The following is a 54,151-nucleotide window of genomic DNA, read 5'->3' on the forward strand; positions in this document are numbered from 1 at the left end:
TCTTGCTGCAGGGCGTAGACGCGGCCGTTCCAGAACTGGCCCAGCGCAGCTTCACCAGAGGCCAGCAATTGCTGCGACTGAGCGCCACCGCCCCACCAGACGATGTCTTTCTTGATGGTGTCGAGCTTCTTGAAGGCGCGGTCCAGGTCCAGCGGGTAGAGCTTGTCGGGGGCTACACCGTCGGCCAGCAGGGCCAGTTCCAGCACGCCTGGGCTGGGCCATTTGTACAAGGCGCGTTTGCCAGGGTAGGTCTTGGTGTCGAACAGCGCGGCCCAGTCGACTGGCTTGTTGGCACCGAGCTTGCCTTCGTTGTAACCGAGCACGAAGGAGAAGAAGAACGAGCCGACACCGTGGTCGGACACAAAGCGTGGGTCGATCTTGTCGCGCTTGATCTGGGTGAAATCGAGGGGTTCGAGCAAGCCTTCGCTGGCGGCGCGCAGGGCAAAGTCGGCTTCCACGTCGACCACGTCCCATTGCACGTTACCGCTCTCGACCATGGCCTTGAGCTTGCCATAGTCGGTCGGGCCGTCCTGGACTACCTTGATGTCGGTCGCTTTGGTGAAGGGAACGGCCCACGCTTCTTTCTGGGCGTCCTGGGTGGTCCCGCCCCAGCTGACGAAGTTGAGGCTGTCGGCGGCTTGGGCGGCCTGACATGCCAGGGTCAGCAGGCTGGCAGACAGCACTGCGGTTACACGTTTGCTCAACAGCATGGTTACGCCCTCGTTGCTTTTGTTATTCGAGGCTGGGCTTGTGGTGCGCCCGCCAATAGTGTTCGGGGAGCAGCTAAAACAAAGTGTCGATGGCCATCTGGCGTTGTGGATGCCGGCCAGCAGATTTAAGGTCTACGGGATATCATATTATGGTATTCCAAACTTTTGGCAAGAGGTATGAGGCGACCGGCCATCACTCTGTCCTCTGCATGCTTGCGCGAACCCCTGTAGGAGCGGCCTCGTGTCGCGAAAGGGCCGCAAAGCGGCCCCAACAATTCATGTGTCGCCGCTGAAAACCCGGGGCCGCTATGCGGCCCTTTCGCGACGCAAGGCCGCGCCTACAAGGCACTGCGTCAGCCCACCAGGCCTGGCTCAAAGGGAATGCTCTGCACCACCTCCAGCTCATAACCCGCCAGCCCCGCATATTTCAGCGGCGGCCCCAGGTGGCGCAGCTTGCCCACCCCCAGGTCCTGCAGAATCTGTGCTCCGGTGCCCACTTCCGAGTACACCTTGGACTGCCCGCGCTGGTAAGGCCGCACCGGTTGGGTCAGCTGTGGTACCCGCTCCAGCAATGCCTGCGAGGATTCATGGTTGGCCAGGACCACCACCACGCCGCTGCCTTCCTCGGCCACCTTCTGCAGTGCCGCCCACAGGGTCCAGTTGGCGGGGCCGGCGTACTCGGCACCAACCAGGTCGCGCAGGGGGTCGATCACATGCACCCTGACCAGGGTTGGCTGCTCGCGGCGGATGTCGCCCATTACCATGGCCATGTGCACGCCACCTTCGATGCGGTCTTCATAGGTAACCAGGCGGAAGGTGCCATGCACGGTCGGCAGTTCACGTTCGCCGATGCGCTTGATGGTCTGCTCGGTGCTCAGGCGGTAGTGGATCAGGTCGGCGATGGTGCCGATCTTGATGCCATGCCGTGCAGCGAACACCTCAAGGTCCGGGCGACGCGCCATGGTGCCGTCGTCGTTGAGCACTTCGACGATCACCGAGGCCGGGCTGAAGCCGGCCAGGCGCGCAAGGTCGCAACCCGCTTCGGTATGGCCGGCGCGGGTCAGTACGCCGCCTTCGCGGGCACGCAGGGGGAATATATGGCCGGGTTGGACCAGGTCTTCGGGGCGGGCCGTGGGGGCCATGGCGGCGGCCACGGTACGTGCCCGGTCGGCGGCAGAGATGCCCGTAGTGACGCCCGTGGCAGCTTCGATCGACACGGTGAACGCGGTGCTGAACACACTGCCGTTGGCCGGTACCATCTGCTCCAGCCCCAGGCGTTGGCAGTGATCGTCGGTCAGGGTCAGGCAGATCAGGCCCCGCGCTTCGCGGGCCATGAAGTTGATGGCCTGGGCGTCGCAACGCTCGGCGGCGATCAGCAGGTCGCCTTCGTTTTCGCGATCCTCGTCATCCACCAGCAGGACCATCTTGCCTTGCCGGTAGTCCTCGAGAAGTTCCTCGATGGTGTTGAAAGCCATGTTGCACGCTCGCTGTGGTGGTGTCATTTTATGGTATACCATCATACACAAATATCGACGAATCAGGAGAAACCGCATGAAGGCCTATTGGATCGCCCATGTGGACGTGACCGACCCGGAGCAGTACCAGCAATACACCCAACGCGCCCCGGCTGCCTTCCAGGCGTTCGGTGGCCGCTTTCTGGCCCGTGGCGGGCGCAGCGAGGCGCTGGAAGGGCGGCCCACACCTCAGCGTAGCGTGGTGATCGAATTCGATTCCTACGCGCAGGCGGTGGCGTGTTACCGGTCTGAGCTGTACCAGGAGGCGTGCAGCCATCGCCAAGGGGTAGCGAAGGCCGAGGTGATCATCGTTGAAGGGGTGGGGCCGTGAGTGTTGGTTGATGCCCCTGACGCCGGCGAGCCGGCGATAGGGCCACTACTGGCAAAACAGAAACTCAAGGCGCTTGCGTAACGTGCACGTTGTCGATGACCATGCGCGGGTTTTCGCCGTCTTCAACCATGTGAAGGTGCAGGATTTCAGGGCCGTTCACCGTTAGCTCATCGGACCCATAATGCATACCTTCACGGTCACTGAGCCGTTTGTGGTTGTCCGTAAAGGTGAGATCTCTGGTACATAGATCACTGCACCCCCAGTCGTAACTTACGCGGCGGGTACCTGTGCCAGGCAGCAGAATTTCGGTTGAACCGTCGAACGTAAGATGTTTTGCCTTTATGGCGCTTCCATCGCCGCTGTGCGAATCGTCGCTGATCCCACCCGTGCCATGTAGTTTGAATGTCGTCTGGTCAACCTTGAATTCCTTGCGGTCACCGACCTGCTCGGACTCGAAATCGACCTCCGAAGTCACGATGGGGCGACCTACCGCTTGGTCTTGCTCATCGTAGGTTAGCTGCATAACCTGATCCTTCGCCGTGGGCAGCTTGATTCGGATTACAGGCACCGCCTGGCCATACGCTGCGTGATACCGGAACTGGTCGAACTGCGCCAGCAAGCCAGCCTGCGTCTGACCCTCGACATAGAAAAATGCAACAACAGGCAAGTTGGCGCCCACGCCGACTTGCCAGGCTGGAAGCAAAATCTCGTTGTAGCCCATCCACGCATCGGCGCTCAAACCTGCCCTGACTTTTATCGGCATCTCGAACCACCGGGCCCTCATGTTCGCGGGTGCTTCGCGAAGGTCCCACCCGCAGACTCTTGATTTTCTGATGTCATCTTCGCTGTACGTTGCCAACCACGCTTCGGCATCCTTCACGCCGACCTTCTGGCACGCATCCGTGGTGCTCTCAAACCCATCATGCGGGCCGCACCCCTGCGCGGTTTCGCGGTTGTCCGTGCCACCATCGATGGGGAAGGTGCACAGTACTTCGAGCTCGCGCAGCTTGCCGTGCGGGATGGCCTGCAGCGGCGGGAACAAGAAACCATTGAAGCGTTCCGCCGCCCTGCCGAAGTTCGTATCGCGGCGCACCCAGGAAAACGCTATGGCGCCTTTATCCAAGTGCTTGCGGCTCGGGTCCCAAGGTAGCGATTCTGGGCTGAAACCGGTGGCACGCATTTCAAAACCGCTGCACAGGTAGCTGGGTTTGTCAGGCCCACCGCAGTCTTCGGTGACCGAGTCGTACCAGACTTTCAGTTGCGTAACCGCCTGTTCACCCCGCTTGTTCAATTCGATCAACTGCTGTGACTTGGCTGTTGCGCTTGTGAGTGCCTGAGTCTGCGCGGGCGGACGGGCAGGCAGCACAGAGGACGTGTGCGACACGCAACCGATCGAACTTGCCAGGGTTAGAAGCGACAGGGCTATTCGTGTCCACATTGGCGAGCACCTTTTTCTGAGTGGAGTAGCACAGCCGCACGCATAGCTATCGTGGGCTTTGGTGCAATTTGCGCACAGGAAAAAAGTGGCGGCTACTGGCAGTTTTATCAGCATTCGGGCCAAGCCCAGGTGACCGAGCGCCAACATCTCGATTGGGCCTGGGCAGGTCTTCCGGTCATGGGCTCAGTTCAGGTGCGCTTTGAGTTCGGCGCCAGCCTGGCGCATTGCCGCCTTGACCGCCGGTACCTGGCTCAGCGGGTTGAGCAGCCCATAGTCATGGATCATGCCGTTGTAGCGCACCGAGGTCACCGGCACGCCGGCGGCATTCAGCTTGCGGGCATAGGCCTCACCTTCATCACGCAGCACATCGAACTCGGCTGTTTGCACCAGTGCTGGCGGCAAGCCTTGCAACTGTTCGGTGGTGGCCCGCAGCGGCGCGGCGTAGATCTGTTCCCGCGCCTTGGCATCCGTGGTGTAGTTGTCCCAGAACCACTTCATCATGCCGGTGGTCAGGAAGTGCCCTTCGGCAAAGTGTTTGTACGAAGCGGTTTCGAAGCTGGCGTCCGTCACCGGCCACAGCAACAGCTGGAAGCGCAGGGCCGGGGTGCCGGCCTCTTTGGCCTTCAGCGCCACGACCGCCGCCATGTTGCCACCGACGCTGTTGCCAGCCACGCCCAGGCGCTTGCCATCCACGCCGATCTGCTGGCCGTGCTCGGCCACCCAGCGGGTCGCGGCATAGGCTTGGTTGATCGCGGTTGGGTAGTGCGCCTCCGGCGACGGGGTGTAGTCGACATACACCGCCACTGCCCCAGAGCCAACCACCAGGTCACGGATCAACCGCTGGTGGGTCGGGAAGTCACCGAGCACCCAGCCGCCGCCGTGGAAGAACATGAATACCGGCAACGCCCCTTTGACATTGGCCGGGCGAACCACCTGCAGCTTGATCGACTGGCCGTCGGCCTCGATGGTGCGTTCCTTCACCTCGATCCCGGAGAGGTCAACCTTGACCGAGGCCTGGGCACCGGTCAGCACCGCGCGGGCATCTTTCGGGCTGAGTTGCTCCAGTGGCTTGCCGCCGCCTTGCTCCAGGGCTTCGAGGAAGGCCTGGGTGCGTTGCTCCACGCCGGGGCTCCCCGCTGCGAACGCGCTGGAAACGGACAGCGCCAGAAGCGAGGCGGTGAGTGTTTTGTGGACAATGTTCATGGGCGAATCCTTTTCTGTGCAAGTGTCGGGGGTGGGCGTCTTGCCTGGCCTGCTGGGCCATCGCTGCGACCTGTGCGTAGATTAGGCAGGTGCGCTCGTGGGAAAAAGCCGCTATAAAGCGTTTTACTGTCACCAAGAGCGAGACAATGAACCCCTACGAAGACATGCGAATCTTTGCCCAGGTGATGGAGGCCGGCAGTTTCACCGCCGCCGCCGACCGCCTGGGGATGTCCAAGCAATCGGTGAGCCGGCGCCTGATGCAACTCGAAGCGCGCCTGGGCGTGCGCCTGCTCAACCGCTCCACCCGGCGCCTGGACGCCACGCCGCTGGGCCAGCAGTACTACCAGTCGGCCATGCGCCTGCTCGGTGAAGTGCAGCAGGTGGAGCACGACATCAGCGGCCAGGCCCAGGCCTTGCGCGGCACCTTGCGCCTGAGCGCGCCATTGTCGTTCGCCATGGCGCACCTGGGCTGTTTGCTGACCGAGTTTCTGCAGTTGCATGCGCAGGTGGATGTGGAGGTGGACCTCAGTGACCGGGCGGTGGACCTGATCGGCGAAGGCTATGACCTGGCGTTGCGGATTGGCGCGCTGGAGGACTCCAGCCTGATCGCCCGGCGCATCGCCGATGTGCAGCGGGTGTACTGCGCGAGCCCGGCCTACCTGGCGGCGCGCGGTGTGCCGGCCAGGCCGGAGGACCTGGCCGGGCATGACTGCCTGCCGTATGGGCATTCGCGGCAGGTGCAGTGGCAGTTTCGGCAGGCTGGCAAGGCCCAGGCGATTCAGGTGGCCGGGCGCATGCGCGCGAACAATGGTGAAATCCTAAGGGACGCGGCGATTGCCGGCATGGGGGTGACTTACCTGCCGACCTTCATCGTAGGGCAAGCGCTGGCCGATGGGCGCCTGGTCACGGTGCTGGATGACTGGCGGCCGCCGGCATTGCAGCTGTCGGCGGTGTACCCGCAGCACCGGCAGGTGGCGCGGCCGGTGCAGGGGTTCGTGAACTTCCTGCGCGAGCGCTTGCTGCAGTTGTAAAGCCAGGGCGCGGGCGATTAAAGACCGCTTCTACAAGCACCCGCAAAAACTGGCTATGCTTGGCCCATGACCAGCTCTCCACCGTTGCGCCAGCCTTGCCCCCCTGGCGCCTGCATTTGTGGCCGCGAACAACTGGCCGACCACCCGCAGACCGCCCAGCGCATCCTCCTGCTGACCCGCCAGGAAGAAAAGCGCCTGCTCGAGCGCCTGGAAAACCTGAAAGACCTTGAAGACCTGCAGCGCCTGCAACAACGCCTGTTCGACAATCTCGGCATTCGCGTGCACATCGCCCCGGGCTTCAATGAAGTGCGGACCATGCGCGGCATCGTCATCGAACTGGATAACCAGCCCGGGCTGTGCCGCAAGACCCGGCAGGCGATCCCGGCGGCGATCCGCCGCGGGCTGGAACGCAATCCCGAGGTTGCGTTCCGCCTGCTCGATACCCACGACCTGCTGCGCGATGCATGAGATGAAGTTAATTTTCCGTCGGCTTGCTACGTCTACTTGAAAGCCTCCTGCGCCAAGCGCGCAGCGGTACTCATCATTCAAGGAGACAGGCAATGACTTCTGTATTCGACCGCGAAGATATCCAGTTCCAGGTAGTGGTCAACCACGAAGAGCAATACTCGATCTGGCCCGACTACAAAGCCATCCCCAACGGCTGGCGTGCAGTGGGCAAAAGCGGCCTGAAAAAGGAATGCCTGGCGTACATCGACGAGGTGTGGACCGACATGCGCCCCCTCAGCCTGCGCCAGAAAATGGCCGAAGCCGCCCCCCAGTGACCGCACTGAACCTGCTGTGCCTGCCTTACTCGGGCGCCAGCGCCATGGTCTACAGCCGCTGGCGGCGCAAGCTGCCGTCGTGGGTGCAGGTACGCCCGGTGGAGCTGCCCGGGCGCGGCGCACGCATGGCCGAGCCGCTGCACACCGACATGCAGGCGCTGGCCCGGCAACTGGCAAGCGAGCAGCGCCTGGCCGCCAATGCACCCTACGCGTTGCTGGGCCACAGCCTGGGTGCCTTGCTGGCCTTCGAGCTGGCGCATGAGCTGCAAGCGCTGGGCTGCCCGGCGCCGCTGGCGTTGTTTGCCTGCGGCACGGCGGCCCCGACCCGGCGCGAAGATTACGATGGCAGGCACTGGCGCGAGCCAAAAACCGACGCCGAGCTGATCAGCGAGCTGCGTGAGCTGCAAGGTACGCCCGAGGAAGTGCTGGCCAATGCCGAGTTGATGAGCCTGACCTTGCCGACCCTGCGCGCCGATTTCCTGCTGTGCGGCACCTACGCCTACCGTCAGCGGCCGGCCCTGAGCTGCCCGCTGCATGTGCTGGCCGGCACTGATGACCGGGCCAATGACGAGCAACTGCGGGCCTGGGGCAAAGAAACCCACGGCGAGTTTTCGCTGCAGATGTTCCCCGGCGGGCACTTCTTCATCCACGAGCATGAAGACCGTGTACTCGACGCCCTCACTGCCTTGCTGCAACCGTTGCGCCTGTCCGCCTGATTGACGTCACCGCTTGCCTGGGGGAGGCTAGGCCTTTTCCCAGGCAAGGGGCAGAGCATGCTGATCGATCCACACAAGGCCACGCTGCTGGTCGTCGACATCCAGGAAAAGCTCATCGGCGCCATGAGCGACGCCGAAGGCACCCGGGCGCGGGCCCGCTGGCTGCTGGCGGCGACCGCCGAGCTGGAGCTGCCGGTGGTGATTTCCGAACAGTACCCCAAGGGTCTGGGCCACACCCTGGCCGAGTTGCTGGCGGCGGCACCGGCCGCCCAGGTGGTGGAGAAAAGCCATTTTTCCTGCGTTGCCGCCCAATGCTTGCCCGACAGCCTGATGGCCCGTGAACAGGTGATCGTGTGTGGCATGGAAACCCATGTCTGCGTGCTGCAGACCGTGCTCGGCCTGCTGGCGCTGGGCAAGCAGGTGTTCGTGGTCGAAGATGCCTGTGACAGCCGCACGGCGGCCAGCAAGGCGGCGGGCCTGGCGCGCATGCGCGAAGCCGGTGCGCAGGTCGTGACCCGGGAAATGGTGCTGTTCGAGCTGATGGGGAGTGCGGCGCATCCGTTGTTCCGCCATATCAGCAAGACCTACCTGGTCGGTGAACAGCCCTGAACGGCCGGTTATGGGCGGCAGGCATGATGGCCCTTGCACTGCTGCAAGGTTGCGCCGGGCGCCGCGAAGAAGTGCCCGCAGCGGACCCGGCCGAGGTTCTCGCCCAACTGCTGCGGTTGCTGCCCACGCAAGCCCGCGACCGCGAGGGCTGGGCCAAGGACATCCAGGTGGCCTTCGAGGCCCAGCGCATCACCCCCAGCAAGAGCAACCTGTGTGCCGTGTTGGCGGTCACCGAGCAGGAGTCGACCTTCACGGCCGACCCACAGGTGCCCAACCTGGGGCGTATCGCCCGTGAAGAAATCGACCGCCGCGCCGCGCGCCTGCACATTCCCAGGCTGCTGATCGATGGTGCGTTGAAAACGCCGTCTGGCAACGGCCAAAGCTACCAGCAGCGGCTACAGGCAGTGCGCAGCGAGAAACAGTTGAGCGAACTGTACGACGAGGTCATTGCCCGGCTCCCGTTGGGCAGGACCTTGCTTGGCGGGCTGAACCCGGTGCATACCGGCGGGCCGATGCAGGTCAGCATCGACTTTGCCGAACAGCATGCGCAGGGGTACCCCTACAGCCATGACGGCAGCATTCGCCAGGAGGTGTTCACCCGGCGCGGTGGCATGTACTTCGGTATCGCCCACTTGTTGGGTTACCCAGCCAGCTACGAACGCCCGCTCTACCGCTTCGCCGATTTCAATGCGGGCTGGTACGCCAGCCGCAATGCGGCGTTTCAAGCGGCGCTGAGCAAGGTCACGGGTGTACGCCTGGCGCTGGACGGCGACCTGATCGCACCGGGTTCGATCATGCCGGGCGCGACCGAAACGGCGGCGCGCAAAGTGGGCGGGAAGCTGGGGCTGCGCAACCCGCAGATTCGCCGCCAACTGGAGGACGGCGACAGCCTGGCGTTCGAGGACAGCAAGCTGTACGCCGGGGTATTTGCCCTGGCCGACGCGGCCGCTGGCAAGCCGCTCCCGCGAGCGGTGCTGCCGGGGATCGAACTGAAGAGCCCGAAGATTACCCGCAAGCTGACCACGGCGTGGTTTGCAGGGCGGGTGGACGAGCGTTACCAACGGTGCATGAAGCGCTAGCGCCCAGGTGCACTGTCAATGTCGCCACTGCCGAGGCAGGCGCGGCCTTGCAGCGCGAAAGGGCCGCATAGCGGCCCCAGGATTTGCGCCGGACTGTTGATCAGCTTTCGCCAAGTGCCCCGACGACTTGTTCGACACTGGCCTTCAACCCGGCAAACGCATCATCCGGGTCGCTGTCCACCACCACCAGTTTCGCGCCGGCCGCCTGGATCGCTGCGGCCAACGCCGGCTCCGGTTGGCGATGGTCCAGCACCAACGCCACATCCTGTGCCTTCAGGTTGGCCTCCAGCGCCTTCAGTGCGGCAGCATCCCACGCCGTTGGCAGCGGCTGCTGCACCACATCCAGGTTCAGGCCGCTGGCCAGGTAACCCAACCGCGGCGACAGGCTGACCACTGTGAGGTTGTCGACCTTGGCCAACTGCGTCTGGCTGCTGGCGGCAAGTTCCAACAGCTGGCGCTTGAGCGCGGCCAGGTTGCCCTGGATTTTCGTTTTTTCGCTCGGCGCCAGGCGTTCCAGGTCGTTGGCCACGACGTCGGCCATGCGCCCCAGATTGGTCGGGTTCAGCCACGGGTAGGCGTTGTAGGCATCGTCGCCACTCACCGCAATACCTGGCAAGGCGCCGTCCACCGGTCGTGCGGCATCGATCTCGACAATGCGGATATTGCTGCGCCGGGCCATCGGGTACAACGGGTCGTCGCGCCAGATCGAACGTACGCCGATCACCGCATCGGCCTGTTGCGCAGCCTTGTCCAGGCTGGCGCCACCACGGCCGCTGAAGTACGACGGCTGGCGACTGGCCGGCAGGTTGGCCGGGGCTACGCGCTTGAGTTGTACGCCGGTCCCCTCGAGCAGGGCGCTGGCCAGGCTGTGGGTGATCGGCAAGGTGGTCAGCACCTGCGTGGCGAAAGACAGCGACGGCAGGCTGGCCAGGGCCAGTGCCAGGGTCAGGTGTTTCAGGTTCATGCCGGGTTTCCTTGCAAGCGGGGAACGAGGGCGCGGGCGAGCGCAGCGAGGGCGAAGCAGAGACCGGCAACCAGGATGATCGCGGCACCCGACGGCACCGGCAGGTCGAACACGATCGGTAGCAGGATGCCGAACAACGTGCTGATGGTGGCGATGAGCACCGAGAGGAAGAAAAACCCCTTCAGTGACTGGCTGACCAGGCGCGCGGCGGCAGCCGGGATCACCAGCAACGCACCGACCAGAATGGCCCCGATCACCTTCACTGCAGCCACGGTGACCAGGGTCACCAGCACCACGAAAAGGTAGTCCAGTGTTTTCACCGCCACGCCGCGTACAGCAGCCAACTGCGGGTTGAAGCTGGCCAGCATGATGCGGTTGTACAGCGGCAGTGCCAAGGCCAGCACCAGTATGGCGACGATGCCCAGTACCACCAGGTCCTGCCCGCTCACGGTCAGCACCGAACCGAACAGCACGTTCTCGAGGATGTGCACATTGATCTTGCCCGCCAGCATCAGCAGCAGGCTGGCGCCCAGCGCCAGCGACACCGAGAGGAATACGCCAATCAGTGTGTCCGGTGACAACCCGGTGCGGTTACGCAGGAAGTTCAGCAGGATGCCGAACAGCAGGCAGTAACCGAACAGGCTGCCATAAGGCCCGGTATAGGGCTCGCCCAGCAGGATGCCGATAGCCACGCCGGTCAGTGCGGCATGGCCGACCGCTTCGGAAAAGAACGCAAAGCGCTTGACCACCACCAGGGTGCCCAGGCCACCCAGCACCGGGCCAATCATCAGGCCGGCGAGCAAGGCATTGACCACGAAGCCATAGGCCAGCGCCTCGGGCAGGTAGCCGGCAGTGGCCCAGTCCTGGACCGTTTGGCGAAAGGTTTCGAAACTCATCAGGCAATGCTCTCGCTACGCGGGTGGACGGAAAACAGGCCCAGCAGGCGCTCCGGCGTCAGGGCCTGGGCTGGCGGGGCGTCGAACAGTACCTGGCGGCTCAGCCCGGTAACCCGGTCGGCCAGGCGCAGCACCGCTTCCAGGTCGTGTTCGATCCACAACACAGTGGTCCCCGCCTGGCGCCAGGCCAGCAGCAGTTGTTCGAACACCTGAATGCCGGCTTCATCGAGCGCCGACATCGGCTCGTCCAGCACCAGCAGTTGTGGTTCGGGGATGAGCCCCTGGGCCAGCAGCACCCGCTGGCGCTCACCGCCCGACAAGGCCCCCATGCGCCGCTTGCGCTTTTCCAGCATGCCAACCCGCGCCAACGCAGCATCGATGGCAGGCTGCACCCTGCGTGACAACCCCAGGAAGGCCGGGCGCCGCTGGCACATGGCGGCCATGAAATCATCCACGGTCATTGGCAGCCCGCGGTCGAACTCCAGGGCCTGCGGGACGTAGCCGATCACCTCGCCTTGCCCTGGCCAGTGCAGGGTCAGTTCACCGTGGTGGGGCATTTGCCCGAGCAGGGTCTTGATCAGCGAACTCTTGCCGCCGCCGTTGGGGCCGACGATGGCGTGCACGCTGCCCGGGGCGACGGTGAAGCTGACCTGTTCGAGGATACGGGTGCGGCCCAGGGTCAGGTCGATATCGGCAAAGGTGATGCGCGGCCCGCAGGCGGTTGCCAGGTTGGCAGCGGCGGTCATGCGCGGTTCTCCTGAATGGCGCGGACCACGGTGTCGAGGTTGCGCTTCATTTCCACTTCGTACTTGTCCTTGGTGTATTCGCCATAGGAAATGTGGGTAAGGGGGTAAAGGCGCACACCAGACTCACGCTGGATGGTTTCGACATAGGCTGAGGGGAAGTCCATTTCCGAGAAGATCACCCTCACGTCCAGTGCCTTGAGCTGGTCGATGGTCTTCTTCAGCTGCGCCGGGCTTGGCTCGATACCATGAGCGGGTTCGACCACAGCGGTCACTTCCAGGCCGAAGTCGCGGACCAGGTAGTCGTAGGCAGCGTGGATGGTGGCCACGCGGAAGGTAGCGCTGGGGGCCTCGGTGACCTTGGCCAGTGCCTGGGCACGCAAGCCACGCAGGCGTTTGGCGTAGGCCCGGGCGTTCTGCGTGTAGAACCGGGCATTGTCCGGGTCGAGCCTGCCCAGCTCGCGGGCAATGTTGTTGACCTGGGCAATGGTCGTGCTGATCGACAGGAAAGTGTGCGGGTTGACCACCTTGCCGGCACCGCGTGCGGCAATGCCGGTAGCTGCCAGCAGCGGTACGTTCTGGTTGGCCTCGATCGTGGCGATATCAGGTTTTTCACTGGCAGCGATCATGCGGTCGGCAAAGTCGTCATGGCCAACGCCATTGAGCACCACCACGTCCAGGGTGCCGATGCGCTTGATGTCTTCGGCCCGGGGCTCGTAGGCGTGCGGGTTGAAGCCCGCCGGAATCAGCGGCACCACCTCGGCCTTGTCGCCAACGATGTTGCTCACGTAGCTGTAGTAGGGGTGCAAGGTGATGCCGATACGCAGCGGCTTGCCGTTATCGGCCAGGGCCATTGCCGGCAGGGCCAGGGCCAGGGCCAGGAGCAGGGCGAGGGCGGAGCGAAACATGGGCGAGTCCTTCGGTTCAGTGGCGGTGTTCGCGGGTAACCCCGGCGTCGTAGTGGCTGACCACCTGTTGCCAGCCAGCGGCGATCAGTGCCCCCTGGCCGAGGTCATCCGGGATGGTTGCGGCGCTGTCGCGGCGCAACCAGATATCGGCCTGGCCGGTGCTGTCGGGTGGCAGGATCAGCAGCAGGCTGCCGGCAATTTCGGGTGCCTGGCTGCGGCCCAGGTAGGCGCCAGCCTCCAGCCAGGTCCATTGGTGGCTGCCCCGGCTCTGGCTGCCGGCGTCGACCACGAATGGTGGCAGGCCTTCATCGGCCAGGGCCTGTACCCCCGGTGCAGCGGCGTTTTCTTCACGCAGCAACTGGATCTCGTCGAATGCCACCCGCAGGTCGGTGTAGAGGCCTTGCTCGGCCGCAGTGAGGTCGCGGCGGGCGTCGATCTGGTGGCTGGCGATGGCCTGTTCGTCCTCGCGCTCGCCGCGCAGCCACACCACGCCAGCCGCCAACGCCACTATCAGCAAGCTGGCCAACAGCACGTACAGGGTTTCGTGCCCGGCCCCGGCCGGGCGAATCACGTGAGCGCGGCTCATGGCTGGGCGATGTCGGCGTAGTCGACTTCCACCACGTGCCCGGGGCCGGCGTCGAACAGTACGTAGAATTCGCCGTCTGGGCGCTTGAAGGTCAGGGTCGAATCGTCGCCAAGCTTGCCGCCGACCAGCACTTGCTCGTCATAGCCGATCACATCCAGGGTTACCCCGGGGGCGCCACTGCCGTCCGAGAAACCACCGGTGCACTTGACTTGGCCGCTGGCCAGTTCTTCGCATTCGCACATGGGGTTGTGCGCCAGTGCCGGGCTTGCGGCCAGTGCCAGCAAGGGCAGGGCGAGGGTGCGCAGCAGGTAGTTCATTTCTTGCCTCCTTTGTTCTCGAGCCAGGCCACGGTGGCTGGCGATGCCTTGGCCAGCGGGACAGACGCCTGGTGCATGCTGCCGTCCCAGCCTTCCACGGTGATCCAGATCTGGGCGTCGGGTTTGGTGCGCGGAGGGACCGGCAGGTTGGTGGCCATGGCGTAGGGCGCGCCGAAGAAAATCGTGCCCGCCGCCCGCAGGCTGCGCGGTTTGCCGATGCGCAGGTAAACGGCCTTCACGTCGTTGAGGCACGCCTTGCACAGCGCTGCCCTGAATACTTTGAAGTCGCCTGCCGGGCCGTCTCTGCGGGGCGCTTCGTCACGCAGTTCCGCCAGGTCCAGGGTGTAGGGGCCGGCCTGGATGCCGGTGATCACATTCGCCCCCAGCCCTGCCTCGCCGCGGAACAGCTTGGCGTCGCTGAAATACTTGGGCATGAAACCCAGGGGGATCAGGATCAGCAGAATGTTCAAGTGGAAGCGCCACTTCAACCACCACTGTTTAAGCGGGCTGACGGGCACGGCCTGGGTGGGGCTCATCGTTGCATCTCCAGCGAGGTCCGGGTGGGCGCAGTGCGGGGGGCGCGTTCGCTGCGCTTCAGCGCAGCAGCGGTGGCTTGTGCGGTACGTTTGGTCCAGATCAGCAAGCCGCTGAACACCATCAGGGTGAGCACCAGGCCGAAGAAGAACCAGATCAGCTTGATCGGCAGGCCGCCGAAGTCACCGGTGTGCAGGGGGCGCATGGACTCGGTGACGAACTCCAGGGCGGAGCGGTCGCCCAGCAGGAACTGGCTGTCCACCTTGCGCGTGTAGGGGTTGACCTCGGCGCTTTGGAACATCAGCGGATACCAACCCCGCCCGCCCATGGAAATATGGCTGTAAGCGGTGGCAGGCAATGCAATGAAGTTGATTTCCAGCCCTGGAATCGCCAGGCCAGCGATGCGTGCCGCTTCATCGAGGTCGATCCGTGGGGCTGGGCTGCCATCGGGGGTCTGGGGCACTTCGTCGCGAGCGATGACCGGCACGATCGGCTCGCTGGAAATGCTGATGTGGTTGTCGAACAGAATTGCCTGGATCAGGAACCAGGTACCGGTGATGGAAATGACCGCGATGAACCAGATCGACCAGACACCGGCCAGGCGGTGCAGGTCGCCCCAGAAGATGCGCGAACCGTGCCCTGTACGTACCGGTTTGAAGAAGCCTTTCCAGAACTTCTTGTACACCACCAGCCCGGTTACCAGTGAAGCGAGCATGGGCAGACCGAGGATCGACACCATGTACCAGCCCCAGCTGAACCCGTTGGTGAAGGGCACCAGCCACCAGCCGTGCAGGGCGCGGGTGAAGGCTTCGAAGTTGAAGTCAGGGGATTTGCCCTGAATCGCACCGGTGTAGGGATTGACGTAAAGGGTCGGGGTGGTGCCGTCCGGGAAGGTCACATTGGCCGTGAGGGCGAAGTGTGAGCCGTCGGGCTGGATGATGGACTGCACGACCATATCCGGCTCTGCTTTGTGCAGGGCGTTCAGCACCTGCTGGAAGCTGAGGCGTTCGGCGTCGGTGTCCGGCTTGCTGGCACGTACATCCGGGTTGGCCAGCCAGACGATTTCCTGGCTGACCACCGCGAGCATGCCCGTGAAGCAGACGATCAATACAAAGAACCAGATCGGCAAGGCAAGCCAGCTGTGCACCAGGAACCACAGCCTGGATTTGGATTTTTTCAAGGGTTTGGCCATCAGACGGTCTTCTGCAATGGGTGGTCGAGCGTGCGCCCAACCAAAGAGGGCTGTACTGATAAGGACGAATGAGAATCGAAATCCTGCCGATTAAAATGAAAGCAAATGTTTCAAGCGATGAAGCCGACCTGCGCAGAGGGCGGCAGGTCGGCCAGGGGGGGCTCATGATGAGGTGAAACGAACCAGCCGGCAGGGAATTTAATTGGCTAAAGCGCGACGCGAAGTGGCCGATAGGATGGTTAGCGCAAAGACCGATCTTTCAGAAAGGGACCGACATGGCCGTCATCACAGCTGGCAACCTCATTATCAATGGCGTATCGGCGCAGGCGCGCAGCGCCAATGCCGCCGCTGAACGCGACCAGGCCAAGCAGGCCGGCGAAGCGGCGGGCCCGCTGCAAATCAGCAGCGACAGCCTGAAGGTATCCGCGGGTAGCCAGGCACAGGCAACGGATACAGCGGGCAGTGGCGGGTCGGAGGCGGTAAGCGCCCTGCAACAGTTGATCAAGGACTTGCAGAAGCAACTGGCCGAGCAGCAGAAGCAGCTTGCCGCGTTGCAGAACAGCAAGATGGATGAGACATCCAAGGCGGCTGCGGTCGGTGCCAAACAGGCAAGCATCGCCACCCTCAACGGTCAGATCATGGCCGCTACCGCGCAATTGCTGGCGCTGCTGCAGCAAGAGGGTGGCAGCAGCTCCGGCTCAATGGTCAGCGCCACGGCCTGACGGCGCCGTGGCCTGTGAGTTCGGGCCAGCTTACTCGGCCGCTACGCGCCCTTTGCCCTGGCGATCTGCCTTGTACTGCATGGCCACCGCCGGCGCTGGCTTGGCTGCACCGGTTTCCAGCCATTGGCGCAAGCGGCTGGCATCGGCGAAATGGGTGTACTTGCCGAAGGCATCCAGGATGACCATCGCCACAGGGCGGTTATCCATTCGGGTCAACAGCACCAGGCAATGCCCGGCTTCGTTGGTAAAACCGGTCTTGGTCAGCTTGATGTCCCAGTTGCTCTTGTTCACCAGGTGGTCGGTGTTTCGGAAGCCCAGGGTGTAATTGGGCTTGCGGAAGGCCACGGTCTTCTCGCGGGTGGTCGACAGCTCGCTCAGCATCGGGTACTTGCGCGAGGCCATCAGCAGCTTGGACAGGTCGCGCGCAGTCGACACGTTCTGCGTCGAAAGCCCGGTAGGTTCTACGTAGCGGGTATGGGCCATGCCCAGGCTGCGGGCTTTGGCGTTCATCGCCTTGATGAATGCCGGGTAGCCACCGGGGTAGGCATTGGCCAAGCTATTGGCTGCACGGTTTTCCGAAGACATCAAGGTAATCAGCAGGGTCTCGCGGCGATTGAGCTGGCTGCCGGGGCGTACCCGTGAATACACGCCCTTCATCTCCGGGTTGTTGGCGATGGTCATGGTGAGCATCTCATCCATGGGCAGCTTGGCGTCCAGCACCACCATCGCGGTCATCAGTTTGGTCACCGAAGCGATCGGTACCACGCGGTCGGCGTGGTTCGAGTACAGCTCCTGGTTGGTATTGAGGTCGATCAGCAGCGCGCTGCCCGAAGCCAGGTGCAGTTTGGAGGGGTCGCGTTGCACCTTGGCCGGGGGTTGTGCAGCAGCGGTCGACGGCAGCGTCGCGGTACCTGTGAGCAACAACAGCAGGCTGAGAATGGACAGGGATGTTTTCACGTTGAGGCTCACTAAAGGTTGGTATGTCGTTGGCTGTGCAAGGGTTTTCCCCCAAAAACCGCTGCATTCTGGAGTATGGCTGAACGGCTGTCGAATGCCTTATATCTAAAGGGCGCAACGTGAACGAAATTTAATCCCGGACCTATTGTGTACCCTTCATGTGCTGTTCAGAAAGGGCGCCGAGCGGTGATAGGGGCAGGGCAAACTGAGCGCTCAGTTCTGATCAGGTCCGGTACCGACCCGTGAACAGGAGGGCCGGCACGCAAAGGGCGTTGTCGCCTCAGCCATGTATCAACGTCAGGTCGCTGATAATGCAGATCGAGCCATCGTCGACCGGCGTTTGGTCGTTGTAGTCGACCTGGTTGTAAACGCCGCCGTGGAATTCGAACAGGCGCGAAGCCCAACTGCCGTCGAGTTGCAAACCACCTGAAGTACCGGTTGCTCCCTTGCAGGTTGTGGTGACCGTGACCAGGCCCTGTGCCGTGACGTGCAGGCTGATGCCGAACCGCGCGCCCAGCGGTACGCCCTTGAGCACCGTCGAATTCACCGGGTCAGCCTGGTCATAGGTTTGGCGAAAGCCCAGGGTGATATCGCCTTTCTTCCAGAACACCTTGACGGGCGGGCCGTCGTCGCCGCGCACATGCATCTGGGCAATGACCACCTTCTGCGCTGCGTTGACCTTGGTCAACGTCATGCTTTGACGGCTCCAATGGTCCGCGGCACTGGCCAGCGTCCAGGAACGGGTCTCGGTCCATTCACAGCGGGTGCGGTGGGTACTCTTGCTCGACGCCCCTTTGGTCGGCGCAGAAAACTGGACCGAGCCGTCACTCAGTAACTTGACCACCTCTGGGAGGCGGGCAATGGCTTCGTCACCGTCAAGTTCCAGGGCGACGGGGTTGGTTGCGGATACTGCCACCGGGGTGGCGATCAACAGGTTGCTGATGTCTACGGCCATGGTAACTCCTCATGAACAGCCAGGTTTGAAGGGCAGACTGAATGCTGCCTGGTTGAGAAGTTAGCCAATGGCTAAATTAAATATCAATAGCTCAAAGCTAAAAATTGCGCTGGGGGTGAAATTAACTGTTGGCGAAAATTTTCAGGGCAAGGCCTTTACGCTGGATTTGGCTGTGCGATAAGCTTTTGCCAGGTACTGTACAAATATACATATATCAGGATGACAATATGCCTATGCAAACAGCGTCGACCACCCTTCAGCCCCCGGGAATGTCGGGTGTAGAGCGCCTGAGCCTGCGGGTATCGTCGATGATCAACCACCCTGTGGCCCAGACCCAGCGCTGGGTGCTGGTGCATCGCCTGCACAGCGATGGCGACGCGGAATGGGAAGAGGTGATGGGGCTGCTGCTGGAAACACCCGAGTTGGACCTGACCTTCAACCCTGATGGCAGCGTGCTGGTGCGCTGGCAGCGCCACGCCGGCCAGCAGTTTGACGAAGTGAGCGTCGAGCAGGGCTGTGGGTCACTGATGCCTGCTGCGCCGTTCTGAAATACCGGCGCCAGGCCGCTGCCGGGGCAGCTGGCGCCTTACACGAGGTGGGCATTCCACACCAGCAGGACCCTGGCCTGGATATAGGTTTCTTCGCGGCGAATCAGGCGGTCCTTGTGCCGTGAGTTGTCGGAAATCATCTCGAAATGATCGTCATCGGCAATCTGCAGGCGCTTGATGTAGATATGGTCACCCCACGCGAAAAAGTAGATCCCGTCGCCCACGAACTCGCGAATGCTCACATCGACGATCAGTGGGTCACGGTGCCTGATGGTGGGCTCCATCGACTGGCCCCAGCCAGTGACCATCTTCAGGTGGTGGTGCTCGCTGAATTCCACACCCAGTTCACGCAGGTGGCTGGGGCTGACCCGCACATCCTTGAACATTTCCGGGTAGTCATGGGGGATCTGGCCGCCGCCCATGGCTGCGCGCACATCATAGTGGGCAATCCATACCTCATCGCCCACCAGGCCGGGCCGGCCGTGGTCGGCCTGCAGCAATACGGTTTCCGCGGGCTCGGCAGCCGCGGCCAGCAGCCTCTGGCGGGTTTCTTCGGGGATGCCTTTGCCACTTTTTGCCAGCATCTGCTTGACCAAGTCGGCGGCGCACACCGCGCCGTCGGCAGGGCCGCCCGAGGCCTGCGGGTGATCGCCGGGCGCCAGCGCGTCGAACCAGCCGCGTGGCAAGCCTTCGATACCCTCGATCCGCCGCGCCACGTCGTCGCCCAGGTTCTTGGCGGTCCTGTTGGAGAGAATCTGGCTCAGGTGCGCAGGCGCCATGCCCCAGCGCTCGGCGCAGGCGCCCTTTTTCTGGTCGGCTATCAGCTTTACCAGGTTCTGCTTGCGGATTTCATAGATGTCCATAAGGCGAAGCATGCCAGTCTTTAGCTCTCTGCTAAATGTGCGCATGGCTAAATTTCCCTTGAGGTAAATTTACCCCTAGGCTAAATTAAACCTCCAAACAATAAAAGCCACGGCGATGCAATGCCGTGGATTGCCCATCTCGTCAGTAAAGAGGTTTACATGGATCCCACCGACCTCGGCCCAGGCACCGTTACGTGGCTGGGTGGTACAGGCACCGTGTTGCTCGGGGCCTTTCTATGGCTGCGCAAATGGCTGTCCAGAGATGCGGCAGACCGCGCGCTGGACAATGCAGACATTGCCGTGATTCGCCGCCTGACCGAGCTGCTCGATAGCGAGCGCGATGCCCGCCGTGAGGCGGAGGCCAAGGCTGACCAGTTCGCCAAGGAGCGCAATGAACTGGTGGTCACCGTCGGCCGCTTGCAAGGCAGGATCGTGGCCCTGACCAGTCAACTGGCCCGGGCCAAGGCGTGAAACGACCGACGACCCGCACCCACCAGGCCAGACAAAAAAAAGCCCGCCATTTCGGCGGGCACAAGGGCGTAGGGAGCAACGCACAACAAATTCGGGTCAGGCTGCCAAAGTGCCTGGTTGCAACAGTTCAGCCAATGCGCGGGCTTGGGCGAGGGTCGGCACCGGCCCACTCACAGCCTCGCCGTTGCGCACCAGGTACCAGCAGGCCAACAGGCCTTGTTCACGCAGTGAAACCGGAACAGCGCTGCCGACAACGGACATGATCTGGATAGTGGCCATGGGGACCTCCTGTGAAACATGGGCCTACCATACGCAGCCGCTCCCAGGGTTTGAAATCAACGTTGTCGATAGTGGTCATTACTTCTATCAACCCTTACCAGCGTGGCGGGCCGTAATACACCCGTGGCGGGCCGTAGTAGGCCCGGTAGCCTGGCGGTGGCGGGGCCGGCGCATAATAAGGCTGGTAATAGACGGGCTGCGGCGGCGGCTGCACGTACACCGGTTGCGGCGGGTAGTACACCGGCTGGCGTTCCACGTACACCGTACGGTCGTGCCCGCCAGACACCGTAGCGCCAACCACCGCGCCAACCACGGCAGCGCCCAGTAGCGGGCCCGGTCCGTACCAACCGCCGCCATGGCCGTAACCACCGTGGGCAGCTGCAGGCCCGCTGATGGCCAAAGCGCCGACCAGCAGGGCGATTCCGGGAATGAGACGGCTCATATCAACCTCGCGAGTAAACCCCAAAGTGGGGTGTCACTAATATGACTCCGGTATTTGTCAATTGCGCGCAGGGCAATGGTAAAGGTTGTGTAAGGGACGACCAGCGGTTGCCTCTGGTACGCTGCACAAACGTTTCAGTCATGACTCAGGAGCAGGCTATGTCGACAACTCCCGGCAGGGATACCGTGCTGTGCATTTCCCTGGCAGGCCGCCCCGGTACATTCGGCGTGCGCTTTCACAACCACCTGTACCAACAGTTGGGCCTGGACTTTTACTACAAGGCCATGCGCACCGACGACCTCCCGGCCGCGGTAGCGGGAATTCGAGCCTTGGGCATACGCGGGTGTGGGGTATCGATGCCATACAAGGAAGCGTGCATGGCGCTGGTAGACGAGATCGACCCGTCGGCAGCGGCCATCGAGTCGGTCAACACCTTGGTGAACACCAACGGTCGCCTCACAGCCTACAACACCGACTATCTGGCCGTACGCCAGTTGTTGACCCGGCACCAGGTCGACCCGGCAACCGCTTTCGCCCTGCGCGGCAGCGGCGGTATGGCCAAGGCCGTTGCCAGCGCCTTGCGCGATGCCGGCTTTGCCGAAGGCACCATCGTCGCGCGTAATGCCCAGGCGGGGCAGCAGCTGGCGGATATGTGCGGCTACCGCTGGCTGCCAGAACTCGGCGATATCTGCCCGCCGATGCTGGTGAATGTGACGCCGATCGGCATGGCGGGGGGCGCAGAAGCTGAAGAGCTGGCGTTTTCGGATATCGCCATCGCTGCTGCAGAGCGGGTATTCGATGTGGTGGCCATGCCCGCGCAAACACCGTTGATTCGCCGCGCCCAAGCGCTGGGCAAGCCCGTGATTACCGGGCTCGAGGTGATTGCGCTGCAGGCGCTGGAGCAGTTCGTGCTGTACACAGGTGTGAGGCCGACGCCAGCGCAAGTCGATGCCGCCGTGGCGTACGCTCGCGATATCTGATTGCACCAGCAGCGGCCTCTTCGCGGTATGGCAGCGGTGCTGGCGAAGAGGCCGTTACAGGCCAAGGGGGCAATCAGAACACCTTGGTGCCGGCGTCCAGTTGCTGGTCGACCAGCGCTCGACCGTGGGCCAGTGACACATGCTGGGCACGTTCCAGGTCGGAGAAGAACTTCATCGGCATCGACAGGCGCCTGCTGGTATGGCCATCAGGGGCGGTGATCAGGCAACCGACGGCGTAGGGCAGGGGCGAGTCAGGATGGGGCATCACGCTGGCGGTGATGGTGTGCTTGCGGTATTCACAGTGAAGGGATTGCATGGTTCTTACCTCGCTGTGGCATGGGAAGCAATTACCTTCATATACCACAGCAAGGGGGCGGTGGTTCCCGCCCCCGACGAACGCTTAGCCGGCGAGGTCGGCCGGCTGAATCACTTCGACCCAATAGCCATCCGGGTCCTTGATGAACGCCAGGTGGTTCATGCGCCCGTCCTGCAGGCGCTTCTGGAACGGTACACCCAGCGCTTCGAAGCGCGCACAGGCGACGCGTACATCGGGTACCGACACGCAGATGTGACCGAAGCCGCGTGGGTCGGTATTGCCATCGTGATAGGCGAAATCGGCATCGTTTTCGGTGCCGTGGTTGTGGGTGAGCTCCAGCACGCCAGGGATCGATTTCATCCACTGGTGACGGGCGGCGTCATCGGCGGGGATCTGCGCCGGGTCGACCAGGGCCAGGAAGTACAGGCTGAAAGCGGCTTCGGGGAAATCACGCTTGTCTACCACGCGAAAGCCCAGCACACGGGTGTAGAAGTCCAGCGACTTTTCGATGTCCTTGACCCGCAGCATGGTGTGGTTGAAGACGAATTGGGCGGTGGCGGCGTCAGGTTGTGCGGTGACACCAGGCAAGGTTTGCAGATCGTGCAGGCTCATGGGAGCTCCTGAGGCAGGGCCGGGCACGGGGCGCCGGCAAAACAGACAGGCTGGCCATGATACGTCAGTGCGCCGATTGCGCAAATGAAAGCGCCCTGCACGAGTGCAGGGCGCTGGAATTAGAGGCCCGCATGTGCGGGCGCGTGATGGGGTCGCTAGTCCTTTAGCTGCCTCGATACTGAGCCAGCCCTTGTGAAAAAAGTGTGAAGCACGTGTTGATGTTTCATCAGCGAGCCCAGCTTTCCACCTCGGCGGCGCCATACTGCTCTTTCCAGGCTTTGAGGCCGCGGTGGTTGCCGCCTTTGGTCTCGATCCGCTCGCCGGTCTCGGGGTGTGTGTAAACCTTCACCACCCGCGGACGACGGTGCTGTTTGGGGGCAGGGCTGGTGGCGCGCGCCCCGGCTTTGGGGTCAAGTATGGCTATGACATCGCGCAGGCTTTTGTCGTAGCTTTTCATCAGGTTGACGAGTTTCTGCTCGAACTCGATTTCGCGTTTTAAGCCGGTATCCTTTTTCAACGCTTCCAGTTGCGCCATCTGTTCCTGGAGCGCTTTTTCCGCAGCACGAAACTCTGCAAGTCTGGACACTGTAATCACTCCTGTACGTCGGCTGTGGCGGGGCGTGACGAACATTGAAACGCATGAATACGCCGGCCACGCAGGTGGGTTTTACTGTTCGTTGATAGCGAGTGTAGTCACACATTGGGGCGGGGTAAACTGCAAACTTATTGTAAGTAAGCGGGGAACTTTCCTAGTTGCCCATGCGCGATCCAGGCGACTCGCCGAAGCGGCCTGGCAAGGCGCTTAGACCATGGTCCAATGGCCCGTGCCAGAGCCATTGCGCGATCATTTCAAAGTATGGCTGGCTGTTGCGCGGTCATGTCTCATTACCGTGGCAAGTCTGTGCCGCCGGTTGTCAACCCGCTTTGAATCTGGATGTTTCCCTGCATGTTTTCCCTCTATCCTCTCGCCCCGGGGCGTCGTGTTGCCGGCCTGTTCCTGTTATGTGCCGGTGCCAACGCCCAGGCTGGCGGTTTTCTTGAAGACAGCAGTGCCAAGGTTGAAGCACGCACTGTCTACTTCAACCGGGATTTCCGTGACGGTCACAGCAGTTCCGGCCAAGGGGCGTCCAAGCGAGAAGAGTGGGCCCAGGGCTTTATCCTCAATGTACAGTCGGGTTACACCGAAGGCCCGGTAGGGTTCGGTGTGGATGCGCTGGGCATGTTCGGTGTGAAGTTGGACTCCAGCCCCGCCGACAGTAACAGCGGCTTGCTGCCGTCTTCCGGGCACAACCCGCGGCACTCCGCCGACCAGTATGCAAAGATGGGCCTGGCGGCCAAGGTCAAAGTTTCCAACACGGTGCTCAAGTACGGTTCGATGATGCCGGATGTGCCCCTGCTCAAGTACAACGATGGCCGCCTGCTGCCGACGATGTTCCAGGGCGCCATGCTCACCTCCGAGGAACGCCGCGATCTGAAGTTCACCTTGGCACGGCTGGATCGGTACACCGCAAGGGATTCAACCGACCGCCAAAACATTCGTGTGCATTGCAAGAACAAGCGTTACGCCTGCGATATCGAAGCCGACCACTTCGACCTCGCCGGGGTCGATTACCGGGTCAACGAGCGTTTCGGTGCCCAGTATCAAGTGGCCAGGCTGGAGAACATCTATCGCCAGCAGTATTTCGGCCTGGTCGCCAGCCAACCGCTGCCGGTGGGTAGCCTTGCTGCCGACCTGCGGCTGATCAAAAGCGACGACATCGGCAACGCCCGCGCGGGTGCGATCGACCACCGCGCCGTCAGCGGCATGCTCGGCTACAGCCTGGGTGGTCACAAGCTCAGTGCTGGCTGGCAGCGCATGTATGGCGACAGCGCCATGCCCTACCTGGATGGCAGCAACCCGTACCTGGTCAACTATGCACAGGTCAATGATTTTGCCGCGGCCCAGGAGCGCTCCTGGCAAGTGCGCTATGACTATGACTTCAAGGCGTTGGGTGTGCCTGGCCTTACGTTCTTCACCCGGTACATCAACGGTGACCATATCCAGGTGCCAGGCAGCCATGCCGAAGGCAAGGAGTGGGAGCGCGACAGCGAGCTCAAGTACCAAGTGCAAAGTGGCACGTTCAAGGACGTCAGCGTGCGTTTGCGTAATTCCACCTACCGCAGCAACTATGAGCGCTGGGCGCGGGATATGGACGAAACGCGGGTGATCGTCAGCTACAACTTCTCGCTGCTCTGAACGGGTGCTTTGCCAGCGGCCTGCTGGCGCCCGACAATGGCTGCTGAACAGCACCGGAGGGCAGCACAATGAAACAGCTGTTGTTGATCGGCATCGGCCCGGGGGACCCACGCCAGGTCACGTACGAAGCCGTCGACGGGTTGCGCCAGGCCCACGTGTTCTTCGTGCTCGACAAGGGCAGCGTCAAGAACGAGCTGGTGCAGCTGCGCAAGGCCATCCTGCAGCGGTACCGGCCCGAGGGCGGCTATCGGCTGGTTCAGGTCGCCGACCCGCTGCGCGATGGGCAGGCCGACGCGTATGTGCAGGCGGTACAGGACTGGCACGTACAACGTGCAGCGCTGTATGCGCAACTGATCGAACAGGAACTCGGCGACGGCGAAACCGGCGCCTTTCTGCTGTGGGGCGAGCCCACGCTCTATGACAGCACCTTGCGCATCCTCGACCTGGTCTGCGAGCGAGTTGGCGCCCTGCACCTGCAGGTCATTCCGGGCATCAGCAGCGTGCAGGCACTGGCGGCGCGCCACCGGGTTGCGCTCAACCGCATTGGCGAACCGCTGACCGTGCTACCTGGTCGGCGTCTGGCCGGGCAGGGGAGTATCGACAATGTGGTGGTGATGCTCGATGGGCAGTGCGCGTTCGCAGCTATCGATGACCCGGCCTTGACGATTTACTGGGGCGCTTACCTGGGCACGGCTGACGAACGGCTGATCGCCGGGCCGCTGCAGGCGGTGAAGGCGCAGATTCTTGAAGTGCGTGCGCGGGAAAGGGCGCGCAAAGGGTGGATCATGGACACCTACCTGTTGCGCAGGGAGCTGTAACGGGCACCGTATTTTCGGCCCCTGCGCTGCCTGCGCGCTGGTCAAGCGGGCGCCGCCGATTTCAGGCAGGGGCGAGAATAGCCGTCACCTTGTCGCGCAGCTGGTCGATGCTGAACGGCTTGCCGATCATGTGCATGCCCTCCGGCACATTAATGTTTTCGGCGTAGCCACTGGCGAACAGCACCGGCAACAGTGGCCGCAGCTCGCGTGCCTTGGCTGCCAGCGCCTCGCCGCGCATGTCCGGCAGGCCCACATCCGTCATCATCAGCGCCAACGGCTGGTTCGGGTCTTCCAACACCTTGAGCGCCGCGGTGGCATGTTCCGCCTCGATCACCGAGTAGCCCAACTCATCGAGCACTTCGACCATCAGCATACGTACGATGTCGTCGTCTTCGACTACCAAAAGGTGCATGGTTCGGGTCCTGTGCAATTGAATGTCTATGATCTGTGCACAAGGCGACAGCAGAAGTTCCCGAGGATACCGATACTTGCAATCAGATGGAACGATTGGCACACAGCACTTTCAAATACTGGCTAAATGCCCTGCCAGAGCCGTCAAAGCTGGTTAGACTTCGCTTGTCGGCACGGCGCAGCGGCACATAACCATAACGATTGTTCCGCCACTCTTTTTCATGGATTTTCTTGCTCGGGCGTTTTCTCATGATTCAAGCAGCCTCGATGGACCAGCGCAGCTTCCGCAAGTTGTTGAGCCGCAATATAGGCCTTCCTCTGGGTGTGGGCCTGCTGGGAGCCGTGGCCTTCGTTGCGGTGATCAACTACCTGCTCTCGGCGATGCAATGGGTCGAGCACACCGACCGGGTCATTGGCAATGCCAACGAAGCGGTGAAGCTGTCGATCGACATGGAAACCGGCATGCGCGGCTTTCTGCTGACGGGTGACGAGCGCTTCCTCGACCCCTATGAGGTGGCCAAGCCGCGCATTCTCAGCAGCTTGCAGGGCCTGAAAGGCATGGTCGAGGACAACCCGCAGCAAGTTGACCGTATCGACCGGCTGATCGCCTTGCAGCAAGCCTGGAATGACTTCGGCAGCGGCATGATCACCCTGCGCCGCAATGACGGCCCCTACCGGGAGCTGATCGGTAACGGCCGCGGCAAGCGCCTGACAGACGAGATTCGCAAGGAATTCGCCGACCTTATTGCCACCGAGCAGCAGTTGCGCATGGCACGCAACGAGAAGGTCAGCACCGTCACCGTCACCTCCATTTCGGCGTTCGTGCTGCTGATCGTTGGCCTCAGCGCCTTGCTGGCGTACCTGGGGCGCCGCGATCTGTTGGCGTTGTCCAGCAGTTACGACGACAACCTCAAGGCCCAGCAACGTTCTGCCGAGCGCCTGGAGCACCAGGCCTGGCTGCGCAACGGCCAGACCCAGCTGGCTCAACAAGTGCTTGGGCAGCTGACCCTGAACATGCTCGGCGACAACATTCTGCGGTTCTTTGCCTCTTACCTGGGCAGTGTGGTCGGGGCGTTGTACGTGCGCGACGAGCATGGCCGCCTGGTACGCGTTGCCTGCTATGGTCTGGATGCCGAAGAGCAGGCGCGCGAGCAGGTACTGGGTGATGGTGAGGGCCTGCTGGCCCAGGCCGTGCGTGAAGGGCGGCTGCTGCGCCTGGACGACCTGCCGCAAGACTACTTCCAGCTCAGCTCCGGCCTGGGCAAGGGCTTGCCGCGCAGTGCACTGTTGATGCCGGCCAGCGACGGCGGGCAGATCAACGGCGTGCTCGAACTGGGCTTCCTGCGGCCGCTGCAGGCGCGTGACGACGAACTGTTGCAGCGCGTGGAGGGCAACCTGGGTATGTCCATCGAAAGCGCCCGTTACCGCCAGCGCTTGCAGGAAGTCCTGGCCGAAACCCAGCAATTGAACGAAGAATTGCAGGTGCAGCAGGAAGAGCTGAAAACCGCCAACGAAGAACTGGAGGAGCAGTCCCGCGTGCTCAAGGAGTCCCAGGCCCACCTGGAAACCCAGCAAGCGGAACTGGAGCAGACCAACGAGCAGTTGTCCGACCGCACCGAAGCGCTGGACCGCAAGAACGAGGAGCTGACCCAGGCCCAGGAAGAGCTGCAGGCGCGCGCCGATGAGCTGCTGCGTTCGAGCAAGTACAAGTCCGAGTTCCTCGCCAACATGTCCCACGAATTGCGCACGCCGCTGAACAGTTCGCTGATTCTGGCCAAGCTGCTGGCCGAGAACGTTGAAGGCAACCTCAGCGGTGAGCAGGTCAAGTTCGCCGAGTCGATCTACTCGGCCGGCAACGACCTGCTAAACCTGATCAACGATATCCTCGACATCGCCAAGGTCGAGGCCGGCAAGCTTGAAGTGCGACCTGAAACCACCCACCTGGACCGCCTGGTCGAAGGCCTGCGCGACATGTTCGAGCCGTTGGCCGGGCAAAAGGGGCTGGCCTTCGAGGTCACCGCCCAGGCTCAGGTGCCCGCCACCCTGTTCACCGACCGCCAGCGACTGGAGCAGATCCTCAAGAACCTGCTGTCCAACGCCATCAAGTTCACCGAGCGCGGCCAGGTCAGCCTGAACATCGGCTACCAGCCGGACAGCGGCATCGTGTTTTCCGTGCGCGATAGCGGCATCGGCATTGCTGCCGACCAGCAGCAGGCAATCTTCGGTGCGTTCCACCAGGTCGATGGCACCAGCAACCGCCGGTATGGCGGGACTGGGCTGGGGCTGTCGATTTCCCGCGACCTTGCCCATTTGCTTGGCGGGCAGATCAGTGTCGAGAGCAGCCCCGGGCAGGGCAGTGTGTTCAGCCTGGTATTACCCGAACGCTACGAGAACCTGGAGCAGGAGGTCGAGCCCCTCAGCCTGCGCCCGGCTGTCGATACCCTGCCGCCAGTACCACAACTCGCCACTACCCAGGCGCCGAAGCTGCCGCAACTGGCCTTCACCGACGACCGTGACCGGGCGCCTTTCAGTAACCGCTGCATCCTGGTGATCGAAGACGAGCCGAACTTCGCCCGCATTCTCTTCGACCTGGCCCACGAGCTGGGTTACAGCTGCCTGGTGGCGCATGCGGCCGACGAAGGTTTCGAGCTGGCCGCCCGGTTCATACCCGATGCGATCCTGCTGGACATGCGCCTGCCTGACCATTCCGGCCTGACCGTGCTGCAACGCCTGAAGGAACAGGCCGATACCCGGCACATTCCGGTGCATATCATTTCCGTCGAGGACCGTGTCGAGGCCGCCATGCACATGGGGGCAGTGGGCTACGCCGTCAAACCCACCAGCCGCGAAGAGCTCAAGGAGGTCTTCGCGCGCCTGGAGGCCAAGCTGACGCAGAAGCTCAAGCACATTCTGCTGGTGGAAGATGACGACCTGCAGCGCGAAAGCATCGCCCGCCTGATCGGTGACGACGACGTCGAGATCACCGCCGTAGGCATGGCGCAGGAGGCCTTGGCACTGCTGCGGGAAAACATCTACGACTGCATGATCATCGACCTCAAGCTGCCAGACATGCTCGGTAACGAACTGCTCAAGCGCATGACTGCCGAAGATATCCGCGCCTTCCCGCCGGTGATCGTGTATACCGGCCGCAACCTGACCCGCGAAGAAGAAACCGACCTGCTCAAGTACTCGCGCTCGATCATCATCAAGGGTGCCCGCTCACCCGAGCGGCTGCTCGACGAAGTGACGCTGTTCCTGCACAAGGTCGAATCGCAGTTGTCCAACGAACGTCAGCGTATGCTGAAGACGGCGCGCAGCCGCGACAAAGTGTTCGAGGGGCGCAAGGTGCTGCTGGTAGATGACGATGTGCGCAATATCTTCGCCCTGACCAGTGCACTGGAGCACAAGGGCGCGATCGTCGAAATCGGCCGTAACGGCCGCGAGGCCATCGAGCGCCTGGAGCAGCATGACGACATCGACCTGGTGCTGATGGATGTGATGATGCCGGAAATGGACGGCTTCGAAGCCACCCGGCTGATCCGCCAGCAACCGCGCTGGCGCAAGCTGCCGATAATTGCGGTGACTGCCAAGGCCATGAAAGATGACCAGCACCGTTGCCTGCAGGCCGGCGCCAACGATTACCTGGCCAAACCGATCGACCTGGACCGCCTGTTCTCGCTGATCCGCGTATGGCTGCCGCAACTGGAGCGAATTTGACTAGCGAACGTAACACCGATATCGAGATCCGCTTGCTGATCGAGGCCATCTACCTCAAGTACAGCTATGATTTCCGCAATTATTCCGGCGCTTCGATCAAGCGCCGGATCCTGCATGCGCTGCGCCAGTTCGGTTGCCAGACGGTATCGGCCTTGCAGGAGCGCGTGCTGCACGACCCTGGCATGTTCATGCAGTTGCTGCAGTACCTGACGATTCCGGTCAGCGCGATGTTCCGCGACCCGGGCCATTTCCTGGCGCTGCGCACCGAGGTGGTGCCGCTGTTGCGCACCTGGCCATCGATCAAGGTGTGGATCGCCGGCTGCAGCACGGGCGAGGAGGTGTATTCGATGGCCATCCTGCTGCGCGAAGAAGGCCTGCTCGAGCGCACCATCATCTACGCCACCGACATCAACCCGCACTCGCTGGACAAAGCCAAGCAGGGCATCTACTCGATGCAGAACATGCTCGACTACGCCGAGAACTACCGCATCGCCGGTGGCCGCCGGGATTTCGCCGAGTACTACACGGCAGCCTATGGCAACGCGATCATGGACAGCACCCTGCGTGAAAACGTGACCTTCGCCGACCATAGCCTGGCCACCGACAGCGTGTTCTCCGAGACGCAGTTGGTGTCTTGCCGCAATGTGCTGATCTACTTCAACAAGGAGCTGCAGGACCGCGCCCTGGGCCTGTTCCATGAATCGCTGTGCCATCGCGGTTTTCTGGTGCTGGGCAGCAAGGAGTCGGTCGACTTTTCCGCTTACAGCGACGGTTTCGAGCCGCTGGTCAAGCCTGAACGGATCTATCGCAAATCATGAAGGGCGTACAAGCGGTGGTGATCGGCGCCTCGGCCGGCGGGGTGTCCGCGCTGTTCACCGTGCTGGGCGGGTTGCCGTCGGGGTTCGCCATTCCGGTAGTCTGTGTGTTGCACCTGCCGGATGACCGCCACAGCCAACTGGCCGAGGTGCTGCAACGCCGCCTGCTTCGTCCCGTGTGTGAGGCACGTGACAAGCAACCGCTGAGCCCTGGCCAGATCTACGTGGCCGGGCCGGGCTATCATTTATCGGTAGAACGCGACTTCACCCTGTCGTTGAGCCAGGAACCACCGGTGCATTTTTCCCGGCCGGCCATCGACTACCTGTTCATTTCCGCGGCCGATGCCTACGGTGCCGGCCTGCTTGGCGTGCTGCTCACCGGTGCCAATGAAGACGGTGCCCAGGGGTTGGCTTACATCAAGAACAGCGGCGGCCGGACCATCGTCCAGGACCCTCGCGACGCACAGGTGGCGCTGATGCCCGAGGCCGCCCTGGCCCTCCATCAGCCCGACCATATTCTTACCTTGAGTGGGATCGAGCAGTTGCTCGCCGCCCTGGAACCCAGCGCATGCTAAGCAACACTATCGCCAAACTGCTGATCGTCGACGACCTGCCAGAGAACCTGTTGGCCCTCGATGCCCTGATACAGGGCGAGGACCGTGAGGTGCACCAGGCCCAGTCTGCCGAAGCCGCCTTGTCGCTGTTGCTCGAACACGAGTTCGCGCTGGCCATTCTCGATGTGCAGATGCCGGGCATGAACGGCTTCGAACTGGCCGAACTGATGCGCGGTACGGAAAAAACCCGCCACATCCCCATCGTTTTCGTCACCGCAGCCGGGCGTGAAATGAACTACGCCTTCAAGGGCTACGAAAGTGGCGCCGTGGACTTCCTGCACAAACCGCTGGATACCGCTGCGGTGAAGAGCAAGGTGTCGGTGTTCGTCGACCTTTACCGCCAGCGCAAGGTGCTTGACCGCCAGTTGCAGGCGCTGGAGCGTAGCCGCCAGGAGCAGGAAGTGCTGCTGGGCCAGCTGCAGGCGGCGCGCGGTGAGCTGGAGCATGCGGTGCGCATGCGCGATGACTTCATGTCGATCGTGTCCCACGAGGTGCGTACCCCGCTCAACGGGCTGATCCTGGAAACCCAACTGCGCAAGCTGCACCTGGCGCGGGGCAACCTGGCGGCGTTCAGCGCCGACAAGCTGCAGGCCATGGTCGAGCGCGACGAGCGGCAGATCAACAGCCTGATCCGCCTGATCGAAGACATGCTCGATGTTTCGCGCATTCGTACCGGCAAGCTGTCGCTGCGGCCCAAAGCGTTCGACCTGAGCGAGCTGGTGCAGCGGTTGGTGGAGAATTTCACCGCCCAGGCCACGGCACTGGATACGTTCATCGAGTTGCAGCATTGCCAGCCACTGCAGGGGGAGTGGGACGAATTTCGGATTGAACAAGTACTGGCCAACCTGTTGTCCAATGCCTTGCGTTATGGTGAACGCAAACCGGTGCAGGTAAGGCTGTACGAGCAGGACGGCCTGGCGTGCGTGCAGGTGCAGGACCATGGCATTGGTATCGACATGGCTAACCAGCAACGTATCTTTCAGCAGTTCGAGCGCGTCGCAACTCAGCAAGCTACGGGTGGCCTGGGCTTGGGCCTGTATATTTCCGACCAGATCGTGCAAGCCCATGGCGGTCGGATTGTGGTGCAAAGCGAGGTGGGCAAAGGTGCGACCTTCACCCTGCAACTGCCCCTGGCTGCAGTGGAACAACTAAACGACCAGGCGTGGGCAACCTCTGCATAAGCCTGGGGTCTGATGGCCAACTGGAAGAATTTTCAAGGCGTTAACATGAGTGAAGATGCACAAGACGTAGTGCTGGTGGTCGAGGACGAACCAGCGATACGCATGATTCTGCGGGACTACCTGGCGGGCGAGGGCTACCACGTGCTGGTCGCCGAGGACGGTGAACAGGCGTTCGCCATTCTGGCCAGCAAGCCGCACCTGGACCTGATGGTGACCGACTTCCGCCTGCCGGGCGGGATCTCCGGGGTGGAAATCGCCGAGCCGGCGGTGAAGTTGCGGCCCGACCTGAAAGTGATCTTCATCAGCGGCTACCCCGCCGAGATCCTCGAGTCCGGCAGCCCGATCACCCGCAAGGCACCGATCCTGGCCAAGCCGTTCGACCTGGACACCTTGCACGAGCAGATTCAGGCACTGCTGCGCTGATACCCGTCAAGGCCCTGTCACCGGCGCGCGCTGACGGGCCGGTGCTGATCAACGCAAGGTCCGCTCCAGCCCACCCAGCAACATGCTCTCCATCAACACCAGCGCTTGCGCTTCAGGCAATGCCTGCAGCGCGCCGGGCAATCGGTTCAGCAGCGTTGCAACTACCTGCGCCGTGGCCACCAAGGCTGGCCCCTGCAGCTTCGCCTGCGGTGCGATCAGCCGCAACAGCCCGGCCTCATAACGCCCGCGCAACTGCGTCAGGCGTGCCTGCTGGGCCTCGCTCAGGCAACAGAAATCACGCTCAGCCAAACGAAACTGCAGCGGCCGTTCGGCATGCAACTGCCAATGCGCCGCGATCAGGCAATTCAAGGCTGAAGCGCCGCGGGCCATGGCCCGCCGCCCCTGGTCCAGCAGGGCCTGCAACTCCTCGTACAGTTCCTCGATCAAGTCGAACAACAGGTCCTGCTTGCTGGGAAAGTGGTGGTACAGCGAGCCGGCCGTCAGCCCGACATGCGCGGCCAATTCGCGCATGCTGACCTGGCCAAAGCCTTTTTCGGCAAACAGCGCCATGGCCTGTTCACGTCGCTCTTCGAAATTGGCACAACGCATCGCGGCATTGATCGGGGGCATGGCGCCTGGGCCTCAGTAGGTGAAGAAGCCGCGGCCGCTCTTGCGCCCCAGCCAGCCGGCCGCCACCATCTCCTTGAGCAGCGGGGCAGGGCGGTACTTGCTGTCGTTGAAGCCCTCATGGAATGCCTCCATGATCGCCAGCAAGGTGTCCAGGCCGATCAGGTCGGCCAGCGCCAGTGGGCCGATCGGCTGGTTGCAGCCAAGGCGCATGCCGGTGTCGATGTCCTCCGCGCTGGCCAGGCCTTCCTGGCGTACGAATATCGCTTCGTTGATCATCGGCACCAGGATGCGATTGACCACGAAGCCTGGCCGGTTGCCAGCAGCGATCGGGGTCTTGCCCAGCTTCTCTGTCACCAGCAGTGCCTGGGCGTAGGTACTGTCGCTGGTCTGCAGGCCACGAATGATCTCGACCAGCGCCATCATCGGCACCGGGTTGAAGAAGTGCACGCCAATGAAGCGCTCGGGGTGCTCGATGCTGGCGGCCAACTGGGTCACCGACAGCGACGAGGTGTTGGTCGCGATCAGGCAATCGGCGGCGACGTTGCTTGCCACCTGCTGCAGGATGCGTTGCTTGAGCTGCAGGTTCTCCGTGGCCGCTTCGATCACCATCTGCATCGTGGCCAGCTGGCCGTAGTCGGTGCTGGTGCGGATCCGGGTTTTGGCTGCCGCTGCCTGCTCGGCGGCGAGGGTCCCTTTGCTGACCTGGCGCTCGAGGTTCTTGCCCAGCGTTGCCACCCCGCGCTCCAGGGCGGCGTCGGCCACGTCCACCAGCAGCACCTGGTAGCCTGCCACCGCACACACTTGGGCGATGCCGTTGCCCATGGTGCCGGCGCCGATCACGGCGATCTGTTCAATGTTCATCTTTCAGTTCCCTCAAACCCGCTCGAAGACCACGGCGATGCCTTGGCCGCCACCAATGCACATGGTGGCCAGGGCGTAGCGCCCCTGAATGCGCTGCAATTCATGGATGGCCTTGGTGGCGATGATCGCGCCGGTGGCACCCACCGGGTGGCCCAGGGAAATGCCCGAACCGTTGGGGTTGACCTTTTCCGGGTCGAAGCCCAGTTCGCGGGCCACCGCGCAAGCCTGGGCGGCGAAGGCTTCGTTGGACTCGATCACGTCCAGGTCTTGCACCTTCAGGCCGGTCTTCTCCAGCACCTTGCGGGTGGCGGGGATCGGCCCCAGGCCCATCAACTCGGGTTCCACCCCGGCATGTGCGTAGCCCACCAGCCGGGCCAGTGGCTTGAGGCCCAGGCGCCGCACCGCGTCACCGCTGGCCAGCACCAGGCCAGCGGCGCCGTCGTTGATGCCACTGGCGTTACCGGCAGTCACGGTGCCGTCTTTCTTGAACACCGGCTTCATGCCGGCCAGTTGCTCGGCGGTGACCTCACCGCGCACATGTTCATCGACACTGAACTGCACGCTGCCTTTGCGGGTTTTGAGTTCCAACGGCACGATCTGGCTGGTGAAGCGGCCCTCGGCAATGGCGCGAGCGGCCCGGCGCTGGCTGGTCAGGGCCAGCTCGTCCTGCATTTCGCGGGTAATGCCCTGGCTGGCCGAGACGTTCTCGGCGGTAATGCCCATGTGGAAGTGCTGGAAGGGGTCGTGCAGTACCCCGACGGTGTAGTCGATGCCTTGCAGGTCACCCATGCGCGCGCCCCAGCGTGCCTGTGGCAGCAGGTAAGGGCCGCGGCTCATGGACTCGGCGCCAGCGGCAATGGCCACGTCGGTGTCGCCCAGCAGCAGCCCTTGGGCCGCCGAAACAATGGCCTGCAGGCCCGAGCCACACAGGCGGTTGACATTGAACGCCGGCGTTTCCTTGGGGATGCCGGCGTTCATGGCTGCAACCCGCGCCAGGTAGGCATCACGGGGTTCGGTAGGGATCACCGTGCCCATTACCACGTGACCGATCTGTTCGGCGGCCAGCCCCGAGCGCTCGATGGCGGCGCGGGTGATGGCGCTGGCCAGGTCGGCCAGCGGCAGGTCCTTGAGGGAGCCGCCAAAGCCACCGATGGCTGAACGGACGGCACTGACGACGTAGATTTCTGCGCTGCTCATAGAGGCTCCGATTGCATAGGCATGGCGGGACTGGGCCAGGCTCTGCGAGAATGGCCGGCGAGGTCCCGAAGTGGGTCCGAGTCTAGGCAAAGGCTCTGTTGCAGCCTATGCCGGAACTGTTCAAACAACCTGGCACTTTTTGCCACTCAGCATAGACAGCGAACACCGCCATGCGCGATAGCGATTCGGTCGCCGTGTACTTCCTCAACGCCATGCTGCATGCCCTGCACGATTGCCCCGCCGAGCGTGACGCGCATTTGCGTGCGGTGGGCATCGACCCGCACCTGCTCGACCAACCGCAGGCGCGGGTGCCGGCCCGGGCCTTCGCCGAGCTATGGCTGGCAATGATCCGGCGCCTGGACGATGAGTTCTTCCGCCTCGACAGCCATGGCATGCCGTTGGGCAGTTTCGCCCTGATCTGTCGGGGCCTGATCCTGGAACCCAACCTGGAAAAGGCTCTACGCCAGTGCCTGGCAGGCTTTGGCCTGTTCCTGCACGATCTGCGCGGCAGCCTGACCGTGCGCGGTAGCCGGGCGCTGATCAGCGTGCAGTCGAGCATCGCCGACCCGTTGACCCGGGTATACGCCGAGGAAACCTACCTGGTGCTGATGGTCGGCCTGCTGTGCTGGCTGGGCGGGCGCAGGGTGGCGATTGACCGGACCGAACTGGCAGTGGCCCGCCCAGCCCAGGAGGATGACCTGCTGTTGTGGGGGCCGGACCTGCGCCTGGGCAGCGGGCGTACCGAGGTGGAGTTCGACAGTGCCTGCCTGCGCCGGCCGGTGGTCCAGGACGTGGCGGCGCTGAAAACCTTCCTGCGCAGCGCGCCGCAGGGGCTGGTCATTCGCTTTCGCAACCAGAACGGCCTGGTGGCCGAGGTGTACCGGCATTTACGGGCGCGTGGCTATGGGCAGTGGCCCACGTTGGCGTCGCTGGCACAGCAGCAGGGTATCAGTGCCAGCACCTTCCGCCGGCAGTTGGAGCGCGAGGGGCGCTCCTACCAGCAGATCAAGGACGAGGTACGCCGGGCGATGGCTTTCGAGCGCTTGCGCGAAGGCGTGCTGAGCATTGCCGAGATCGCCGAGCAGGCCGGCTTTCAGGAGCCCAGCGCGTTCCACCGGGCGTTCAAGAAATGGACCGGGCAGAGCCCCGGTAGCTACCGCGCGCGGTTGGCCGGGCGCTGATCTTGGCCAGTGCCGACCCTTGCGCGGGTGCCACCGCGCCAACACTCAGCCCGCCGGCACCATGGCGAAGCCCACCCCGAAGCGGTTCCAGGCATTGATGGTGGCGATCGCCAAGGTCAGGTTGACCACTTCGGCCGGCTCGAAGTGCTGCAGCAGGGCTTCGTATTCGCCCTGCGGCGCACCCCGTTCAGGCAGGCGGGTAAGGCTCTCGAGCCAGGCCAGTGCTGCCCGTTCACGCGGGGTGAAGTACGCGGTTTCCTGCCACACGCACAGTGTTTGCAGGCGTGCCTCGGTCTCACCGGCCTTGCGCGCATCGTTGGCATGCAGGTTGACGCAATAGGCGCAGCCGTTGATCTGCGAGGCGCGCAGGCGCACCAGTTCCAGCAGCGAGTTTTCCAGGCCGCACCTGGCCAGCGCCTGTTCCAGGCCGACCATGGCTTTGTAGGCTTCGGGCGCGTGCTTGGCCCATTCGATACGGTTGTGCATGGCTGTCTCCAATGCGGATGTGGGGGGTGATGGCGCTACTGTAGCGCCGTTGATTGGCCACCCCGATAGCCAATTGCACGCTTGCGCAGGGGGCCAATGTCCATTCAGCTGGCCACTGACAGGCATCCAATCTCTTCATTTCTGCGCAGCCAGCCAAGCCGGGATAATGGTCGATCTTGCACGAAGAGAAACGAACGACCATGAGACCTGCGCTGAACCTGTTGCTGGTGATTTTGTTGGCCCTGAACCTGCGGCCGATCCTGACCAGTATCGGCCCCTTGCTCGAGCCCATGCGCGCCACTACCGGGCTGGGCTACCAGCAGGCCGCCCTGCTGACCGCTTTGCCGGTGCTCTGCATGGGCCTGGTGCCGTTGCTGCAGCCGTGGCTGCGGCGCTGGCTCAGCGAGCACGGCGGTATGCTGGGCGGCCTGGCGGCGATTGCCATGGCTTGCCTGTGGCGCCTGCAACTGGACAGTGCCTGGGCATTGATCGCCAGTGCGGTGGTCGCTGGCCTGGGCGTAGCGGTGGTACAGGGCATGATGCCGGGGCTGGTGAACCGCTGGTTCCCCCGCCGCCTGGCGGCGGCCATGGGCCTGTATTCGGCGGCGCTGATGAGTGGCGGTGGCCTGGCGGCAGTGCTGGGCCCGCACATCAGTGCGCACTTCGGCCACTGGCAGGCCGGCCTGGGCCTGTGGGCGGTGCCGGCCGTGCTGGCGTTGCTGGCCTGGGCCGTGCTGCGGCCACGCCATGGCACAGCGAAGCTGGCAGGGGCATCCGGTGGGCACTGGTTCGGCACGCGCCGGGCCTGGTTGCTGGCCCTGTACTTCGGCTTGATCAATGGCGGTTACACCAGCATGGTTGCGTGGTTGCCGGCCTACCACACCGAGCACGGCGGCAGCGCCCAGGGTGGCGCCGACCTGGTGGGCCTGATGACCATTTTCCAGGTGGCCGGCGCGCTCGGCTTGCCGCTGTTGCTGCGGCGCTATGCTGACCGGCGCCCCGGTTTGTGGCTGGCGCTGGCAATCCAGCTGGTCGGCTTTCTCGGCCTGCTACTGGCCCCCACCGTGGCCGCGGGGCTGTGGGTGGCGCTGATCGGTTTCGGCCTGGGCGCTTGCTTCAGCCAGTGCCTTACGCTGACCCTGGAGCATTTGCAAACGCCAGCCGAGGCGGGCAGCCTGGCGGCATTTGTGCAGGGCATCGGCTTCATCATTACCGGGGTCGTGCCCTACATCACCGGTTGGCTGCGGGATATCAGTGGTGACTTCCAGGCGTCGTGGACACTGTTGACGGTCACCGTGCTGGCCATGCTGTGGGTCACCACGTTTTTCAACCCGCGCGGTTACTCGGCCGCCATCGCCCGCCCGGCAACCGGCAAGGCGGCACCGGTCAGTTGAGGTGCTGCAGGGTGTCGCGCACGCGATCCAGTGCGGGGTCGATATCCAGCAGTTCAATGGCACCGAAACCCATCAGCAAGCCCTGCCGCGCAGGCGCTTCGCTGAAGAACGGCGCCAGTGGGTACAGGCCGACCTCGACCTTGCGCGCCAGGTTGGCCAGCAATTCCACGTCGACCCCTGGTCTGGCCAACGCGCTCAGATGAAAGCCGGCGCTGGCCGGAACCGCGCTGAACCAAGGGGCCAGGTCGCCCTGCAGGCGCGCCAGAATGCGTTCGCGGCGCGTGCTGTAGACCTCATGGCAACGGCGGATGTGCTTGTGCAGGTGGCCCTCGGCAAGGAAGCGCGCCAAGGCCCACTGCAGCAAGCTCGGGCTGTGCCAGTCACTGAGGTGCTTGGCCACACAGGCGGCCTGCAGTACGGCAGGCGGCAGCACGGCGTAGCCCAGGCGTAGCTCAGGCAAAAGGGTCTTGGAAAACGTGCCCACGTAGGCCACCAGCCCCTGTCGGTCCAGGCGCTGCAAAGCATCCGCAGCGGGCCCCTGGTAGCGGAATTCACAGTCGTAGTCGTCTTCGATGATCAGCGCCCCCAACTGCGCAGCCCGCGCCAGCAGCGCGTGCCGGCGCGCCTCGCTCATCGGCATGCCCAGCGGGAACTGGTGCGATGGCGTGACGTAGATCAGCCGGGTGCCGTCGGCGATGTGCTCGACGCACAGGCCCTGGTCGTCGACCGGTACCGACTGCAGCCGCGCGCCCAGGGCCAGGAACAGCTGCCGTGCCGGTGGGTAACCGGGGTCTTCCATGGCCACCTGGCAACCTGGCTCGACCAGCACGCGGGCGATCAGGTCCAGGGCCTGCTGGGCGCCGTTGCACACGAGCAGGTCGGCTGCGCTGCAGTGCACGCCACGGGTGTAGGCGATGTGGTGGGCGATGGCCTGGCGTAGTTCAGGCAAACCCTGGGCCGTAAAATGCCGTTCGGGGTGGCGCTGGCTGCGCCGCAGGGCGTAGTTCAGGCAACTGCGCCACTGGTCGAAGGGGAATTGGGCCTTGCTCGATACGCCGCCGATGAAATCGTAGCGTGAAGGGGCCTGCGCCTGGCGTTGGCTGAGCACCGTGGCGCGCGCTTGCCAGCGTTCGAGCGATGCGCTGGCGGCCAGGGGGATGGCGGCAGGTTCGCTGCTGCGCAGCGGCTGGCGCGGAGTCACGAATGTACCACGGCCCACCACACCGCTGAGCAGGTTGTCATAGGTCAGGCGTGAGTAGGCTTCGGCTACCGTCTTGCGCGACACACCCAGTTGTTCGGCCAACAGACGGGTGGGCGGCAGCTGGGTGCCAGCTGCCAGGTGGCCACTGTCGATGCCAGCGCGCAATTGCTGGTAAAGCTGATCGGTGAGGCCTTTGCGGCCATCCAGGCGAATGTGCAGTTCCATGGAACGGTCCGGAGCGGGGGTGCCCACAGGATAGCGGATTGGCTGCGCCGTGTGCGCCGGGCCGCGAGCCTTGCGCTACGGCTGTCAGAGCCGGGCGGTGCTGATGGTGATGTAGCCTTTGCCCGCCAGCGCAATGCGTATCTGGGTTTCGTCTGTGGCTGCCTTGCGGTTGCGTTTGATGCATACGCCGTCGATTGCCGCCGCGCGCATGTGCTCGGCAATGGCGCGCCCGTTCGGGTCGAAAAGCACCTCGCTGGCCAGCAGCTCGATGCGCTCGATCAGCAAACGGGTCTGTTCGTCTGTAGCGCAGAAGAACATCACCCCTGACAGGTGCGGGTCGTCATCAGGGTTGCTGATGTCATGGGCGAGCATTTCGCGCAGGCTGCTGCGCAGTTCGGCAATGGAGCGTGCGTACGGGTGCATGCGGCGTTTCCCCTGGCTGGTCATGCTGCGCCGATCTTGTTTTCTCAACGCTGAGCCGGCAAGTAAGACGCGTCTGAACATTTTGTAGGGGAATTCTGAGTCTGCCCGAGTGGCAACCCTCTGTGCAGCCTTCACAAGGCTGCTGCGCCCGCCTTGGCCACTTGTGCGTCCTGGTCGGGCTTGACCCCCGACACGCCAATGGCACCCACCACCTGGCCCTGCACCTGCAGCGGTACACCGCCCTCCAGGCAGGTCAGCAGCGGTGCGGTGACGAACGCGGTGCGCCCGCGATTGACCATGTCTTCGTAGTCCCGGGTTTCCTTGCGCCCCAGCGCCGAGGTGCGGGCCTTTTCCATGGCAATGTAGGCACCGGCTGGCGCACACCCATCCAGACGCTGCAGGGCCAGAGGGTGCCCGCCGTCGTCGACCACCACGATGGTCACAGGCCACTGTTCGGCCAACGCATGCTGGCGCGCAGCCTCAAGTACACGGGTCACCTCGGCCAGGCCGATCACGGGTTTGCTATGCATGGGCGTTCTCCGGCCGCAAGGCGGCTTCGACGATTTCCACCCAGTGCCTGACGGGGGTGCGCCCTGCACCGGCGAGGTGGGTCTGGCAGCCGATGTTGGCCGTAGCGATGATGTGCGGCTTGCCGCTTTCCAGCGCGTTCAGGCGGTTGTCGCGCAGTTGCAGGGCCAGGTCCGGCTGGGTCAGCGAATAGGTGCCCGCCGACCCGCAACACAGGTGGCCATCGGGCACGGCGGTCAGGGTGAAGCCCAGGCGGGTCAGCAATGCCTCCACCGCCCCGCCCAGTTTCAGGGCATGTTGCAGGGTGCAGGGGCAGTGAAAGGCCAGGCGCTGTTCAGCGCACAGGCCCAACTGCTCGACGGGCTCGGCAGCCAGCACCTCCACCAGGTCGCGGGCCAGCGCGCTGACGCGCGCCGCCTTGGCTGCGTACTGGCGGTCCTTTGCCAGCAGATGGCCGTAGTCGCGCACGAACGCGCCGCAGCCACTGGCCGTTTGCACGATGGCTTCGGCACCCGCCTCGATGGCGGGCCACCAGGCGTCGATGTTGCGCCTTGCACGCTGCAGGCCCTGCGCCTGGGCGTTGAGGTGGTAGTCCACGGCGCCACAGCAGCCGGCCTGGCGGATCGGCTGCACACTGATCCCCAGCCGGTCGAGCAGGCGCGTGGCAGCGGCGTTGGTATTGGGCGAGAACGCCGCCTGCACGCAGCCTTCGAGCATCAGTAACCGGCGTGCATGGCGCGGCGCCGGGCGCTCGCCGGGCGGTGTCACCGATGCCGGCAGCTTGCCCTTGAGCGTGGCCGGTAGCAGCGCTCGCAGGGCCTGACCGCTGCGGGTCAGCGCCTTGAACAGTGCCGGGCGTGGTACCACTGCGCGCAGGCCCTGGCGCAGCAGGCGCTGGCCGAGTGGTCGCGGCACCTGCTGCTCGGCCACGGCGCGGCCAATGTCCAGCAGGTCGTGGTAGCGCACCCCGGACGGGCAGGTGGACTCGCAGTTACGGCAGCTCAGGCAACGGTCCAGGTGCAGTTGGGTGCTGGCGCTGACCGGCTCGCCTTCGAGCATCTGCTTGATCAGGTAGATACGGCCGCGCGGGCCATCCAGTTCGTCACCCAGCAACTGGTAGGTGGGGCAGGTGGCGGTGCAGAAACCACAGTGCACACAGGCGCGCAGGATGCTTTCGGCTTCGTCGGCGCGGGGCAGGCGGCGGGCGCTTTCGCTGAGGTTGGTTTGCATGGTCTGGCCTCACAGGTCCGGGTACAGGCGGCCGGGGTTGAATACCCCCTGGGGGTCGAGCTGTTGCTTGAGCGCTTGGTGGTAGCGCATCAGCGCAGCGGGCAGTGGCGGGCTGCTGGCCGCACCGGGGGTGTAGGCGGTCGCGTGGCCGCCCACCCTGGCAACCGCCTCGCGAATGCTGTGCGCCTCTGCGTCAGACTTGAGCCAGCGCTGGGCCCCGCCCCAGTCGATCAATTGCTCGCCGGGCAATGCCAGCTCGCCGCAGGCAATGGGTACGGATAGCCGCCACAGCGCGGCGGGGCCGTTGAAAAAGGCCATGCGCTGTTCGCGCAGGTCGTTCCAGAACCGGCTGTCCAGTGCCTCACCGCCCAGCCGCAGGCGCGCCGATTGCACCGATCCCTCGCCGCCTTCCAGGCGCAGGTACAGGGCATCGCCGTGGTGGCAGGCGGCGCTGATCGGCAGCGGCTGCTGGCCCCATTCGGCCAGTTCGGCCAACGCCTCGTGGCGGCCCATCGGCAGCCGCAGGCTCAGGCACTGGCGCGGGCGTGGCAGCACCTTCAGCGAAACCTCGGTCAACAAGCCCAGGCAACCGAAGCTGCCCGCCATCAGGCGCGACACATCGTAGCCAGCGACATTCTTCATGACCTCGCCGCCAAAGCGCAGCAGCTTGCCGTGGCCGGTAATCACGCGTGTTCCCAGTACGTAATCGCGCACCGACCCCGCCCAGGGCCGCCTGGGGCCGGACAACCCGGCCGCGACCATGCCGCCTAACGTCGCATCAGGCCCCAGGTGGGGCGGTTCGCACGGCAGCATCTGGCCGGCCTGGTGCAGCGCTGCCTCGATTTCGCGCAGCGGCGTGCCAGCGCGGGCGGTCAGCACCAGTTCGGTCGGGTCATAGCTGACGATGCCCCGGTGGTGGCGGGTGTCCAGCACTTCAGCCACCACCGGGTTGCCGAGCATGGCCTTGCTGCCGCTACCCTGAATGCGCAGTGCCGTCCCTTGGTTCAGCGCCTGGTTTACCTGTTCGAGCAGGGTCTGGCTGTCGTCGTGGTCCATGCTCATCAGAAACGCTCCAGCTCGGGAAAAGGCAGTTGCCCGTGGTGCACGTGCAACGCGCCGAATTCGGCGCAGCGGTGCAAGGTGGGGATGTTCTTGCCGGGGTTGAGCAGGCCTTGTGGGTCGAACGCAGCCTTCACCGCATGGAACAAGGTGATTTCGTCGCTGTTGAACTGTGCGCACATCTGGTTGATCTTTTCCCGGCCGACCCCGTGTTCACCCGTGATGCTGCCGCCCACGGCCACGCACAGTTCGAGAATCTTGCCGCCGATAGCCTCGGCGCGCTCCAGTTCACCCGGCAGGTTGGCATCGAACAGGATCAGCGGGTGCATGTTGCCGTCGCCGGCATGGAACACATTGGCCACGCGCAGGCCGTATTCGCTGGACAAGTCGCTGATGCCTTTCAGCACGCGCGGCAGCTCGCGGCGTGGGATGGTGCCGTCCATGCAGTAGTAGTCGGGTGAAATGCGCCCCACGGCCGGGAAGGCATTCTTGCGCCCGGCCCAGAAACGCGCCCGCTCGGCCTCGTCGCAGGCCAGCCGCACGTCGCGGGCGCCGGCTTGCGCCAGCACGGCCGCGACCCGTTCGCAGTCAGCGTGCACATCGGCCTCGACACCGTCCAGCTCGCACAGCAGGATGGCCGCCGCCTCCACCGGGTAGCCCGCGTGGATGAAGTCCTCGGCGGCGCGGATCGCCAGGTTGTCCATCATCTCCAGGCCGCCGGGGATGATCCCGGCAGCAATGATCTGGGCCACGGCGCGGCCGGCATCCTCGACACTGTCGAAGCTCGCCAGCAGTACCCGTGCGACTTGCGGCTTGGGCAGCAGCTTGACGGTCACTTCGGTGACGATGCCGAGCATGCCTTCGGAGCCGGTGAACAACGCCAGCAGGTCGAAGCCAGGGCAGTCGAGGGCATCGCTGCCAAGGGTCAGGTGTTCACCCTCGACGGTGAGTATTTCGACCTTGAGCAGGTTGTGCACGGTCAGGCCGTACTTCAAACAGTGCACGCCGCCGGCGTTTTCAGCCACGTTGCCGCCGATGGAGCAGGCTATTTGCGAAGAGGGGTCAGGTGCGTAGTACAGGCCATGGGGGGCTGCAGCCTGGGAAATGGCCAGGTTGCGTACCCCGGGCTGCACCCGGGCGAAGCGACCCTGCGGGTTGACCTCCAGGATGCGGTTGAAGCGCGCCATGACCAGCAGAATGCCCTTGGCCAAAGGCAGGGCGCCACCGGACAGGCCGGTGCCGGCGCCACGCGCCACTACCGGTACGCCGCGTTGGTGGCACAGTTTGAGCAGCGTCTGCACCTGCTCCAGGCGTTCGGGCAGAACGACCAGCAACGGTACGGTGCGGTAGGCCGACAGGCCGTCGCACTCGTAGGGCTTGAGGTCTTCTTCGCGGTGCAAAACGTGCAGGTCTGGCAGGGCAGCCTGCAATGCCTGCAACAGCGCCTCGCGGTCAATGCTGGGCAGCGCACCATCGACGCGTTCGTCGTAGAGAATGGTCATTGGCTCACTCGGCAACGGTTTTTATTGTTGTTGGCAAAGCGGTCACGCTTGCAGCCTGCGCGCGGTGCTAGTCTGGGTCGAGTGGGTCCGCCACTGGTCCTACCAGTTTTTCGGCTGGGTACTGGCCGTTGGTGGCCTGGCTTGGCTAGATTGCAGGCGGGTGTGCAAGTGGTCCTACCAGCAGGAGGGTGCGCAATGGCGAATGAGGGCAGGGCGAAGGTGGCCGACCAGGTGGCCGAGCGGGTCGAGCGGCTGATTGTCGAAGGCGTGCTCAAGGTGGGCCAGGCATTGCCTTCGGAGCGGCGGCTTGTCGAGAAGCTGGGGTGTTCGCGCTCTGCACTGCGTGAGGGGCTGCGGGTGCTGCGCGGGCGGGGCATCATCGACACCGAGCACGGGCGCGGCTCCTTTGTCGCCGACCTCACCGGGCAGGCGGGCCACACGCCGTTGATGCATCTGTTCAGCTCACAGCCGCGCACATTGTTCGACTTGCTGGAAGTGCGCGCCTTGCTGGAGGCCGAATCTGCCCGGCTGGCAGCTTTGCGCGCCACCGACGTGGACCGCTTGCTGATCCGCCGCCGTTATGAGGACATGCTGGCGGCACACCAGGCCGCCGAGGCCATCGATGCCCGTGAGCATGCCCGCCGCGACCACGCGTTCCATCGGGCGATCAGCGAGGCCTCGCACAACCCGGTGCTGGTACACACCCTGCAATCGCTGAGCGATCTGACTTTGAGCACAGTGTTCGCGTCGGTCAACAACCTGTACTGCCGGCCGGCGCAGAAACGCCAGATCGATCGCCAGCATGCACGCTTGTATCACGCGGTGATGGAGCAGTTGCCGGAACAGGCCCAGCGCGCGGCGCGCGAGCACATCAATGGCATTCGCGACAGTTTGCGGGAGATCGAACAGGAGGACCAGCGCCTGGTCAGGGCGACCATGCGTATGGATGGTTGGGGGTGAGCCGAACCTGCACCGGCCCCTGCGTGGGTAGATTCACACAGAGGCGGGTGCAAGTCTGATTCAACGATCAGCGATGCGGTCATCCTGCGACAGAATGGCCCTGGCCAGCTCTTCGTCGTCGGCCTGTAGCCCTGGGTGGTCCTTGCGGGCCTGTTCCAGTGCGGCTTCGACATAAGCGCCGCGAATCGCACCCCCACTGGCAACGAACGCCGACAGCTCGTCGCGGGCAGGAATGATGCGTTTGTCATCTTTGAAGGTGGAATACAGCGAAGCGGAAACACCGGCCGAGGTGGCGACGTCGCCGGCATCGACGCGGGCCAGTGCGGCACCGGCAGGCAGCAGGAGCAGCAGCGCAGGGGCGATGAGTAGGTGGCGCATGTCGTGTTCTCCAGAAGGGTGAAGCCCAAGGAATAAACCACTCAGAGGTTAAGAAAGCATCAGTGTGAAAGTAGTTCCGTTGTTTGTTGGCAGAATGCATGCCCGCAGGTGGGACCGGGCATTGACCGCCTCGCGGTGCGCGTGGTCTGCTCTGCCATTCGCTCATCACAGCCACCGCAAGGTTCGCCCATGCCTGACTACAAGCTGCATTGCTTCGCCGAATCCGGCAACGCCTACAAGGCCGCGCTGATGCTGCAATTGACTGGCCAGAACTGGCAGCCAGTGTTCGTCGATTTCTTCAACGGCCAGACCCGCGAGCAAGCCTGGCGCGATGAGGTCAATGAACAGGGTGAGGTGCCGGTGCTGGAGCACGCTGGCAAGTCCTTGACCCAGTCTGCGCTGATTCTGGAGTACCTTGCGCAGCAGACCGGGCAATTCGGCCCCCGCGACGCGGACGAAAAGCGCGAAATCTGGCGCTGGTTGCTGTTCGACAACCATAAGTTCACCAGCTATTACGCGGCGCTGCGTTTCCTGTTCTGCCTGAAGAACACGGGCGAAACCGACGTGACGCAGTTCTTGCGCGAGCGTGCCACCGCCGCGTACCGCATTGTCGATGCCCATCTGGCGAAGGCCCCGTTCATGGTGGGCGGGCGGTTGACCATCGCCGACCTGTCGCTGGCGGGGTATGTGTTCATGCCGGAGGACACCGGTATGGCGTTGGCCGAGTTCACCCACATCGAGGCATGGAAGGCACGCATCCAAGCCATGCCAGGGTGGAAGCACCCCTACGAGCTGATGCCTCATACCGGTGGGCAGCACTGAGGGCACGGGGCTGCTCTGGGCTTGAAGCACGGGCCCGCTCAGCCGGCAGGCCCGCGCAGCATCAGGTATGCGGCGTAGTGCGCGGTGGCACGGCACCCGCATACTCGGGCTTCAGGTGCCCCTGTTCGTCCAGCAGGTAGGCGTCCATCACTTCACGCACCACAGGCCCCGCCACCCGGCCACCGGCTTCGCCGTTCTCGATCATCACCGCCACCACCACGGCCGGGTGGTCAGCCGGGGCAAAGCCGACGAACAGGGCATTGTCGCGGTGCCGTTCCAGTGTCTTGTCACGGTTGTAGCGTTCACCCTGCTTGATCGCCACCACCTGTGCGGTGCCGCTTTTGCCGGCAATCCGGTACTGCGCGCCGGCCGCCGCCGCACGGGCGATACCCCGCGGGTCGTGCATGACCATCTGCATGCCCTGGCTGACCTGGTCCCAGGCGTGCTTGTCATGCAGCACGATGTCGGGCATCGGGTGGGGGTCGACCGGTGCATCGCCGCCTACGGTCATGGCCAGGTGCGGGCGGTGCCACACGCCCTTGCTGGCCAGCAGGCTGGTGGCCTGGGCCAGCTGCAACGGGGTGACCTGCATGTAGCCCTGGCCGATGCCAAGGATCAGTGTTTCGCCAGGGAACCAGGCCTGGCGCCGGGTGGCCCGTTTCCATTGGGCAGAAGGCATCAGGCCGGCGGCCTCTTCGAACATGTCCAGCGACACCTTCTGGCCCAGGCCGAACTCCGCCATGTAGTCGTGCAGGCGATCAATGCCCAGTTTGTGCGCCAGGTCGTAGAAGTAGGTGTCGTTGGAGCGCATGATGGCTGTGTACATGTCTACCCAGCCGTCACCGCTGCGGTTCCAGTTGCGGTACTTGTGGGCGTAGTTGGGCAGCTCGTAGTAGCCCGGGTCGAACACCCGGCTGCCGGGGGTGATCACGCCGCTGTCGAGGCCGGCGATGGCCACTTCCGGCTTCACCGTCGAGCCGGGCGCGTACAGGCCGCGCAGCACGCGGTTGAACAGTGGGCGGTCGATCGAATCGCGCAATTGTGCGTACTGCTTGAAGCTGATGCCCTTGACGAACAGGTTGGGGTCGAAGCTGGGGTTGCTGACCATGGCCAGCACGTCACCGTTGGCCGGGTCCAGCACCACCACCGAGCCACGGCGGTCGCCCAGGGCCTTTTCGGCAGCGACTTGCAGGCGGGCGTCCAGTGTCAGCACGATGTCCTGCCCGGGTGTCGGGGCCTTGCGGTTTAGCATGCGCATCACCCGGCCCTGGGCGTTGGTCTCGACTTCCTCATAGCCCACATGGCCATGCAGCTGGCTTTCGTAGAAGCGCTCGATGCCGGTCTTGCCAATCGACTGGGTGCCCCGGTATTCGGTGCTGTCGACTACTTTGGCCTCCTTCTCGTTGATACGGCCCACGTAGCCAACCGAATGGGCGAAATGAGCGCCCAGCGGGTACTCGCGGATGAACTGTGGTTCGACCTCCAGGCCCGGCAGGCGGAACTGGTTGACCGCCACCAGGGCGATCTGCTCTTCGCTCAGCCCCACTATCAGGGTGACCGGCTCGAACGGCTTGCGGCCCCGGCGCAGGTCCTTGTCGAACTGCTTGCGGTCGTCCTCGTTCAGCCCCAGCACCTGGGTCAGGGTGTCGAGCACCTTGGCCGAATTGCCGCCGGTCCGCTCGCGGGTGATGGTCAGGTCGAAGCTGGGCTTGTTGTCGGCCAGCACCACGCCGTTGCGGTCGTAGATAAGCCCGCGCTCTGGGGCGATGGGCAGCACATGCACGCGGTTGTTTTCCGACACGGCACTCTGCTGGTCGTGCTGCAGCACCTGCAGCACATAGAGCCGACCCACCAGCACGGCACACAGGCTGAAGACCAGGGCGGCGCAGGCCAGAAGCCGGCGGTTGACCAAGTGCTTTTCCTTTTCGTGGTCCTTGAGGGGGATAGGTTGCGGCATTCGGGGCTCTTTTGTGCGGGTTTCGCGCCGATGTGCAGGCGCGCGAACGGGCGGGGGATGCTACGCAACCCACCCGGCAGCCTCAAGCCGGGTGGGGGCTGGCGGTAGCCTGGCTTGCGCTGTGCGCCGCATGGTCAGGGCGCTGGGGCGCTATATGAAGATTTGTTCATGGCGCCGGGTGCGATGACAGGCCTATGCGGTAATGCCGTGATCGATATGGATCCATGTACTGAATCTGTTCGATAAACGAACGCGAATTAACGGTAATCATGAATATGTAAAGTACTGATAATTGAGATTTAAATTTTTGGTTTTTGGGCTGATCAGAATGTCATCACCGGCCTGGGCCGTGCTTGGGTTAGCCCCATGGATTGTTTGTGGATCCATTATTTGTTTGATTAGCGCCTGACATCGGCTGGAGCCCTCCAGCCTGATGCGCCGACAACTACAAGAAGGGTTCAGTCATGAATGGCTTTTCCAGGGTATGGAACCGTCAGGGTTCCTTGCGCTTTGCCTGCGCGTGCGTTGCCGTTGTGCCACCTGCAAAGCGGCAGGTGGCGCTATGAATACCGACCTCAAGCAGCGCCTGGACAACGACCCGATGGGGCGCTTTCAGTGCCTGGCCATCGGCATATGCATCCTGCTCAACATGATCGACGGCTTCGACGTGCTGGTCATGGCCTTTACCGCTGCCTCGGTGTCTGCGGAGTGGAACCTCAACGGGGCGCAGGTGGGCTTGCTGCTCAGTGCCGGCCTGTTCGGCATGGCGGCGGGCTCACTGTTCATCGCACCCTGGGCTGACCGCTTCGGGCGGCGCCCGCTGTTCCTGCTATGCCTGGTGCTGTCGGGGGTCGGCATGCTGCTCTCGGCGTTGAGCCAGAGCCCGATGCAACTGGCCCTGTTGCGTGGGCTGACGGGCCTGGGCATTGGCGGCATCCTGGCCAGCAGCAACGTCATTGCTAGCGAATATGCCAGCAAACGCTGGCGCGGCCTGGCGGTCAGCCTGCAGTCCACCGGCTATGCCCTGGGGGCAACCCTGGGCGGTTTGCTGGCGGTGTGGCTGCTGGGGCAGTGGGGTTGGCGGTCGGTGTTTCTGTTCGGCGGCATCGTCACCGTCTGCGTGTTACCGCTGGTCTGGTTGTGGTTGCCGGAGTCGCTGGACTTTCTGCTGGCACGCCGGCCAGCCAACGCCCTGGTGCGGGTCAATCGCTTGGCGGTAAGGCTAGGCCACCCGGCACTGGCGCAGCTGCCAGCGCTTGCGGCCAGGGTGCCGGGCAGTGCCAGCGGTTTCCGGCAACTGTTGGCGCCGGCCATGCGCCGGACCACGCTGGTGATCTGGCTGCTGTTCTTCCTGGTCATGTTCGGTTTCTACTTCGTCATGAGCTGGACCCCGAAGCTGCTGGTGGCGGCCGGGCTGTCCGCGCAGCAAGGCATTACGGGCGGTGTTCTGTTGAGCGTGGGCGGCATCCTCGGCGCGGCGCTGATCGGCGGGCTGGCCTCGCGCTGGCCGCTTACCCGCGTGCTGGCGCTGTTCATGCTGACCACTGCGGCGCTGCTGGTGCTGTTCGTGGCCAACGGGGGCTCGGCTAGCGCGGCATTGGCCCTGGGCCTGTTGATCGGGCTGTTCGCCAACGGCTGCGTGGCCGGCTTGTATGCCTTGTCGCCGGTGGTCTACGACGCATCGGTGCGCGCCACCGGCGTGGGGTGGGGCATCGGCATCGGGCGTATGGGCGCCATTGTGTCGCCCACCGTGGCGGGTGTGCTGCTCGATGGCGGCTGGCAGCCGCTGCACTTGTATGGGGTGTTTGCCAGTGTGTTCGTGCTGGCGGCGGGGTGCCTGCTACTGCTGCGCCCACCCAGGCCGGCCCCAGTGGCGGTCAGCGATGCGCTGAGCCACTGACTACTCGAGCCCGGCTTGCGCTAAGATGCCGGCTCGTTTCCCTGGAAGTTGCCTGGATGAGCAAGCCCGGTCAAATGGTGCTGGTCGCGTTGCGCAAGATGATCGCCTCAGGCGAGCTGGCGGCCGGCGAGCGCCTGATGGAAGTTCCCACTGCCGAACTGTTCGGCGTTTCACGCATGCCGGTGCGCATGGCCTTTCGCACGCTCGAACAGGAAGGCCTGCTGGTCCGCTTCGGCGGCCGGGGCTTTCAAGTGCGTTCGGTGAGCGCCGATGACATTGCTGGTGCAGTCGAGGTGCGCGGTGTGCTCGAAGGCCTGGCCGCCCGCCAGGCTGCCGAGCGCGGCTTGGCCGCGCCAGCCCGTGCGGCACTGCAGCAGTGCCTGATAGAGGGCGACCAGCTGTTCGACAAGGGCTTCGTAACCGAAGAAGACCTGCAGGCCTACCACGATCTGAACATGCGCTTTCACCAGGTGATCATCGAAGCCAGCCACAACCCGGCCATTACCGTGGCGCTGGCGCGCAACGACCACCTGCCATTCGCCTCGGTCACGGCGCTGGCGGTAGACCGCCACGACCTGGCCCGTGAATACCGGCGCTTCAACTTCGCCCACATGCAGCACCATGCCGTGTTCGATGCCCTGGTCAACCGCCAGGGTGCCCGCGCCGAAGCGATCATGCGCGAGCATGCCAACGCAACCTTGCGCTATGCCGAAACCTTCGGCGCAAACGCCTCGGGCACCGGCATGCAGGTGATCCTCCCCAGCGCGCTGGCCGCTTCAGATATCCAGCACCAGTAACGGTGTTTTCGCGCGCGAGCAGCAAGGCGTGAACTGATCGTTGAGGGCTTGTTCCTCCTCGGTCAGGAACAGGTCGCGGTGGTCTGGCGTGCCCTGCAGTACGCGGGTCAGGCACGTGCCGCAAATACCTTGCTCGCACGACATGGCGATCTCGATGCCGTTTTGCTCCAGTACCTGTACCACGGTCTGGTCGGCTGGCACCTCGAACACTTGGCCGGTGCTGTTGACCTGTACCGAGAAACTGCCGTCGTTGCTGGCGTCCACGGGTGCGGCTGCGAAATACTCGCGGTGCAGGTTGGCCTCCTGCCAGCCCAGCTCCCTGGCGCTGCCCAGCACATGCTGCATGAACCCGCCCGGCCCGCACACATACAGGTGCACGTCAGCTTGCGGGTTGCCCAGCACCTGGCGAGCGTCCAGCGCCGTTTCCGGCTGCTGGTCAAAATGCACGAACAAGCGGTCGGCAAAGGGCGTGTTGCGGATACGCTCGACGAATGCGGCACGCTCACTGGAGCGGGCGCAGTAGTGCAGCTCGAAATCGTGGCCACTGTGGGCCAACTGCTCGGCCATGCACAGGATCGGGGTAATGCCGATGCCGCCGGCAAACAGCAGGCTGCGCCGCGCCCCATCGGCTAGCGGGAACAGGTTGCGCGGCGCACTGATCTGCAGCCGCGCGCCTACCTGCACCTGCTCGTGCAGGCTGCGTGAGCCGCCCCGCGAAGCCGGGTCATGAAGTACGCCGATCAGGTAGCGGTGGCGCTCTTGCGGGTGGTTGCACAGCGAATACTGGCGCACCAGGCCATCGGGCAGGTGCACGTCAATGTGGGCCCCGGCGCTGAATGCCGGCAGCAGGCTGCCATCTGCCGAGGCCAGCTCGAAACTGCAGATACCCTGCGCTTCATCGTTACGGGATACCACGATGGCATCGATCATGTCGGTGGCTCCTCAGGCAGGGGTGGCGCTGGTGGCGATCAATTGCGGCTGTGCTGCACGCTCTTTGGCGATGACCCGCTCCAGCACCTTGCGCGATTGCACGCCACCGGCATCGATGTTCAGCTTCAGCAGGTTGCGCCCAGGGTTGGCCAGCAGGTTTTGTTGCTGGCGCTCGAGCATTTCCAGGTCCTCGCTGAAAATCTTGCCCTGGCCCTCGCGGATGTCGGCGGTCAGGTTCTGGTCGTGCGCGGCAAAATTGCGCGCCATGCCCCAGAAGTACCAGATCGAGGTGTCGCTTTCCGGGGTGATGAAGTCGACCACGATGCTCGCGGCCTTGTGCTGCGCTGCAGCGTGGTAGCCACCCTTGCCGGCATGTGCCACACCCACTTCGATCAGGACGTGGCTGGGTGGGGTGAAGCGGCAGATCTGCCAGCGGTCCACCGGCACATCGTCGGCCAGGCCGTTGCCGCGCAGGGCCATGCGCCAGAAGGGCGGGGCCATGATGTTTTCCATGTGCCGGGCGGTGACCACTTCGTCGCCGGTGACGGTGGTGACGGGCGGGGCTTCGTCGATTTCCTTCTGGCCGATGCTGGAGGCATGCACGTAGGTTTCGTGGGTCAGGTCCATGAGGTTGTCGATCATCAGGCGATAGTCGCAGCCAATGTGGAACAGGCCTCCGCCGTAGGCCCACTCTTCATTGTCTGCCCATTCCAGGTGCGGGATAAGCGCCGGGTCGGCTTGCGCCTGGTCGCCAGGCCAGACCCAGATGAAGCCATGGCGCTCCACAACGGCAAACGCCTTGTTGCACGGAAAGCCGCGAACCCGCTGGCCAGGCATCGACACCGTCTTGCCGTCGCAGCCCATGACCAGGCCGTGATAGCCGCAGACCAGGTTGCCGTCCTCCACGTAGCCGAGGGATAACGGCGCGCCTCGGTGCGGGCAGAAGTCCTCGACAGCGGCTACACGGTTCTGCTGGCCACGGTAAAAGACGATTTTTTCGCCACAGATCTGTCGGCCCAAGGGCTTGTCGGCAATTTCGTCAGGGGTGCAGGCAACGTACCAGGTGTTTTTCGGGTACATGAAGGCTCTCCAGGTTTTGTTTTTGTTTAATGGATCCATTAGAGCCATATGCGCGTGCGTGGTCAATCTGCATTTACGCAATGAACAACGCTATTTGTGCGATTATCGAATCGTCTGTGGATCCATTGATGGGCGCGTCTCTCCTATGTGTCCGTGACCTGCTATTACTGGATGGTCACCCGATACTCCAAGGCTCCCTGATGCTGGCCATCGAAAACCTGCACAAATCATTTGCCACCCCCCAAGGGCCGTTGCCGGTGTTGCAGGGCGTCGACCTGTGCCTGGCGCGCGGCAGCAGCCTGGCCTTGATGGGCGAGTCTGGCAGTGGCAAGAGCACCTTGCTGCACCTGGTGGCCGGCCTGGACCGTGCCGACAGCGGGCGCATCCTGATTGACGGCAGTGCCCTGGACAGCCGCTCGGAGGCGTCCCTGGCACTGTGGCGGCGACAGGGGATTGGCCTGGTGTTCCAGCAGTACAACCTGATCAGCAGCCTGGAC

General features: G+C 63.7%; 61 protein-coding genes (1 of these 61 cut by a window edge). 25 read left to right on the forward strand and 36 right to left on the reverse strand.

Annotated elements, in window-relative coordinates:
* On the reverse strand, positions 1–710 hold a 710-nt coding region (locus APH30_RS03755; RefSeq protein ID WP_054911716.1), incomplete at its 3' end, for an ABC transporter substrate-binding protein.
* A 353-nt stretch (positions 711–1,063) separates the two neighbouring features.
* Positions 1,064–2,185 carry a bifunctional 3,4-dihydroxy-2-butanone-4-phosphate synthase/GTP cyclohydrolase II gene (ribBA, locus tag APH30_RS03760; protein WP_029887298.1) on the reverse strand — a complete coding sequence of 374 codons (1,122 nt, stop codon included), beginning with the start codon at positions 2,183–2,185 and terminating at the stop codon, positions 1,064–1,066.
* Between the two features lie 76 nt (positions 2,186–2,261).
* Between ribBA and APH30_RS03765 the strand changes: the two genes are divergently transcribed.
* The gene (locus APH30_RS03765; RefSeq protein ID WP_029887297.1) at positions 2,262–2,555 is read left to right on the forward strand and encodes a DUF1330 domain-containing protein; all 294 of its coding nucleotides are present in this window, start codon (positions 2,262–2,264) and stop codon (positions 2,553–2,555) included.
* A 64-nt stretch (positions 2,556–2,619) separates the two neighbouring features.
* Here the strand turns inward: APH30_RS03765 and APH30_RS03770 are convergent, their stop codons facing one another.
* Together APH30_RS03770 and APH30_RS03775 are read right to left on the reverse strand one after the other, a co-directional pair.
* Positions 2,620–3,855, reverse strand: coding sequence for a hypothetical protein (locus APH30_RS03770; RefSeq protein ID WP_177333706.1), 1,236 nt, complete (start codon positions 3,853–3,855; stop codon positions 2,620–2,622).
* A 321-nt stretch (positions 3,856–4,176) separates the two neighbouring features.
* A complete protein-coding gene (locus APH30_RS03775) occupies positions 4,177–5,196 on the reverse strand; it encodes an alpha/beta hydrolase (protein WP_054911718.1) in 1,020 nt (339 codons plus the stop codon).
* A gap of 146 nt (positions 5,197–5,342) precedes the next feature.
* Between APH30_RS03775 and APH30_RS03780 the strand changes: the two genes are divergently transcribed.
* The 6 genes from APH30_RS03780 (at position 5,343) to APH30_RS03805 (ending at position 9,413) form a co-directional block, all read left to right on the forward strand.
* A complete protein-coding gene (locus tag APH30_RS03780; RefSeq protein WP_047149663.1) occupies positions 5,343–6,227 on the forward strand; it encodes a LysR family transcriptional regulator in 885 nt (294 codons plus the stop codon).
* 66 nt (positions 6,228–6,293) lie between these two features.
* Complete coding sequence (locus APH30_RS03785; RefSeq protein WP_033691107.1) at positions 6,294–6,695, forward strand: hypothetical protein; 402 nt, start codon at positions 6,294–6,296, stop codon at positions 6,693–6,695.
* 92 nt (positions 6,696–6,787) lie between these two features.
* A complete protein-coding gene (locus APH30_RS03790; RefSeq protein WP_009686443.1) occupies positions 6,788–7,009 on the forward strand; it encodes an MbtH family protein in 222 nt (73 codons plus the stop codon).
* The gene (locus tag APH30_RS03795; RefSeq protein WP_054911719.1) at positions 7,006–7,725 is read left to right on the forward strand and encodes a thioesterase II family protein; all 720 of its coding nucleotides are present in this window, start codon (positions 7,006–7,008) and stop codon (positions 7,723–7,725) included. The genes APH30_RS03790 and APH30_RS03795 overlap by 4 nt, the downstream gene beginning before the upstream one ends.
* Before the next feature lie 57 nt (positions 7,726–7,782).
* Positions 7,783–8,334: a hydrolase gene (locus tag APH30_RS03800; protein ID WP_054911720.1), complete on the forward strand. Its 552-nt coding sequence runs from the start codon at positions 7,783–7,785 to the stop codon at positions 8,332–8,334.
* A gap of 23 nt (positions 8,335–8,357) precedes the next feature.
* Positions 8,358–9,413, forward strand: coding sequence for a DUF1615 domain-containing protein (locus tag APH30_RS03805; protein ID WP_305728791.1), 1,056 nt, complete (start codon positions 8,358–8,360; stop codon positions 9,411–9,413).
* Positions 9,414–9,513: 100 nt separating this feature from the next.
* On the opposite strand, the gene APH30_RS03810 is transcribed toward APH30_RS03805, so the two are convergent.
* The 8 genes from APH30_RS03810 to APH30_RS03845 are packed head-to-tail and all read right to left on the reverse strand — an operon-like array spanning position 9,514 to position 15,553.
* Positions 9,514–10,377 carry a metal ABC transporter solute-binding protein, Zn/Mn family gene (locus APH30_RS03810; protein WP_054911721.1) on the reverse strand — a complete coding sequence of 288 codons (864 nt, stop codon included), beginning with the start codon at positions 10,375–10,377 and terminating at the stop codon, positions 9,514–9,516.
* Entirely contained in the window at positions 10,374–11,273 is a 900-nt protein-coding gene (locus tag APH30_RS03815; RefSeq protein ID WP_054911722.1) for a metal ABC transporter permease, read from the reverse strand. Before APH30_RS03815 ends, APH30_RS03810 begins: the two co-directional genes overlap by 4 nt.
* Positions 11,273–12,019: a metal ABC transporter ATP-binding protein gene (locus tag APH30_RS03820; protein ID WP_054905050.1), complete on the reverse strand. Its 747-nt coding sequence runs from the start codon at positions 12,017–12,019 to the stop codon at positions 11,273–11,275. The genes APH30_RS03815 and APH30_RS03820 overlap by 1 nt, the downstream gene beginning before the upstream one ends.
* Positions 12,016–12,924: a metal ABC transporter substrate-binding protein gene (locus APH30_RS03825; protein ID WP_054911723.1), complete on the reverse strand. Its 909-nt coding sequence runs from the start codon at positions 12,922–12,924 to the stop codon at positions 12,016–12,018. Before APH30_RS03825 ends, APH30_RS03820 begins: the two co-directional genes overlap by 4 nt.
* 16 nt (positions 12,925–12,940) lie before the next feature.
* Positions 12,941–13,510 carry a DUF6162 family protein gene (locus APH30_RS03830; protein WP_054911724.1) on the reverse strand — a complete coding sequence of 190 codons (570 nt, stop codon included), beginning with the start codon at positions 13,508–13,510 and terminating at the stop codon, positions 12,941–12,943.
* On the reverse strand, positions 13,507–13,827 hold the full coding sequence (locus APH30_RS03835; protein ID WP_054911725.1) for a hypothetical protein: 321 nt from the start codon (positions 13,825–13,827) through the stop codon (positions 13,507–13,509). The genes APH30_RS03830 and APH30_RS03835 overlap by 4 nt, the downstream gene beginning before the upstream one ends.
* A complete protein-coding gene (locus tag APH30_RS03840; protein WP_054911726.1) occupies positions 13,824–14,363 on the reverse strand; it encodes a hypothetical protein in 540 nt (179 codons plus the stop codon). The genes APH30_RS03835 and APH30_RS03840 overlap by 4 nt, the downstream gene beginning before the upstream one ends.
* Positions 14,360–15,553: a PepSY domain-containing protein gene (locus tag APH30_RS03845; protein WP_054911727.1), complete on the reverse strand. Its 1,194-nt coding sequence runs from the start codon at positions 15,551–15,553 to the stop codon at positions 14,360–14,362. Before APH30_RS03845 ends, APH30_RS03840 begins: the two co-directional genes overlap by 4 nt.
* Before the next feature lie 275 nt (positions 15,554–15,828).
* Here APH30_RS03845 and APH30_RS03850 point away from each other — a divergent pair, with 275 nt between their 5' ends.
* A complete protein-coding gene (locus APH30_RS03850) occupies positions 15,829–16,275 on the forward strand; it encodes a hypothetical protein (RefSeq protein ID WP_054911728.1) in 447 nt (148 codons plus the stop codon).
* Positions 16,276–16,305: 30 nt separating this feature from the next.
* On the opposite strand, the gene pbpG is transcribed toward APH30_RS03850, so the two are convergent.
* Positions 16,306–17,232, reverse strand: coding sequence for a D-alanyl-D-alanine endopeptidase (gene pbpG, locus APH30_RS03855; RefSeq protein WP_029887028.1), 927 nt, complete (start codon positions 17,230–17,232; stop codon positions 16,306–16,308).
* 280 nt (positions 17,233–17,512) lie between these two features.
* Positions 17,513–18,187: a polysaccharide lyase family 7 protein gene (locus APH30_RS03860; protein WP_054911729.1), complete on the reverse strand. Its 675-nt coding sequence runs from the start codon at positions 18,185–18,187 to the stop codon at positions 17,513–17,515.
* Between the two features lie 227 nt (positions 18,188–18,414).
* Here APH30_RS03860 and APH30_RS03865 point away from each other — a divergent pair, with 227 nt between their 5' ends.
* Complete coding sequence (locus APH30_RS03865; protein ID WP_029887030.1) at positions 18,415–18,735, forward strand: DUF1654 domain-containing protein; 321 nt, start codon at positions 18,415–18,417, stop codon at positions 18,733–18,735.
* Between the two features lie 38 nt (positions 18,736–18,773).
* Here APH30_RS03865 and APH30_RS03870 read toward each other — a convergent pair whose 3' ends face one another.
* A complete protein-coding gene (locus tag APH30_RS03870; protein ID WP_047149660.1) occupies positions 18,774–19,598 on the reverse strand; it encodes a S24 family peptidase in 825 nt (274 codons plus the stop codon).
* A gap of 159 nt (positions 19,599–19,757) precedes the next feature.
* On the opposite strand from APH30_RS03870, the gene APH30_RS03875 reads away from it, so the two are divergent.
* Entirely contained in the window at positions 19,758–20,069 is a 312-nt protein-coding gene (locus APH30_RS03875) for a hypothetical protein (RefSeq protein ID WP_054911730.1), read from the forward strand.
* Positions 20,070–20,165: 96 nt separating this feature from the next.
* On the opposite strand, the gene APH30_RS03880 is transcribed toward APH30_RS03875, so the two are convergent.
* Together APH30_RS03880 and APH30_RS03885 are read right to left on the reverse strand one after the other, a co-directional pair.
* Positions 20,166–20,348, reverse strand: coding sequence for a hypothetical protein (locus APH30_RS03880; protein ID WP_054905061.1), 183 nt, complete (start codon positions 20,346–20,348; stop codon positions 20,166–20,168).
* A gap of 94 nt (positions 20,349–20,442) precedes the next feature.
* Complete coding sequence (locus tag APH30_RS03885) at positions 20,443–20,790, reverse strand: hypothetical protein (RefSeq protein WP_054911731.1); 348 nt, start codon at positions 20,788–20,790, stop codon at positions 20,443–20,445.
* Between the two features lie 158 nt (positions 20,791–20,948).
* Here APH30_RS03885 and APH30_RS03890 point away from each other — a divergent pair, with 158 nt between their 5' ends.
* Positions 20,949–21,770, forward strand: coding sequence for a shikimate 5-dehydrogenase (locus APH30_RS03890; protein WP_009686468.1), 822 nt, complete (start codon positions 20,949–20,951; stop codon positions 21,768–21,770).
* 73 nt (positions 21,771–21,843) lie between these two features.
* Here the strand turns inward: APH30_RS03890 and APH30_RS03895 are convergent, their stop codons facing one another.
* The 3 genes from APH30_RS03895 to APH30_RS03905 all read right to left on the reverse strand — a co-directional run bounded on the left by APH30_RS03895 (position 21,844) and on the right by APH30_RS03905 (position 23,284).
* Positions 21,844–22,086, reverse strand: coding sequence for a hypothetical protein (locus APH30_RS03895; RefSeq protein WP_029887032.1), 243 nt, complete (start codon positions 22,084–22,086; stop codon positions 21,844–21,846).
* Between the two features lie 84 nt (positions 22,087–22,170).
* Entirely contained in the window at positions 22,171–22,698 is a 528-nt protein-coding gene (gene gloA, locus APH30_RS03900) for a lactoylglutathione lyase (RefSeq protein ID WP_009686470.1), read from the reverse strand.
* A 226-nt stretch (positions 22,699–22,924) separates the two neighbouring features.
* Entirely contained in the window at positions 22,925–23,284 is a 360-nt protein-coding gene (locus tag APH30_RS03905; protein WP_054911732.1) for a histone-like nucleoid-structuring protein, MvaT/MvaU family, read from the reverse strand.
* Positions 23,285–23,644: 360 nt separating this feature from the next.
* Between APH30_RS03905 and APH30_RS03910 the strand changes: the two genes are divergently transcribed.
* Together APH30_RS03910 and cobF are read left to right on the forward strand one after the other, a co-directional pair.
* Positions 23,645–24,934: an OprD family porin gene (locus tag APH30_RS03910; RefSeq protein WP_054911733.1), complete on the forward strand. Its 1,290-nt coding sequence runs from the start codon at positions 23,645–23,647 to the stop codon at positions 24,932–24,934.
* 68 nt (positions 24,935–25,002) lie between these two features.
* Positions 25,003–25,752: a precorrin-6A synthase (deacetylating) gene (gene cobF / locus APH30_RS03915; protein WP_054911734.1), complete on the forward strand. Its 750-nt coding sequence runs from the start codon at positions 25,003–25,005 to the stop codon at positions 25,750–25,752.
* Between the two features lie 61 nt (positions 25,753–25,813).
* Here cobF and APH30_RS03920 read toward each other — a convergent pair whose 3' ends face one another.
* Both APH30_RS03920 and APH30_RS28595 read right to left on the reverse strand, forming a co-directional pair.
* Positions 25,814–26,164, reverse strand: a complete 351-nt coding sequence (locus APH30_RS03920) for a response regulator (RefSeq protein ID WP_054911735.1) — start codon at positions 26,162–26,164, stop codon at positions 25,814–25,816.
* Between the two features lie 82 nt (positions 26,165–26,246).
* Positions 26,247–26,414, reverse strand: a complete 168-nt coding sequence (locus APH30_RS28595; RefSeq protein ID WP_156326363.1) for a hypothetical protein — start codon at positions 26,412–26,414, stop codon at positions 26,247–26,249.
* Here APH30_RS28595 and APH30_RS03925 point away from each other — a divergent pair.
* The 5 genes from APH30_RS03925 to APH30_RS03945 are packed head-to-tail and all read left to right on the forward strand — an operon-like array spanning position 26,413 to position 32,913.
* Positions 26,413–29,880 (forward strand): response regulator, encoded by a 3,468-nt coding sequence (locus APH30_RS03925; RefSeq protein WP_054911736.1) that lies wholly within the window; start codon positions 26,413–26,415, stop codon positions 29,878–29,880. The genes APH30_RS28595 and APH30_RS03925 overlap by 2 nt on opposite strands.
* Positions 29,877–30,698, forward strand: a complete 822-nt coding sequence (locus tag APH30_RS03930) for a protein-glutamate O-methyltransferase CheR (RefSeq protein ID WP_009686478.1) — start codon at positions 29,877–29,879, stop codon at positions 30,696–30,698. The genes APH30_RS03925 and APH30_RS03930 overlap by 4 nt, the downstream gene beginning before the upstream one ends.
* On the forward strand, positions 30,695–31,270 hold the full coding sequence (locus tag APH30_RS03935; protein ID WP_009686479.1) for a chemotaxis protein CheB: 576 nt from the start codon (positions 30,695–30,697) through the stop codon (positions 31,268–31,270). The genes APH30_RS03930 and APH30_RS03935 overlap by 4 nt, the downstream gene beginning before the upstream one ends.
* A complete protein-coding gene (locus APH30_RS03940) occupies positions 31,264–32,490 on the forward strand; it encodes a hybrid sensor histidine kinase/response regulator (RefSeq protein ID WP_054905071.1) in 1,227 nt (408 codons plus the stop codon). Before APH30_RS03935 ends, APH30_RS03940 begins: the two co-directional genes overlap by 7 nt.
* 45 nt (positions 32,491–32,535) lie before the next feature.
* Entirely contained in the window at positions 32,536–32,913 is a 378-nt protein-coding gene (locus tag APH30_RS03945) for a response regulator (protein WP_009686481.1), read from the forward strand.
* Between the two features lie 48 nt (positions 32,914–32,961).
* Here the strand turns inward: APH30_RS03945 and APH30_RS03950 are convergent, their stop codons facing one another.
* The 3 genes from APH30_RS03950 to APH30_RS03960 are packed head-to-tail and all read right to left on the reverse strand — an operon-like array spanning position 32,962 to position 35,601.
* A complete protein-coding gene (locus APH30_RS03950; protein WP_009686482.1) occupies positions 32,962–33,543 on the reverse strand; it encodes a TetR/AcrR family transcriptional regulator in 582 nt (193 codons plus the stop codon).
* 12 nt (positions 33,544–33,555) lie between these two features.
* A complete protein-coding gene (locus APH30_RS03955; RefSeq protein ID WP_054911737.1) occupies positions 33,556–34,404 on the reverse strand; it encodes a 3-hydroxybutyryl-CoA dehydrogenase in 849 nt (282 codons plus the stop codon).
* Positions 34,405–34,416: 12 nt separating this feature from the next.
* Positions 34,417–35,601 (reverse strand): acetyl-CoA C-acyltransferase family protein, encoded by a 1,185-nt coding sequence (locus APH30_RS03960; RefSeq protein WP_029887040.1) that lies wholly within the window; start codon positions 35,599–35,601, stop codon positions 34,417–34,419.
* 170 nt (positions 35,602–35,771) lie between these two features.
* On the opposite strand from APH30_RS03960, the gene APH30_RS03965 reads away from it, so the two are divergent.
* Positions 35,772–36,782, forward strand: coding sequence for an AraC family transcriptional regulator (locus APH30_RS03965; protein WP_054911738.1), 1,011 nt, complete (start codon positions 35,772–35,774; stop codon positions 36,780–36,782).
* A gap of 45 nt (positions 36,783–36,827) precedes the next feature.
* On the opposite strand, the gene APH30_RS03970 is transcribed toward APH30_RS03965, so the two are convergent.
* Complete coding sequence (locus APH30_RS03970; RefSeq protein WP_029887041.1) at positions 36,828–37,268, reverse strand: carboxymuconolactone decarboxylase family protein; 441 nt, start codon at positions 37,266–37,268, stop codon at positions 36,828–36,830.
* A 200-nt stretch (positions 37,269–37,468) separates the two neighbouring features.
* On the opposite strand from APH30_RS03970, the gene APH30_RS03975 reads away from it, so the two are divergent.
* The gene (locus APH30_RS03975) at positions 37,469–38,662 is read left to right on the forward strand and encodes a CynX/NimT family MFS transporter (RefSeq protein ID WP_054911739.1); all 1,194 of its coding nucleotides are present in this window, start codon (positions 37,469–37,471) and stop codon (positions 38,660–38,662) included.
* Here APH30_RS03975 and APH30_RS03980 read toward each other — a convergent pair.
* The 6 genes from APH30_RS03980 to glcD form a co-directional block, all read right to left on the reverse strand.
* Positions 38,655–40,088: a PLP-dependent aminotransferase family protein gene (locus tag APH30_RS03980; RefSeq protein WP_054911740.1), complete on the reverse strand. Its 1,434-nt coding sequence runs from the start codon at positions 40,086–40,088 to the stop codon at positions 38,655–38,657. The two genes, APH30_RS03975 and APH30_RS03980, sit on opposite strands and share 8 nt — an antisense overlap.
* A gap of 84 nt (positions 40,089–40,172) precedes the next feature.
* The gene (locus tag APH30_RS03985; RefSeq protein ID WP_033691133.1) at positions 40,173–40,511 is read right to left on the reverse strand and encodes a hypothetical protein; all 339 of its coding nucleotides are present in this window, start codon (positions 40,509–40,511) and stop codon (positions 40,173–40,175) included.
* A 131-nt stretch (positions 40,512–40,642) separates the two neighbouring features.
* The gene (locus APH30_RS03990; RefSeq protein ID WP_054911741.1) at positions 40,643–41,041 is read right to left on the reverse strand and encodes a heme-binding protein; all 399 of its coding nucleotides are present in this window, start codon (positions 41,039–41,041) and stop codon (positions 40,643–40,645) included.
* The gene (gene glcF / locus APH30_RS03995; RefSeq protein WP_054905077.1) at positions 41,034–42,269 is read right to left on the reverse strand and encodes a glycolate oxidase subunit GlcF; all 1,236 of its coding nucleotides are present in this window, start codon (positions 42,267–42,269) and stop codon (positions 41,034–41,036) included. Before glcF ends, APH30_RS03990 begins: the two co-directional genes overlap by 8 nt.
* A gap of 9 nt (positions 42,270–42,278) precedes the next feature.
* Entirely contained in the window at positions 42,279–43,331 is a 1,053-nt protein-coding gene (gene glcE / locus APH30_RS04000; protein WP_054911742.1) for a glycolate oxidase subunit GlcE, read from the reverse strand.
* Positions 43,331–44,830 (reverse strand): glycolate oxidase subunit GlcD, encoded by a 1,500-nt coding sequence (gene glcD / locus APH30_RS04005; protein ID WP_054911743.1) that lies wholly within the window; start codon positions 44,828–44,830, stop codon positions 43,331–43,333. Before glcD ends, glcE begins: the two co-directional genes overlap by 1 nt.
* A 195-nt stretch (positions 44,831–45,025) precedes the next feature.
* On the opposite strand from glcD, the gene glcC reads away from it, so the two are divergent.
* On the forward strand, positions 45,026–45,790 hold the full coding sequence (glcC, locus tag APH30_RS04010; protein WP_054911744.1) for a transcriptional regulator GlcC: 765 nt from the start codon (positions 45,026–45,028) through the stop codon (positions 45,788–45,790).
* Positions 45,791–45,850: 60 nt separating this feature from the next.
* On the opposite strand, the gene APH30_RS04015 is transcribed toward glcC, so the two are convergent.
* On the reverse strand, positions 45,851–46,168 hold the full coding sequence (locus APH30_RS04015; protein WP_009686497.1) for a DUF2388 domain-containing protein: 318 nt from the start codon (positions 46,166–46,168) through the stop codon (positions 45,851–45,853).
* A gap of 189 nt (positions 46,169–46,357) precedes the next feature.
* Here APH30_RS04015 and APH30_RS04020 point away from each other — a divergent pair, with 189 nt between their 5' ends.
* Complete coding sequence (locus APH30_RS04020) at positions 46,358–46,990, forward strand: glutathione S-transferase family protein (protein ID WP_054911745.1); 633 nt, start codon at positions 46,358–46,360, stop codon at positions 46,988–46,990.
* A 61-nt stretch (positions 46,991–47,051) separates the two neighbouring features.
* On the opposite strand, the gene mrdA is transcribed toward APH30_RS04020, so the two are convergent.
* Positions 47,052–48,947 carry a penicillin-binding protein 2 gene (gene mrdA, locus APH30_RS04025; protein WP_054911746.1) on the reverse strand — a complete coding sequence of 632 codons (1,896 nt, stop codon included), beginning with the start codon at positions 48,945–48,947 and terminating at the stop codon, positions 47,052–47,054.
* A 562-nt stretch (positions 48,948–49,509) separates the two neighbouring features.
* Here mrdA and APH30_RS04030 point away from each other — a divergent pair.
* On the forward strand, positions 49,510–50,847 hold the full coding sequence (locus APH30_RS04030) for an MFS transporter (RefSeq protein WP_054911747.1): 1,338 nt from the start codon (positions 49,510–49,512) through the stop codon (positions 50,845–50,847).
* Positions 50,848–50,903: 56 nt separating this feature from the next.
* On the forward strand, positions 50,904–51,644 hold the full coding sequence (locus tag APH30_RS04035; protein ID WP_009686503.1) for a GntR family transcriptional regulator: 741 nt from the start codon (positions 50,904–50,906) through the stop codon (positions 51,642–51,644).
* On the opposite strand, the gene APH30_RS04040 is transcribed toward APH30_RS04035, so the two are convergent.
* Positions 51,624–52,574, reverse strand: coding sequence for a PDR/VanB family oxidoreductase (locus tag APH30_RS04040; RefSeq protein ID WP_054911748.1), 951 nt, complete (start codon positions 52,572–52,574; stop codon positions 51,624–51,626). The genes APH30_RS04035 and APH30_RS04040 overlap by 21 nt on opposite strands.
* A 12-nt stretch (positions 52,575–52,586) precedes the next feature.
* A complete protein-coding gene (locus APH30_RS04045; RefSeq protein ID WP_054905548.1) occupies positions 52,587–53,654 on the reverse strand; it encodes an aromatic ring-hydroxylating dioxygenase subunit alpha in 1,068 nt (355 codons plus the stop codon).
* A gap of 200 nt (positions 53,655–53,854) precedes the next feature.
* Between APH30_RS04045 and APH30_RS04050 the strand changes: the two genes are divergently transcribed.
* Positions 53,855–54,151 carry the start of an ABC transporter ATP-binding protein gene (locus APH30_RS04050; protein WP_054911749.1) on the forward strand. Its footprint extends 372 nt past the window's final position, so the window shows 297 of its 669 coding nt (coding positions 1–297); it begins with the start codon at positions 53,855–53,857; the stop codon falls past the right edge of the window.

The organism is Pseudomonas sp. NBRC 111127 (assembly GCF_001320345.1).
GTDB lineage: Bacteria > Pseudomonadota > Gammaproteobacteria > Pseudomonadales > Pseudomonadaceae > Aquipseudomonas > Aquipseudomonas juntendi.

Bases quoted from the DNA above. Each gene is read 5' to 3' on its own strand.
- APH30_RS04015 (WP_009686497.1), bottom strand. From the start codon at position 46,168: ATGCGCCACCTACTCATCGCCCCTGCGCTGCTGCTCCTGCTGCCTGCC.
- glcC (WP_054911744.1), top strand. From the start codon at position 45,026: ATGGCGAATGAGGGCAGGGCGAAGGTGGCCGACCAGGTGGCCGAGCGG.
- APH30_RS03805 (WP_305728791.1), top strand. From the start codon at position 8,358: ATGATGGCCCTTGCACTGCTGCAAGGTTGCGCCGGGCGCCGCGAAGAA.
- APH30_RS03980 (WP_054911740.1), bottom strand. From the start codon at position 40,088: ATGGAACTGCACATTCGCCTGGATGGCCGCAAAGGCCTCACCGATCAG.
- APH30_RS03895 (WP_029887032.1), bottom strand. From the start codon at position 22,086: ATGCAATCCCTTCACTGTGAATACCGCAAGCACACCATCACCGCCAGC.
- APH30_RS03845 (WP_054911727.1), bottom strand. From the start codon at position 15,553: ATGGCCAAACCCTTGAAAAAATCCAAATCCAGGCTGTGGTTCCTGGTG.
- ribBA (WP_029887298.1), bottom strand. From the start codon at position 2,185: ATGGCTTTCAACACCATCGAGGAACTTCTCGAGGACTACCGGCAAGGC.
- APH30_RS04040 (WP_054911748.1), bottom strand. From the start codon at position 52,574: ATGATCGATGCCATCGTGGTATCCCGTAACGATGAAGCGCAGGGTATC.
- APH30_RS03810 (WP_054911721.1), bottom strand. From the start codon at position 10,377: ATGAACCTGAAACACCTGACCCTGGCACTGGCCCTGGCCAGCCTGCCG.
- APH30_RS03785 (WP_033691107.1), top strand. From the start codon at position 6,294: ATGACCAGCTCTCCACCGTTGCGCCAGCCTTGCCCCCCTGGCGCCTGC.
- APH30_RS03935 (WP_009686479.1), top strand. From the start codon at position 30,695: ATGAAGGGCGTACAAGCGGTGGTGATCGGCGCCTCGGCCGGCGGGGTG.
- APH30_RS03880 (WP_054905061.1), bottom strand. From the start codon at position 20,348: ATGGCCACTATCCAGATCATGTCCGTTGTCGGCAGCGCTGTTCCGGTT.
- APH30_RS03775 (WP_054911718.1), bottom strand. From the start codon at position 5,196: ATGAACATTGTCCACAAAACACTCACCGCCTCGCTTCTGGCGCTGTCC.
- APH30_RS03850 (WP_054911728.1), top strand. From the start codon at position 15,829: ATGGCCGTCATCACAGCTGGCAACCTCATTATCAATGGCGTATCGGCG.
- APH30_RS03820 (WP_054905050.1), bottom strand. From the start codon at position 12,019: ATGACCGCCGCTGCCAACCTGGCAACCGCCTGCGGGCCGCGCATCACC.
- APH30_RS03945 (WP_009686481.1), top strand. From the start codon at position 32,536: ATGAGTGAAGATGCACAAGACGTAGTGCTGGTGGTCGAGGACGAACCA.
- APH30_RS03955 (WP_054911737.1), bottom strand. From the start codon at position 34,404: ATGAACATTGAACAGATCGCCGTGATCGGCGCCGGCACCATGGGCAAC.
- APH30_RS03800 (WP_054911720.1), top strand. From the start codon at position 7,783: ATGCTGATCGATCCACACAAGGCCACGCTGCTGGTCGTCGACATCCAG.
- APH30_RS04045 (WP_054905548.1), bottom strand. From the start codon at position 53,654: ATGTACCCGAAAAACACCTGGTACGTTGCCTGCACCCCTGACGAAATT.
- APH30_RS03920 (WP_054911735.1), bottom strand. From the start codon at position 26,164: ATGCACCTTTTGGTAGTCGAAGACGACGACATCGTACGTATGCTGATG.
- glcF (WP_054905077.1), bottom strand. From the start codon at position 42,269: ATGCAAACCAACCTCAGCGAAAGCGCCCGCCGCCTGCCCCGCGCCGAC.
- APH30_RS03910 (WP_054911733.1), top strand. From the start codon at position 23,645: ATGTTTTCCCTCTATCCTCTCGCCCCGGGGCGTCGTGTTGCCGGCCTG.
- APH30_RS03825 (WP_054911723.1), bottom strand. From the start codon at position 12,924: ATGTTTCGCTCCGCCCTCGCCCTGCTCCTGGCCCTGGCCCTGGCCCTG.
- APH30_RS28595 (WP_156326363.1), bottom strand. From the start codon at position 26,414: ATGAGAAAACGCCCGAGCAAGAAAATCCATGAAAAAGAGTGGCGGAAC.
- glcE (WP_054911742.1), bottom strand. From the start codon at position 43,331: ATGAGCATGGACCACGACGACAGCCAGACCCTGCTCGAACAGGTAAAC.
- gloA (WP_009686470.1), bottom strand. From the start codon at position 22,698: ATGAGCCTGCACGATCTGCAAACCTTGCCTGGTGTCACCGCACAACCT.
- APH30_RS03960 (WP_029887040.1), bottom strand. From the start codon at position 35,601: ATGAGCAGCGCAGAAATCTACGTCGTCAGTGCCGTCCGTTCAGCCATC.
- APH30_RS04020 (WP_054911745.1), top strand. From the start codon at position 46,358: ATGCCTGACTACAAGCTGCATTGCTTCGCCGAATCCGGCAACGCCTAC.
- APH30_RS03875 (WP_054911730.1), top strand. From the start codon at position 19,758: ATGGATCCCACCGACCTCGGCCCAGGCACCGTTACGTGGCTGGGTGGT.
- APH30_RS03830 (WP_054911724.1), bottom strand. From the start codon at position 13,510: ATGAGCCGCGCTCACGTGATTCGCCCGGCCGGGGCCGGGCACGAAACC.
- cobF (WP_054911734.1), top strand. From the start codon at position 25,003: ATGAAACAGCTGTTGTTGATCGGCATCGGCCCGGGGGACCCACGCCAG.
- APH30_RS03985 (WP_033691133.1), bottom strand. From the start codon at position 40,511: ATGCACCCGTACGCACGCTCCATTGCCGAACTGCGCAGCAGCCTGCGC.
- APH30_RS04030 (WP_054911747.1), top strand. From the start codon at position 49,510: ATGAATACCGACCTCAAGCAGCGCCTGGACAACGACCCGATGGGGCGC.
- APH30_RS03870 (WP_047149660.1), bottom strand. From the start codon at position 19,598: ATGGACATCTATGAAATCCGCAAGCAGAACCTGGTAAAGCTGATAGCC.
- APH30_RS03890 (WP_009686468.1), top strand. From the start codon at position 20,949: ATGTCGACAACTCCCGGCAGGGATACCGTGCTGTGCATTTCCCTGGCA.
- APH30_RS03765 (WP_029887297.1), top strand. From the start codon at position 2,262: ATGAAGGCCTATTGGATCGCCCATGTGGACGTGACCGACCCGGAGCAG.
- APH30_RS03990 (WP_054911741.1), bottom strand. From the start codon at position 41,041: ATGCATAGCAAACCCGTGATCGGCCTGGCCGAGGTGACCCGTGTACTT.
- APH30_RS03780 (WP_047149663.1), top strand. From the start codon at position 5,343: ATGAACCCCTACGAAGACATGCGAATCTTTGCCCAGGTGATGGAGGCC.
- APH30_RS03790 (WP_009686443.1), top strand. From the start codon at position 6,788: ATGACTTCTGTATTCGACCGCGAAGATATCCAGTTCCAGGTAGTGGTC.
- APH30_RS03950 (WP_009686482.1), bottom strand. From the start codon at position 33,543: ATGCCCCCGATCAATGCCGCGATGCGTTGTGCCAATTTCGAAGAGCGA.
- glcD (WP_054911743.1), bottom strand. From the start codon at position 44,830: ATGACCATTCTCTACGACGAACGCGTCGATGGTGCGCTGCCCAGCATT.
- APH30_RS03865 (WP_029887030.1), top strand. From the start codon at position 18,415: ATGCCTATGCAAACAGCGTCGACCACCCTTCAGCCCCCGGGAATGTCG.
- APH30_RS03925 (WP_054911736.1), top strand. From the start codon at position 26,413: ATGATTCAAGCAGCCTCGATGGACCAGCGCAGCTTCCGCAAGTTGTTG.
- APH30_RS03835 (WP_054911725.1), bottom strand. From the start codon at position 13,827: ATGAACTACCTGCTGCGCACCCTCGCCCTGCCCTTGCTGGCACTGGCC.
- APH30_RS03860 (WP_054911729.1), bottom strand. From the start codon at position 18,187: ATGGCCGTAGACATCAGCAACCTGTTGATCGCCACCCCGGTGGCAGTA.
- APH30_RS03815 (WP_054911722.1), bottom strand. From the start codon at position 11,273: ATGAGTTTCGAAACCTTTCGCCAAACGGTCCAGGACTGGGCCACTGCC.
- APH30_RS04035 (WP_009686503.1), top strand. From the start codon at position 50,904: ATGAGCAAGCCCGGTCAAATGGTGCTGGTCGCGTTGCGCAAGATGATC.
- APH30_RS03975 (WP_054911739.1), top strand. From the start codon at position 37,469: ATGAGACCTGCGCTGAACCTGTTGCTGGTGATTTTGTTGGCCCTGAAC.
- APH30_RS03970 (WP_029887041.1), bottom strand. From the start codon at position 37,268: ATGCACAACCGTATCGAATGGGCCAAGCACGCGCCCGAAGCCTACAAA.
- mrdA (WP_054911746.1), bottom strand. From the start codon at position 48,947: ATGCCGCAACCTATCCCCCTCAAGGACCACGAAAAGGAAAAGCACTTG.
- APH30_RS03885 (WP_054911731.1), bottom strand. From the start codon at position 20,790: ATGAGCCGTCTCATTCCCGGAATCGCCCTGCTGGTCGGCGCTTTGGCC.
- APH30_RS03940 (WP_054905071.1), top strand. From the start codon at position 31,264: ATGCTAAGCAACACTATCGCCAAACTGCTGATCGTCGACGACCTGCCA.
- APH30_RS03840 (WP_054911726.1), bottom strand. From the start codon at position 14,363: ATGAGCCCCACCCAGGCCGTGCCCGTCAGCCCGCTTAAACAGTGGTGG.
- APH30_RS03965 (WP_054911738.1), top strand. From the start codon at position 35,772: ATGCGCGATAGCGATTCGGTCGCCGTGTACTTCCTCAACGCCATGCTG.